The organism is Roseobacter sp. TSBP12 (assembly GCF_009129705.1).
GTDB lineage: Bacteria > Pseudomonadota > Alphaproteobacteria > Rhodobacterales > Rhodobacteraceae > Celeribacter > Celeribacter baekdonensis_A.
This window is the reverse complement of sequence record NZ_PYIB01000007.1, coordinates 1-57671: the sequence shown is the minus strand read 5'-3', so window position 1 is coordinate 57671 and position 57671 is coordinate 1. Positions and strand designations below refer to the sequence as shown.

Sequence of the window (57671 nt, the reverse complement as noted above, 5' to 3'; positions counted from 1 at the left end):
GGACTCCGTTTGTGCCCGACACCGTGCCGGGGATCGAACATGCGATCACCTCGAACGAGATATTCGACATTCCGGCGCTGCCGAAAAAAATCCTTATCGTCGGCGGCGGCTACATTGCCTGTGAATTCGCCTGTATCTTCAACGGGCTTGGCTCTGAGGTGACGCAATATTATCGCGGTGCGCAAATCCTGCGCGGCTTTGACGACGAAGCACGCGGCCATATTGCCGAGCTGATCACCGGGCAGGGCATCAACCTGCATGTCGGCACCGATGTTGAGCGGCTTGAAAAGCGCGACGATGGCATTTGGGTCAAGGCCACGGACGGGCGCGAAACCGTGTTTGATGTGGTGCTTTATGCCACCGGGCGCACGCCCAACACCAAAGGCCTTGGGCTTGAGGATGCGGGCGTTGAGCTGGGCCGTCATGGCGAGATCAAAGTGGACGCCTATAGCCAAACCAACATCCCCTCGATCTATGCCGTGGGCGATGTCACCGACCGTATCCAACTGACCCCCGTGGCGATCCGCGAGGCGGTGGCGTTTCACGAGACGGTGTTCAAGGGCAATCCGATGAAACCGGATCACTCGAACGTGCCGTCGGCGATTTTCACTCAGCCGGAATATGGCGCGGTCGGTCTGACCGAAGAACAGGCGCGCGAAGAGGGGCCGATTGAGGTTTATTGCGCCGCGTTCCGGCCGATGCAAAACGCCTTTATCGAGAAAAACGAACGGGTGATGTTCAAACTCATCGTTTGTGCCAACTCGCGCAAGGTGCTGGGCTGTCACATCATCGCGCCCCATGCCGGGGAACTGATCCAGATCGCCGGGGTGGCAGTGAAAATGGGCGCCACCAAAGAGGATTTCGACGCCACCGTGGCGGTGCATCCGACCATGGCCGAAGAAATTGTCCTGATGAAAACGCCGACCCGCGTTCATAACTGAGTAAAACACCCCGAAAGGGCGCCAAACAGCCCGGAAACCACCCCTGCGACCATCTCGCACCCTTGAAACTCGGGGCGAGAGAGAACAGGTTAGACAAGAGCCTTGGCCCGACAGGACCGTCCTGCCGGGTCAGACCCATACGAGAGAGGAAGAGACCTTTATGGCCAGTAACAATGGCGGCCCTTGGGGCACCGGAGGTGGTGGAAACCGCCCGACCGGTCCCGGTGGCGACAATCGTGGCGGCGACAACCGGAATGGCGGACGCCGTCCCGGTGATCAGCCCCAGATCCCCGAAATCGAAGATATGCTCAACAAGGGCAACGAATATCTGAAGGTGTTGATGGGCGGCAAGGGGGGCGGCGGTGGCCGCTCCGGCGGTTCTGATGGCGACGGCCCCGGCATGTCCAAGGGCGTTATCGCTCTTGTGGTTTTGGGGGCTGTTGGCCTTTGGGCGTTTTCCTCTTTCTACACCGTGAAACCCGAAGAACAGTCGGTCGAATTGTTCCTTGGCAAGTTTTCCAAGATCGGCAATCCGGGCCTGAACTTTGCGCCATGGCCGGTGGTGAGCTACGAGAAAGTCGTGGTGACGGGCGAACGGACCGAAACGGTCGGCCTCGCCGGCAGTGGTGGGTCTGGCATGATGCTCACGACCGACGCGAACATCGTCGACATCGACTTTCAGGTGGTCTGGAATATCAACGATCCGGCGAAATTTCTTTTCAACCTTTCCGATCCGGTTCAGACTGTACAGGCGGTGTCCGAGGCCTCCATGCGCGAGATTATTGCGGCTTCGACACTGGCCCCGATCCTCAACCGGGACCGTGGTGTGATCGCCGACAGAGCGTTTGAACTGATCCAATCGACACTCGACAGCTACGACAGCGGCATCACCGTGATCCGCGTCAACCTCGACAAGGCCGACCCGCCCACGGACGTGATCAACGCGTTCCGTGACGTGCAGGCCGCCGAACAGGAACGGGACCGGTTGCAGCGTCAGGCCGACGCCTATGCCAACACGGCCCTTGCCGGTGCCCGCGGGTCCGCGGCACAGATCCTTGAAGAAGCCGAAGGCTACCGTGCCCAGGTTGTCAACGCCGCAAAAGGTGAGGCGAGCCGGTTCTCCGCTGTTTTGGCCGAATATCAAAACGCTCCCGAGGTGACGCGCAAACGTCTGTATCTTGAGGCGATGGAAGAGGTTTACGGCGGTCTCGACAAGATCATTCTCGATGATAATGCCGCCAGTGGTCAGGGCGTCGTGCCCTATCTTCCGCTCAATGAGCTTCGGAAATCAACCACCACCGGAGGGTCGAACTGATGAAGAAACTTCCTATTTTCATCGCCGTTCTTTTCGTGGCGGCTGTGCTGGCGTTCTCTTCGGTTTTTGTCGTGGACGAACGTCAAAAAGCGCTGGTTCTGCAATTTGGCCAGATCAAGGCCGTCAAAGAGGAGCCTGGGCTTTCCTTTAAAATCCCCTTCATTCAGGACGTCGTTTACTACGATGACCGCATCCTGTCGCTCGAAACGCCGGAAATCGAGGTCACGCCCTCGGACGACCGTCGTCTTTTGGTCGACTCCTTTGCGCGCTACCGCATCGCGGATGTGGTGAAGTTCCGTCAGGCGGTGTCCACCGGCGGGATTCGCTTGGCCGAAGATCGTCTCAAAGGCATCCTGAACGCACAGTTGCGTGAGGTTTTGGGGGCTGACACGATCACCTCGAACACGATCATTTCGGCGGAGCGGGCGTCGTTGGCGCTGCGCATTCGGGACAAGTCCCGCATCGAGGCCGCCTCGTTGGGTATCGACATCGTGGACGTTCGGTTGAAACAGACCTTTTTGCCGGAACAAAACCTTGAGGCCACCTTTGCCCGGATGCGGGCAGAACGTGAACGCGAGGCCGCCGACGAGCGGGCGCGTGGAGCAGAGGCCGCACAGCGTGTGCGGGCACAGGCGGACCGGACCGTGGTCGAACTTAAATCTGATGCCGGACGTCAGGCCGAGATCACCCGTGGTGAAGCCGATGCCGAGAAAAACCGCATCTATGCGGATGCCTATGGTGCCGACCCGGATTTCTTTGAGTTCTATCGCTCGTTGGATGCCTACCGGAAGGGCCTAAATGGCGAGAACACCACCATGGTGATTTCGCCGGACAGCGAATTCTTTGACTACCTGAAATCCAATTCAGGTCGCTGAGACGGAGCGTTTGCGATGGGTTTTTGACCCTCGTGTGAAAATCGAAAGGGGCGGGTGGCAACACCGGCCCCTTTTTATGGCCCAGCTTTATAAGCTGTTCATTTTGGTGCGCTTTACCCTTGTCACAGCCCGCTCACATGCTGTTGACTGAACGCGACCGACTTTGAGTTGTGCGACACCGCACCTATCTATACCCCAAAGACACGTGTCGCGCCCGGCCATGCCATTTCCGGCACAAGCATTCGGGGGCATCAGACGGAGGATATTTTACCGATGATACAGGCTCGCGCCGTTTCCACCGATCAAAGCAGAGGGATGGTTCCCTCCCGCGCTGATCTTCGCATGATGGTCTTTGCCCTGATTGGGGTCATTGCACTTCTGTTTCAAACCGTGTCTGCCGAGGCGCGTGGCGCGCCTGAAAGTTTCGCCGATCTCGCTGAAAAGGTCAGCCCCGCCGTGGTGAACATCACCACCACAACCGTGGTTGAGGCTGTCGCCAACGATCAACCGGTTGTGCCCGAAGGCTCGCCGTTTGAGGATTTCTTTCGCGATTTCATGGATCGCAACGGTCAAGGTGGACAGGCTCCGCGCCGTTCCCAGGCTTTGGGGTCGGGCTTTGTGATCTCCGAGGACGGCTATATCGTCACCAACAACCATGTGATTGAAGGCGCCGACGAGATTTCGATCGAATTCTTTGAAGGTTTCACCCTTCCGGCCAAATTGATCGGCACTGATCCGAAAACCGACATCGCCGTGCTGAAAGTCGAAAGCGATAAGCCTTTGAAATATGTGCCCTTTGGCGACAGCGACCTGTCGCGCATTGGCGATTGGGTGATGGCCATGGGCAACCCGCTTGGCCAGGGGTTCTCTGTCTCTGCGGGTATCGTGTCGCAACGTGGCCGCGCGCTTCAGGGCGCCTATGACGATTACATTCAAACCGACGCCGCCATCAACCGCGGCAACTCCGGTGGCCCGCTGTTCAACATGGATGGGCAGGTCATTGGCGTGAATACCGCGATCTTGTCCCCGAACGGTGGGTCCATCGGCATCGGCTTTTCGATGGCCTCCAACGTGGTCTCCAAAGTCGTCGATCAGTTGAAAGAATTCGGCGAAACCCGTCGCGGTTGGTTGGGTGTGCGCATTCAGGATGTGACACCCGATGTGGCCGAGGCCATGGGGCTTGAGGCTGTCAAAGGCGCGCTTGTCACCGATGTGCCCGAGGGTCCGTCGAAAGAAGCCGGACTTGAATCCGGCGACGTGATCATGACCTTTGACAGCAAAGAGGTCACTGACACCCGCAGCCTTGTGCGCACGGTGGGGGAGACCGAAGTTGGCAAAGCGGTGCGTGTTACGGTGTTCCGTGACGGCAAAACCAAAACGCTGATGGTCACTCTGGGCCGCCGCGAAGAGGCGGAAAACGTCGCTTTCCCGACCGACGATGGCGCGGCGCCGCAAGTGCCCGACACCACCCGGATGCTGGGCCTGAGCTTGCAACCGCTGGACGACACGCTGCGCGAAGAGCTGGGCGTGACCTCCGGCACCGATGGTCTGGTTGTGGTCGAGGTGGATGAGGCCTCCGAAGCCTTTGCCAAAGGCCTGCGGGCGGGCGATGTGATCACCGAAGCGGGCCAGCAAAAACTGATGTCTGTGGCCGATCTTGAGGCCCGCGTAAGCGAGGCGCGCGAAGGTGGGCGTAAGACCGTGTTGCTCTTGGTGCGTCGCGCTGGTGACCCGCGCTTTGTGGCCCTTGGTGTCGATGACAACTGAGCCTGAGCGCCTTCCCTCATAAAACAAAAAGGCGGCCCCCAGCTCTGGTGGGCCGCCTTTTTCTATCTTGGACCGTCCGAAGATCAGCCCTCGCGCGGCACTTCCTTGAGCCCAAGTTGGCGCGCCGCCGCCAGAGACAGGATGTCGCTGTCGACCCCTTGGTCCGATTGATAAGCGTGGATGGCGCGTTTTGTCGCGAAATCCATCCGCCCATTTGCAGCTCCCGCGTGATAGCCACGCACCGACAGAGCACGTTGCAGCGACGCGATGAATTCGGGCGTCAGCTCCTCTTGGCACAGGGTCTCAAACCACAATTCCTTGCGCTCACGGACAATCTCTTGCCGGGTTTCGGTGCGGTAGACAGCGGGGTAGGAGACGGTGCCATTGGCCTCGATTTGTGGCGGTTGCACCAAAACCTGCTCTGTGACAGTTTCGATGATCGCAGGGGTGACGTGTCGCGCGTAACAGGTGTTTGGATCGGCTCCCGGCGGCGCGCCGGGCGTCTCTGAGGCGCGCATGATGCCCTCTTCCGGGGCGCTTATCTGGCAGGCGGCCAAAAGTCCCGCCAGAATGAAAAGTGGCAATCGGGCGGGAAAAGGGACCTGTTTCATCGGCATGCCTGTCTGCTTTGCCCCTTTGGGGGCTGTTTGGGGCAAGTCTACCGTGAAATTCAGATTTTCCAAAGGGTTTGAATGGTATCGCCTTTGGGAGGCCTGTCAGAGGGCGGGACGGCACACAGGCGCGTCACGTGCCAGAAATATAGGCGCGCGGGTTGCCTTGACACCAACCGGACCACAGGGCGCGACGCAATGGCCCTTTTCACCGGGAAACTGACAGGCTAAGCCTGTGGCAACACGAAGAAATGCGAGAGAAGGACAAGCCTATGGTCAAGATCACCTATGTCGAATTTGGCGGCACCGAACATGTTGTGGACGTGCCGGTGGGGCGCACCGTGATGGAAGGCGCGCGCGACAATGGCGTACCGGGCATCGACGCTGATTGCGGCGGGGCTTGTGCTTGTTCCACCTGTCACGTCTATGTCGCGCCTGAATGGGTCGATAAAATCCCCGCGAAAGACGACATGGAAGAGGATATGTTGGATTTCGCCTATCAACCCGATCCGGTGCGGTCGCGCCTGACCTGTCAGATCAAAGTGACCGATGCAATTGACGGTTTGGTGGTCAACCTGCCCGAAAAGCAAATCTGATGCTGCGTCTGGCCGCGGCTTTTGTGCTGGCGGCCAGCCCGCTTGCCGCCACTGAGATCACGAATGATGTCACTTCCGCGCGCTACATTGAGCCGACGGATGTCTACGGCCATGGGGCCGTGGCGGGCGGTGAATATGCGCAGATGCGTGTGGCGTTGAGTGACGGCACCGAGCGCAATGTGTCTTTCAAGAAAAGCATTTTCGAGGATACCGCACCGCGCCTGCATGATTTCGATGGCGATGGGTCCCCTGAAATTGTCACTGTCGTCAGCGGCTTTGCCACCGGCGCTTGGGTGCAGGTCTGGTCGCTCAATGCCTCCGGCGTGCTGATCCCGGTCAAATCCAATGCTCCCATCGGTGCGCGCCACCGCTGGCTCGCGATCGCGGGCATTGCCGATTTTGATGGCGATGGCACCGATGACATTGCCTATATCGACCGCCCGCATTTGACCAAAGAGCTGGTGATCCTTCCCGTCGATCTGGCGGGGCCGGGGATGTTAGATGCCACTGCAAGCCTTGCCGGCCTGACCAATCATCACCTTGGCTCCGCCGGGATCGAAGGTGGCATACGCGACTGTTCCGGGCATGTGCCGGTGATTGTCACCGCCAATGCGGACTGGTCGCAGGTCATGGAAACCAGATTTGAGAATACTGAGTTGGTCAGCACTCCCGTTGCGCCCTACACCGGGGCCGACAGCTTTGCGCCCTTCCTGATCTGTCCGTGATGCGCGCCTGAGGCACAGCGCGACGCCTTTCGGAAACTTAACCGCCTGAAAACCCCGTAAATTTGGCCATGTCGTGCGTTTTGGCTCTGGCATTCACTGTCGGCTGTGCCACAACGCCTCGACCCTTCAAAGAAAGATCGAGGACTTTGACATGACCTCTCATGTGCTGACCGTGACTTGCCCCTCCAGGCGTGGAATCGTGGCCGCGATTTCTGGCAAACTGGCGGAGCTTGGCTGCAACATCACCGATTCCGCGCAATTCGATGATCCGGGCACCGATCAGTTTTTCATGCGGGTGAGTTTTGTCTCAGAAACAGGTCTGACCCAACCTGAACTGGCGCAGGGATTCGTGCCCGTGGCCGAGGCCTTTGACATGCAATGGGCGGTGCAGGACGAGGCGACGAAGATGAAAGTCGTGATCATGGTCTCGCGCTTTGGCCATTGTCTCAACGATCTTTTGTACCGCTGGCGGATCGGCGCCTTGCCGATCGACATCGTTGCCGTGATTTCAAATCACATGGATTATCAAAAACTTGTGGTGAATCACGATATTCCTTTCCACTGCATCAAAGTGACAAAAGAGAACAAACCCGAGGCCGAAGCCGCGATCATGCAGGTGATTGAGGACACTGGTGCCGAACTGATCGTTTTGGCGCGCTATATGCAAATTCTGTCGGATAAAATGTGCCAACATATGTCAGGTCGGATCATCAACATCCACCATTCGTTCCTGCCGTCTTTCAAAGGCGCAAACCCGTATAAACAGGCGTTTGAGCGGGGGGTGAAACTGATCGGAGCGACGGCGCATTATGTCACCGCCGATCTGGACGAAGGTCCGATTATTGAACAAGACACGGTGCGGATCACCCATGCGCAATCCTCGGAGGATTACGTCTCCTTGGGCCGTGACGTCGAAGCCCAGGTGCTCTCGCGCGCGATCCATGCCCATATCCACCACCGCGTGTTCATCAACGGCAATAAAACGGTGGTGTTTCCGGCCTCTCCCGGCAGCTATGCCTCTGAACGGATGGGGTAAGGGGCGAAAAGGGGCTCTGCCCCTCGTCCGGGCAGCACGCTGCCCTGCCTCACCCCGGGATATTTTCAGACAAAAGAAGCCGCAGGTTTACCGCTCCTTAAGCTTAATGCGCGAAGCTCACCCCACGGTACAGGCGGGGACGCCGATGATCGTGACGGAAGAAGGCCCTTCGCTCTCCTCAAGCGGAGGGTCATTTCTTTTGTCTGAAAATATCCCGGGGGTTTGGGGGGCAGGCCCCCAATAAAACGACGCCGGAGACATGGAAAAAGGCGTGCCGTTCGAGCACGCCCCTGTTCTGTCGCGACAGCCAGTGTTTGGGCTTTTACACCAAAGTTCCAAACCGGAGGGCCATTCGAGCCAGTGGTGCATTTCGCAGCTTGGTTTATCGCAGGGTAAGGTTAAAATTCCCCTAACCATACTCTGCGCATGTCTTACAGTGCCCGCCAGCCAATATCAGTGCGGTTGAAGCCGCCCGGCCATTCGATCGCCTCGATCATCGCATAGGCACGATCACGGGCTTCTTTTAGGCTCTCTCCGCGCGCCGTCACGTTCAACACACGACCGCCCACGGCGACAATCACGCCGTCTTTGAGAGCGGTACCCGCATGAAACACCATGTTTTTGCTGTCTTCTGGCAAGCCGCCCAAGCCTTTGATCTCAGAGCCTTTTGCATAAGCACCCGGATAGCCATTTGCGGCCATCACCACGGTGATCGCATGATCATCGGCCCAGTTGACTTGGGCCTGATCCAATCGGCCTTCGGCGGTCGCCAGCAACAGATCAAGCACCTGCGCACCAAGCCGCATCATCAACACCTGACATTCCGGGTCGCCAAAGCGGCAGTTGTATTCAACAAGGCGCGGTTGCCCGTCTTTGATCATGAAACCCGCGTAAAGCACGCCTTGATAGGGCATCCCGCGCTTGGCCATTTCTACAACGGTCGGTTTGACGATCTCGTCCATGGCTTTTTGGATGACGCTGTCGCTCATCACGGGGGCTGGGGAATAGGCGCCCATGCCGCCGGTGTTCGGCCCGGTGTCGCCATCGCCGACGCGTTTGTGGTCTTGCGCCGTGCCGATGGGCAGGACGTTTTCGCCATCACACAAGATGAACCAAGAGGCCTCTTCGCCTTCCATGAATTCCTCGATCACCACTTCGGCCCCAGCCGCGCCAAATTCACCGCCGAACATGTCGTCGATGGCGTCCAAGGCGGCCTGTTCGTCCATCGCCACGATCACGCCTTTGCCTGCGGCCAAACCGTCGGCTTTCACCACAATCGGTGCGCCTTGGGCGCGGATGTAGTCTTTGGCGGGGGCGGCCTCGGTAAAGCGGGCGTAGCCAGCGGTTGGCGCACCGGAGGCGTCGCAAATCTCTTTGGTGAAGGCTTTCGAGGCCTCCAGTTGCGCCGCTGCCTTTGAGGGGCCAAAGGTCAACACACCAGCGGCACGCAAATCATCGGCGACGCCTGCGGCCAAGGGGGCTTCTGGTCCAATGATCACAAAATCAATCGCGTTCTCTTCGACAAACCCGACCACCGCTGCGCCATCGTTGATGTCAAATGAGGCGCATTCGGCGATCATTTCGATCCCCGCATTGCCGGGGGCGACGATCAATTTATCGCATTTCGGGTTTTGCATCACAGCCCAAGCCAAAGCATGTTCGCGCCCGCCGCTGCCCAAGATCAGAATGTTCATTCTCGCGTCCCCGCTTTTCATCCGGTTTCGGGCGTTTTAGGGTGAGTACGAACACGACACAAGCGTGAGCACCCATATGTCCGAGCTTTTCGAAGAGGACGGCCCACAAGGCCCGTCAAATGCGCCCGAATTCACCGTCTCCGAGCTGTCGGGTGCGGTGAAAAAGATCATCGAGGGCGAATTTGGCTTTGTCCGGGTGCGCGCCGAGGTCGGGCGGGTGTCACGGCCACGTTCAGGACATTTGTATTTCGACCTCAAGGACGACAAATCCGTGATCAATGCGGTGAGTTGGAAAGGGCAAGTCGCCAAGATGCAGGTCCAGCCCGAGGAGGGGATGGAAATCATCGCCACGGGCCGGATGACCACGTTCCCCGGCGGGTCGCGCTATCAGATCATCGTCGACAGTGTCGAACCGGCGGGGGCGGGCGCCTTGATGGCGATGCTGGAAAAGCGCAAAGCGGCCTTGGCCGCAGAGGGTCTGTTTGATCCGGCGCGCAAGCAACCTATCCCCTATTTGCCAACGGTAGTTGCGTCGTAACCTCGCCTTCCGGTGCTGTGATCCGCGATATTTTACACCGCTTGCGCGACCGTTTTCCACGCCATGTGTTGATCTGGCCGGTGGCGGTTCAGGGCCAAAATTGCGCCGCCGAAGTGACCCGTGGGATCGAAGGGTTTAATGCGCTGCCCAAAGACGGGCCGATCCCGCGCCCGGATTTGATCATTGTCGCGCGGGGCGGTGGCTCGGTCGAGGACCTGTGGGGCTTTAATGAAGAGATCGTGGTGCGTGCCGCGGCGGCCTCAAACATCCCGTTGATCTCCGCCGTGGGGCATGAAACCGACACGACGCTGATTGATTTCGCCTCTGACATGCGCGCGCCGACACCGACGGCCGCCGCCGAAATCGCCGTGCCAGTGCGACGTGAACTTTGGGTCACGTTGCAAGAGATGCGGGCGCGGATGGAGCGGGCGCTGAGCCTTGGCGTGACGCGTCGGCGGCAACGGTTGAGCGACCTGTCTCGCGCTTTGCCACAGCGCGGGCGGCTTTTGGACGGGCCGCGTCAGCGCGTCGATCAAATGGAAGTTCGGCTCAATCAGGCGTTGATCACCTCGGTCAGTACCCGGCGCTTGAAGCTTTCGAACCGTTCTGCCGTGTTGCGGCCCACGCTGTTGCGCGGGATGTTGAAACGCGGGCAGGAGAAAACGGTGATCCTTGGCGGTCGTCTTAGCCCGGCTCTGGCCCGTGCCGTGGCGCAAAAGCGCCGTGATTTTACCAGTGCCACCAAAGGTTTGGACCCTCTGCGCCTGTCGCGCCACACAGTTCAGGCGCGGGGTCAGTTGGATCAACTCGCAGCCCGGTTTGAACGCGCCTCAAAGGCCCAGACCGAGCGCTGGCGCGGGGCGTTGGACCGCCGGGCCGGGATGCTAGAGGCGCTGTCCTACCAAAAGACCTTGGAGCGCGGCTATGCCGTGGTTTGGGATACCGCTGGCGGGGTAGTGACCTCGGCCAAGGAGGCGAGCCGGATGCATGAGGTGCAATTTGCCGATGGCCGGGCGCGGATTGGCGGCGGCGTGGCTGTGGCCCCGGTGCCGTCTAAGGCGAAAAAGCCAAAAGGTGGTGGGCCGGAGCAGGGGTCTTTGTTTTAGCGGATCAAACCCCGATCTGCGGCCCCATACAACTGAGCGGCCCGTCACTGGCCCAGGCCTCGTAGAGTTCGGTGCCACTTTCGCCTTGGAACACCGCCTTTAACTTGTCGCTCTCGACAAAGAACTGCCAGCATTGCGGGGCGGTGCCGTCTTCGTAGACGAAACAGATGTTTTGCCCGGATTCATACCAGATGCCCTCTTTGCAGGTGTCTTGGTCAAAGGCCCAGCGGACGCGGTTGCCGGGCAGGTATTCTTCGGCGCCATAGGGGTGGCCGTCCTCGGCAAAGGTCAGGGTCTTGCCTGTGGCATAGGCTTCGAATTCCGCGCCGGTCAGCGGGTCAGAGCCCGCCGGAGCAGCGAAAGCCGAGGCGGCAACGGCCAAGATCGCGGGGGCCAAACAGGCCGGGAGGGACAGCTTTTTCATCATTTGGAAACCATGCCACAGCATTGCGTTTAGCTCCATTCACATTCTTAACATCTGGTTAACCGGCTGAACATCTGAAGAGCTGTTCAACGCGGTGTGGGAGCGCTGTCCGCATCGGCCATCACCCGCGCCACCCGTTTGTCCATCACTTTAAACCAAATTGGCGGGATCAGCGCGAGTGTCGCCATGGCCGGTAATGAGCGTGGCAGCCGTGGCATGTCATCTGACAAATCAAGCGCGATATAGGGCTTCATCGGATGGGCGTGATGATCGGAATGGCGCGGCGCATTGAGCATCAAGAACGAGGTGAACCATTGCGGGCTGTTCCACGAATGCGCGGGGCCGACGGGTTCATATTTTCCCTCTGAGACTTCGGCACGGCGCAACCCGTAATGTTGAACATAATCCGAGAGCATCAATTGCGAAGAGGCATAGCCCGCCAGCAAGATGTATTTGAAAACCCCCAATATTCCGCCGATTTGAAAGGCGATGAACAGACAGATCACAGCCCCGCCGATATAAAGCGCATAGGGGTGGAGATCGGTGTTGCCAGAGCGCGCTCGCAAGGCGTTTTCTTCGCGCAACCCAGCCTTAAAAGACCCGATCCAAGCGCGCGGCAGAAACCGATAGTAGCTCATGCCAAGGGGGGCGGAGTTTGGGTCGTCCGGCGAGGCGGCATAGCGATGATGAACGCGGACATGGGCGGTGGCGTGATGGCCGAACAACAGCGTGATATAGACCCAAGTGCCCAGCCGCCGCAGTGTGCGGTCCGAGCGATGGATCAGCTCATGAGCGTTGGAATTGGAGACCTGACCCAAGAACAGACCAAAACCGAAAAACATGAATATCCGTTCCCAAAGTGCAAAAGGCCCGACCGAGAGCGCCCAGACCGCCAAGGGCATCATCGCAAAATGCGAAATGGCTAGGATGGTTGACAGGGCATTGGCGTCGGGAAATTCGGCCTCTGGATCGGCGGGATCGCGGGCGAGGCTGACCAATTGGTCAAAGCCATAGGCCAGCACGGTCATATAGAGAAACCCGACCACGGCCCATAGTCCACCAAACAGCGCGCCCAGCGACAAAAGCGCGACGGGGGCGAGGGTGGACAGAGCAAAAAAGCGAATGATGTGAGCGGTTTTTGTGGGATTGGACATCATGGACACACCTTCAGGACTGTGCAGACTATAGGCGGTGTGAGGCACGGGTGCAAAAGCATTAGGGTGCCAGAGAGGGCGCAAGTCAAAGAGGACGAGGAGGATCGGGATGGTGCTATTTGGCATGGGCCTTGGTGGCGGGATGGCTGTGGTGGTTTTTGCGGCGCTTCTCGCGGCGCTGGCCTATTTGCCCTTCACGCATCGCGACAAAACGCTTTGGCATAGCGTGCTCAAAACCATGCCCGTCGCGGTGTTCGCAGGGAGTGCGGCGGTGCAGGGCGCGCCGGGGCTTTTGGTGGCGGGATTGGCGCTTTCGGCCTTGGGCGATTGGGCGTTGTCGCGTCCCTTTGAGCGGGCGTTTATGGCCGGGTTGGTGAGTTTTGCCCTCGCGCATCTGTGTTATCTTGGTCTTTTCATCGGCTTGGTCGAGACGTGGCGCATCCTTCCCGTGATCCTCTTGATTGGGTTTGCTCTTTCAAGCGAGCTTTGGCTGGCGCCATTCACCGGGGACATGCGTTGGCCCGTGCGGGTCTATGTGGGTTTGATTTGCGCAATGGTGATGGCGGCGCTGAGCCTGCCTGATCTTTACCGCATGGCAAGCGTCGGCGCGCTGCTTTTCATGGCCTCTGATCTGATCCTTGCGCTTCAGATGTTTCGCATGTTGCCGGACACCAAACGGGCGCGCTGGGCGGGCTATACGCTTTGGACCCTGTATATCCTTGGGCAAATGACGATTCTTTTCGCCTTTGTTGCGGTCAAACCGCATGGCTAGGGCTTTTCTAAAAGGCCAAGACCGATTAAGTGAGCAAGGAACGGAGGCCCTATGTCGCTATTTTCGAAACTGAAATCTCGCCTGATGAAAACCTCGTCGAAACTCGACGAGGGGCTTGAGGCGATTGTCGAAGATGGCGGTGTGGAAAGCAGTGCGGATGAGGCGATTTTGGCCGATCCGGTGATGCCGGAGGGTGTGCCGGTTGAGCCGCCGCTGGAGCAGCCCGCGCCGATCCCAGAAACATTTGCGCCGCAAACGCCGATTGAGACGCCCGACGAGACGCCGATTGAGATCCCGGATGCGGTGACACCGTTGGAAATCCCGGTTGAAACCGTTGTGAACGAGGCTCCCGAGCCAAGTGCAACCGCGAATAAGCCGGGCTTGGTTGGACGCCTTTTGGGCCGCAAAGAGACCCAGCCGGTGCTGCGTCGCACCCTTGATGATGCGATGTTGGAGCAGCTTGAAGAGCTGTTGATCACCGCTGATATGGGGGTTGAGACCTCGATGCGCGTCACTGCCGCGATGGCCGAGGGGCGCTATGGCAAAAAGCTTTCGGTCGATGAAATCAAGCGGCTGATGGCCCGTGAAATTGCGCGAATCATGGAATCCGTGGCCAAGCCGATGCCGCTTTATCCCAAGACCCCGCAGGTGGTTTTGGTGGTGGGCGTCAACGGATCGGGCAAAACCACGACCATCGGCAAATTGGCCAGCCAATTTAAAGCCGCCGGGAAAACCGTGGTAATTGCGGCCGGAGATACGTTCCGCGCCGCCGCCGTCGAACAGTTGCAAGTCTGGGGCACGCGCGCGGGCGTGCCGGTTTTGACCGCGCCCGAGGGCTCTGATCCCGCCTCATTGGCCTTTGATGCCATGACCAAAGCCGAAGAATTGGGTGCCGATCTGTTGATGATCGATACCGCCGGACGGTTGCAAAACCGCGCCGATTTGATGGAAGAGCTGTCCAAAATCGTCCGGGTGATCCGCAAAAAGGATGCCACCGCGCCGCACAACACATTGCTTGTGTTGGACGCGACAACCGGGCAAAACGCGATTTCACAGGTTGAGATTTTCCAAAAACTCGCGGATGTCTCCGGCCTTGTGATGACGAAACTCGACGGCACGGCGCGCGGTGGTGTGCTTGTGAGCCTCGCGGATAAGTTCGGTCTGCCGATCCATGCGATCGGGGTGGGCGAGCAAATCGACGACCTTGCGCCGTTTGACCCCGAAGATTTTGCCAAGGCCCTGATGGGTCTGGAGGTTTGATGTTAGAAATTCTGCACGCAATCGGCCCGGGCAACTGGGTTTCGGGCGGTGACGTTGTTGAGCGTCGCGAATCCATGCAGGAGCTGTTTTTCGATCACCCGGTGTGCCCGGAGGAGACCGAAGAGGACTGGCCCGATGATCGTCAACTCTACGCCGAAATGGTGGTGGTTGAGGGCGAGCGTTTGGTCGGCACTGCGATGTTGGTGGTCGATCCCGAACGCGAAGATCGCCCGGCGCGGATTTGGGGCATGGGTGTCTTGCCGGCGTTTCGCACGGATTTCATCATCCAAACCTTGGAAGAAACGCTCATTCGCGCCGCCCATCTTGATCCGGCCTATCCGTTTATCGAGGCCACAGATGGCGCGCTGGTGCCCAATCCCTATTCTGAGATCGAAGGCCTGCGCGAACGTCGCGGTCCGCTTGCCGCCTGATTTCAACCAGAAGCGTGCATGGGTGTTTGCCCTCTCATGGCCCCTGTGCGCTTAATCCTCTGGCCCTTTTCAATGGGCTTCTGTAGCAGGGCGCTATGAGCAGTTGGATCCTATCCCTTGAAGGCACAGAGGCCGGTCACCACGCAGCCCTCACTTTGGCTTTGGCGGCGGCGTTTTTGCATGCCTTGTTTGGCGCGCTGCAAAAGGGGCGGCATGATCCGTGGATGTCTCGGGGCGCGATGGATTTTTTCTATTGCATCATTGCGGCGCCTTTTGCGCTTTTCGTGGTGCCATGGCCCGAACCGCATATGTGGATCATTTTTGCGGGCATGTTTGTCATCCACATGGGCTATAAAATCGCCCAAGGCTACACCTACACCAAAGGCGCTTACACAGTGGTCTATCCGGTGGTGCGCGGCACCGGGCCGTTTTTCGCGGTCATCGGCGCGGGCTTGGTCTTTGGCGAACATTTCACCCTGATCCAATGGTCGGGTGTGATGGTGTTGATCGCCGGGATCTTCGGCCTTGCGGTTTATAACTTGCGCACCATCACTTTGGGCCGTGAGACCATGGTGCCCGCCCTGATGTTGGCGGTTTTGACCGGGTCTTTCGTCGCACTTTACACCACCTATGACGCCTACGGTATCCGCGCCACCGCCGATCCGTTCACGTTTTTGGCGTGGTTCTTTTTCCTTGACGGTCTTGTGATGCCGGTTGTCGCCGCGTTGCGCTATCGTCAGATGGTCGATAAGCCCGCGCTCGGCCCTTTGGCGCTGCGTGGGTTTACCGGCGGCATCGTGGCGTATTTTTCGTTTGGTTGCATCATGTTGGCCACACGGTTGGACAATGTCGGCGAAGCGCCGTGTTGCGCGAAACCTCGACCGTGTTTGCGGCCTTGATTGGCTGGATCGTTTTGGGCGAAAAGGTCGGACCGCGCCGTTTGGCGTTGATGACCTTGATTGCGCTCGGTGCGATCATAGTTGAGATAGGGGGATAAAGGACAGACCATGCCAGAAGACGCACCAGAGACGATCGCCGAAAAAAAGCTCAATCCTGTGGTCAAGACCGTGCTCGAAATGGGGCCGATCCTGGCGTTTTTCGCGGGCTATGTGATTTTGAAAAACAAGGTGTTCACCATCGCGGGGACGGAATATTCCGGCTTTATCGTGATGACCGCCGTGTTCATCCCGCTTTTGGCCGCATCGACTTTCGTGCTGTGGCGGCTGACCGGAAAGCTCTCCGTCATGCAGATCATGACGCTTGTGTTGGTCGTGGTCTTTGGCGGGCTGACGATCTGGCTCAATGACGAACGGTTTTTCAAAATGAAACCGACGATGATTTACCTGCTGTTTGGCGGAGCGTTGGGCGTGGGCTTGCTGCGCGGCCAATCCTATCTGTCGCTGGTGCTGGGCGAGGTCATGCCGTTGGATGCGCAAGGTTGGAAAAAACTCACCTTTCGGATGATGTTGTTTTTCTTCGCGCTTGCCGTGGCCAATGAGATGATTTGGCGGACGATGGAGACCGACACTTGGGTCAAATTCAAAACCTTTGGCCTGCCCATCGCAATGATCGCGTTTTTCATGGCCCAAGGCGGCTTGATGAGCCGGCATTCGACCGAAGGGGACACCCCCAAGGACAAAACGCCAAAGGCCTAATTTCCGGTGGCGGTGTAAGGCAGATAGGCAATCGCCAAGGCGGCGTTGCCGGTGAGCGTCAGCCCGTCGATTAAAATATCCTGACCGGGCGCGCCTGCGACGATGTCGTTGACCAACTGGCCCGAGGCAATAATCGCCAAGAGTTCGGGTGATTCCAGCATGGCAAAATGCCCAAGCATCCCGGCCCCCGGCGCGTTGGTGACATCAAGCACCAAAACGCCCATCTCGCGCAGTGCGCCAATGTCATCAGCGGCCCCGACGCGCGGATGACCGCCCGTAAGGATCGACGAAATCTTAAGCGCGGAATCCCGGCGCGAGGCCACAACGGCCAGTTCCACGCCATAGGGCGCCACATCTTTGACCTGACGACGAAACACATCGACGTCGATATCGGCATCAATCAGCACCACGCCGTTGAGCGCGTCCAATGTGCGTCGATCTCCCTCCAAAGCCAGCCGTTTGAGGGCCTCCATCGTCAAAAGCCCGCCCATCGAATGCGCCAGAATGGTGATGCTTTGCGCGTTCGATCTGGCCAGATCTTTGATCGCATCGGCCAAGGCGCGGCGGGCATAAAGCACAGAATCCCGGTCATAGGCATATTGCGACACCCGACCCGCAGAGGGCCATGAAAACGCCACCATAGGTTCGGTCATCTTGAAATCGGTGGCGATCTGTGCGGCGCGAAACACCGCACTGGCATAGGAGACGTTATAGCCATGCACGAACAAAATGACGCCGCGATCGCCCTTGGGACGGCGCGCGATTTGGGCGTTTAAATCGGCGCGAAACCCGGCAGTACCGTCATAGGCTTTGCTCTGTGCGACAAAGAATTCGCGTTTGGGATCAATGCTGCGCCTTGGAAATGAAAAATGGCCCGGTTTCCGGTCCGGCGGCACGGAGATTGTGTAGCTGCGATAAAAGGTCTCGCCGGACCGCCGGCCTTCAAAGGCTTCTTTCGCATCGGGCGAGACTGTGCGGTTGGTGAGGACAAAAATGTCGCGGGTCTGCTCCGGGGTCACTCCCGGCGGGCTGTTGATCAGTGGTTGCGCGCAGCCGGTGAGGACAAAAGCACCGCCGCTCAACAGAATGTGCCGCCGGGAGACTGTCACGTTATGTGCCTTTTGTCCCGCCAAAGAGGATCTTTTGCGCGGCCTTGTCATGGGCGGTGTCTGTGCGCCGTTCGGCCCCAAGGGCACGGCCACGTTGAACGGCAGGACGCGCCGCGATCCGGGCAAGCCAGCGGGCAAGATGGGGTTTGTCGTCCAAGGTTTGCTCCTGGCCTTCCCATAGCGAGGCCCAAGGCCAAATCGCCATATCCGCGATGGAATAAAAATCGCCTGCGACGAATTCTTCTTCGGCCAAACGCCGATCCAAAACGCCATAGAGCCGCGCGACCTCGTTGCGGTAGCGGTCCTTGGCATAGGGCAAATCGTGCGGCGGCTCCATTTTGGGCGCGTATTTGAGGAAATGATGCGCCTGTCCGGCCATCGGGCCAAGCCCGCCCATTTGCCACATCAACCATTGATCCACGGCGACTTGGTCGCGTTCGCCACCACCATAAAAGTGACCGCATTTGCGTGCCAGATATTGCAGGATCGCCCCGGATTCAAAAATCGAAATCGGTCGACCGCTTGGCCCTTCGGGGTCATAAATCGCGGGCATCCGATTGTTGGGAGCGTGTTTCAAAAACGCGGGATCAAATTGCTCGCCCGCGCCGATGTTGATGAATTTGACCTCATAAGGCAGGTCCATTTCCTCAAGCGCGATAGAGATTTTCCAGCCGTTCGGCGTCGGCCAATAAAAGAGCGTGATGGGAGTGTCGATCATGAAAACGGTTCCGTGCGGTCATCAAAGGAAAGAGGGTGGGAAGGATGGCCTCAGGATGACGCTTTGCGCGAAAAGGACAAGAGCGAAGCTGTGCGACGGCCCCGGAAAAGACGCGAATAGCGTGGGGCAGGGGCGTCAGGCATAAGATGTTTCAACAATCCGATGGGAAGCTGTTCGGGATGACGCAGCGCAGTGCGGTACAGATCAAACACCCCATCGCGCAGATAGGGCGACCAATGGCACACGCGTTTGTCCGCTTCGGGGATCATATAGCCCAATTGCGCCAAACAGGCCCGCGTTCCCGCATCGTCAATCTGAAGATCGCACCAGCCGCGCAGGTCTTGGCCAAGTCCGGACCCCAGTGTGCGCGACGCGCCATGATCGGGGGTCAGGGCCAGTTCGGCCATCAGATCGAACAGATCATTTTCGCGTGAGGTGACATTGATCACCTCGGCGCTGCGCCCGGCGGCGCTGTCCATGGCAAAAAGCGCGGTGCTGCGAAACTCGGCAGCGGCCAAAAGAATCACCCGTCCCACCGACCCCTCAGACAGATGCGGCAGCGCCGACAGGGCCACCCGCGCGCCCAGCGAGTGGCCGATCACCTGCACCGGGCGCTTGATGGTCCAAATCAACCGCGCCAAGGCCTCGCCTGCAAGACGGGCCTGCGCGTAGGCCTGCCAAATCGTGCCGCGCGCCTCCCAACCCAGAGCGATGCACAGGCCTTCGTCCGCCTCCCCGCGGCCAAATCCAAGACCGCGTGGCCAACTGAGTGCCTTTGGGCAATGGGAGCCGGGATCCAGTGACAGGATATGATCATGCGGGTCATGTTGGGGCACATGGGGCGAAAATTTATAGCCGTGGATGCAAATCACCACCGGCGCCTGCGCGGGGGTTGCCGCCAAGGCGCGCTCTAAAGCGTCCTTGGTCCGGGACGCGGGGAAAGGACTGTCGACATTGAGTTGCATGAGGGGCATGGACGCCGCTCCCCTGGGTTCGATATGCGCCGAGAACTGCACATAGTCTGCGTGGGGTTTGTCACGATGCTGCGACATCGGAGTGAATCTTTGTTAACGGTGCCGCACGCAGTTGACAGAGTGTCGCAGTGTTTGTACCCCACCAGATGTGGCGATTTGTTCTCCGGATTGCGGGCCACAGGGGTGCTCTTAACTACGGGTACGTCGAAAATATTCCGCTAAAGAGGTCAGGACGAGACGCTGGGTTGGATGACCCGCCGCGCCCCCGCTCTTGATCGAGAGGGGGCTTTTTTGTTGGCGGAAAGGAACCGTGAAATGAGCAACGCGAAGAGCAATACCAAGAACACCACGGGGTGGAAAACCCGCACGAAACTCGTGCATGAAGGCATTCGGCGCAGCAATATGGCGAAGTGTCCGAGGCCCTTTTTCTAACCCAAGGCTTTGTCTATGACACGGCTGAGGCGGCGGAAGAACGGTTTGTGTCGCTGGGCGAGGATGAGTTTATCTACGCCCGCTACGGCAACCCCACCACCCGCATGTTCGAAGATCGCATGGCCTCTTTGGAAGGCTATGAGGACGCGTTTGCCTGTGCCTCTGGCATGGCCGCTGTCAATGGCGCGCTCATGGCTTTGCTCAAAGCCGGGGATCATGTCGTGTCGTCGCGTGCGCTCTTTGGCTCCTGTCTCTATATTCTCGAAGAGGTTCTGGGACGTTTCGGCGTTGAGATCACCTTGGTCGATGGCACTGATCTGGAGGCGTGGCGCGCGGCCATTCGCCCCGACACGGCGCTGGTCTTCCTTGAAAGTATTTCCAATCCGACTTTGGAGGTGATCGACCTCAAAGCCGTGTGCGATCTGGCCCATGCGGTCGGTGCCAAAGTCGTGGTCGACAACGCCATGTGCACGCCGATCTTCTCCTATGCCGCGGAGGCGGGCGCGGATTTGTCGGTCTATTCCACCACGAAACATGTGGACGGGCAGGGACGGTGTTTGGGCGGGATGATTTGCGGTTCACGCGATCTGATCCGGGGGCCGATTGAGGCCTATCTCAAACACACTGGCGGCGCGATGAGCCCGTTCCATGCCTGGGTGCAACTCAAGTCGATGGAAACGCTCGACCTTCGCGTGCGGCAACAGGCGACGACGGCTTTGGCCGTGGCCGATGCGCTCGATGGGCACTCGGCGCTCAATGCTGTGCGTTATCCAACCCACAAAGCCCACCCGCAATATGATCTGGCCAAGTCGCAAGCGGAGGCGGGCGGCACCGTCTTGACGATTGACGTCAAGGGCGGCAAGGAGGCTTGCTTTAAGTTTCTGAATGCCTTGGAGATTTTTACCATCTCCAACAATTTCGCGGATGCCAAATCCATCGTCACCCACCCGGCGACCACCACGCACCAACGCCTGCCGCAAGAGCAGAAAGACACGTTGGGCATCACGCCCGGCATGGTCCGCGTGTCGCTTGGGCTTGAAGACCCTGATGATTTGATCGCTGATCTGCGTGCGGCTTTGGATGCGTTGTGATCTGGTGGTGTTTCTCCCACGTATCTGTTGGTAACGGGCGCAAGACGCCCTATATCAACCGAAACAGCCTTTTGGGGGAGTGCCCATGAACATGTACCCAAGCGATCTTGAGACCTCATCGGAGCGGGCCAAAGCCGAGGCGGCTTTGGCCGTTTTGCGTGACTGGGCGACCCGCGCCACGCCGACCGAGGTGGCCGAACTTGACCCGGCGATTTCGCGGCTTTTGCCGGAGGCGGATGATTTCGCCAATTACCCGGCGCTGCGGCGCGCCTACCCTGAGGATTTCGAGGCCTCGGAGGCCTATCGCGACACACTGCCCGATCTGCAAAACGGACCTGAAAGCCTGATCAAAGGCGCGAAACGTCAGATTCAGCATGTCGGGATTTCGAATTTTCGCCTGCCGATCCGGTTTCACACGCGTGACAGCCATGATGCGGGGGGCGATCTGACACTTGAGACCTCGGTCACGGGCACGGTCAGTTTGGATGCGGAGAAAAAGGGCATCAACATGTCCCGGATCATGCGCTCCTTTTACAAACATTCCGAGCGCACGTTTTCCTTTGACGTGATCCAAGCCGCGCTGCGCGATTACAAAGCCGATCTCAACAGTTTCGATGCGCGCATTCAGATGCGGTTTTCCTTCCCGGTCAAACGCGCCTCGCTGCGCTCTGGGCTGAGCGGGTATCAGTATTACGACATCGCTTTGGAACTGGTGGAGACCAAAGGGAAAATAACAGAAATCATGCATTTGGACTATGTGTATAGCTCCACCTGCCCCTGTTCTCTTGAACTTTCCGAACATGCGCGCCGCACCCGGCACCAATTGGCCACACCACATTCACAACGCTCCGTGGCGCGGATTTCGGTCGAGGTGCGCGACCAGACGGACACCCTTTGGTTTGAAGACCTGATTGATCTGTGCCGTGCGGCTGTGCCGACCGAGACGCAGGTCATGGTCAAACGCGAAGACGAACAGGCCTTTGCCGAACTCAACGCCGCCAATCCGATTTTCGTAGAAGATGCGGCGCGGCTGTTTGCGCAAAATCTCGAACATGACCACCGGATCGGCGATTTTCGCATCATTGCCTCGCATCAGGAAAGCCTGCATTCCCATGATGCGGTGTCGGTTCTGACCGAGGGCGACACGTTCGCGGCGCAAAGTATTGATCCGAAACTCTTTGCCACACTTTTTCACGTTGGATGATCGTTACGCTGCGCGTTCTTGACATGCGCACTTTGGCCAGCCAAGCCTTGCCGCTATGACGGATCTGCGGCCTGTAGGATATGTAGTCGGAACGCTCGTGGCCCTTTTGGGGCTGACGATGGTGATCCCGTTGTTGGTCGATCTGGCCTATGGCAATGCCGAATGGGGCGTGTTTTTGGAGGCGGGCGTGGTCACCACCGTGGCGGGCGTGTCCATGGCTTTGGCTTGTGCCAATGGCAAATCCGAAGGCCTCTCCATTCAACAAATGTTCCTTTTGACCACGCTGATCTGGCTCATCTTGCCGATCTTCGGTGGCATCCCCTTTATGCTCGGCGCGACCGAGGCCGGGTTTACGGACGCGTTTTTTGAGGCGATGTCGGGGATGACCACCACCGGCTCCACGGTGTTCTCCGGTCTGGACGATCTGCCTGAGGGGCTGTTGCTCTGGCGGTCGATGTTGCAATGGTTCGGCGGCATCGGGATCATCGTCGTCGCCATGGTGTTCCTGCCCGAACTCAAAGTCGGCGGGATGCAGGTGTTTCGCTCCGAAGCCTTTGATACGGATGGCAAAGTCCTGCCCCGCGCCGCCGAAATCGCCTCGCGGATTTCGGTGATTTACGTCTGGCTCACCGTGGCCTGTTTTATCGCCTATCTGGTGGTGGGGATGAGCGGGTTTGACGCGATCAACCACGCGCTGACCACGCTCTCCACCGGCGGGTTCTCAACCCGAGACGCCTCTTTCGGAGCCTTCCAAGGCCCGGCGGAATATGTCTCATCTTTCTTCATGATCCTCGCCAGCTTGCCCTTCGTGCGCTATGTGCAATTGATCGCGGGCAGTGCCAGGCCGTTTTGGCGCGACACCCAAATCCACGCCTATTTGGCGGTGATTTTTGGCCTGACCCTGTGTTTCGCGATCTACCGGCTGATCGTCAACGAGGACCATTTCGAACACTCCTTTCGCGAAGGGATTTTCAACGTCACCTCGATCATTTCTGGCACCGGCTATGCCTCGGTCGATTACCAGCTTTGGGGCGCCTTTCCCGCCGTTGCGTTCTTTTTCATCGGCCTGATCGGTGGTTGCGCGGGATCGACGGCGTGCTCGGTCAAAATCTTTCGCTATCAGCTATTGTTTGCCTCGATGCGGGCGCAAATTCGTAAAATTCACAGCCCAAACGGCGTCTTCACCCCGCGCTACCAAGGCCGCCCGGTGTCTGAGGATGTACTCTCCTCGGTGATGGCGTTTTTCTCATTTTTCATCGTCACATTGGGCATCACGTCGGTACTTTTGGCGGCGACCGGATTGGATCTTGTGACTGCGATTTCGGGCGCGGCCACGGCACTGGCCTGTGTCGGGCCGGGGCTCGGGGACATCATCGGGCCTTCGGGCAACTTCGCCTCGCTCAATGATCCGGCAAAATGGGTCTTGGCCCTTGCCATGTTGGTCGGGCGGCTTGAGGTTATGTCGGTCTTTGCACTGTTTACCATCCGGTTTTGGCGGTCATAATTCCCCCACACAACGCTTGGGAGACCACGCATGTCTGAGACACCGAATACGCCCGACACTGACCCGCATGTGATGAGTTACCATCGTGTGCGCCAAGCGCTTGGCGCTGTTGCGCTTTTGCTGCCATTGAGTTTGATCCTTGGTGGGGTGGGGGTGGAGGGCAGCCTGCGTGACAGCCTGTCCAACTACTTTTTCTCGCCTTTGCGCGAGGTTTTTGTCGGCGCGCTTTGGGCCATTGGCGTGTTCCTGATCTCCTACAAAGGTTACGCGCGGCGCTCAGATGAGCGGTTCTCTGATCTGGTGCTGGCCCGGATCTCGGGCCTCTCCGCCCTGATGGTCTCGGTGTTCCCATCGCTCGAAGATTGTCCTGTGAAGACTGAGAGCTGTGTCGTGCCGGAGCGCACCGTGACCCAAATTCTGGTCCACACCGGACCATCGGCCTGGGTGCATAATATCTCTGCTGTGGTGTTTTTCCTCTGTCTTGTGGTGTTCTGTTTGGTGCAGTTCCCCAAAACCTCTGACCTGGCCCGCCGCCGCATTTACCGCGCCTGTGGCTACGGCATTTTGGCGACGCTGGTGTTGATCACCTCCGCCTTTTTGGCGGGGCGTTTGGGCGGTGAGGCGGCGGCGGAGTTTGTCTCTCGGCACAATCTGATTTTCTGGGGCGAGGCCTTGGGCGTTTGGATTTTCGCTTTGGCGTGGTTGACCAAAGGCAAGGCGGATCAATCCGCGATCCGGTTGATGCGCAAAATCGTCCCCGGTGCCTAAAGCGCGCATAGCTACGCATCCCATAAAAAAGCCCCGCAAAATGTGCGGGGCTTTCGATTTTACGAGGGGGCTGACTTAGTTCCAGCAGCTCACCAAGACCGTCAAATCGCGGCCCACCGTGACCAGTTCGCTATCCGACATATCGCGCGCCGCGTCCGAGGCCGACACGGCGATGCCATTGTTTGAGAGGAAGGTCGCGAGCTTTTCCATGTCATAGGCAAAGGCGACATCACCGGGCAGGGTGCGCGCTTGAGACTCGGAGATGGCGTCTTTGTCCACCAACATGCCGATGACCGCGCCTTGACCGTTCAAAAGCGGCCCGCCCGCTTCGCCCGGCAGCGTGGTCATCGCCAAACGCAACAAATCCTCTTCGCCGTTCAAGCCTTTGTGCTCGGCCATCAGCCCATAGTTCAGGGTCGGCGCGCCGAGGCGGCCCTCATAGGCAAAGCCAGACACAGACACTTCGGACTGAAGCCGAGGCAAGTGGCTGTCGAATTGGGCGACAGAGAGGGGGGCGAGAGGCTCGGTGGGGGTCAAAAGCGCCATACCGCCTTGGGTCGCGGTGACCGTGGCCTCATAGCTGTCGTCCAAGGTGATTTTCGTACACTGCGCCACCAGAGCGGCGGAGGTCAAAACCGCGCCGGAGGCATTGACGTAAAAGCCGCTTCCGGCGGCCTCAGGACGGCGAATCTCAAGCCCAGCCATCAGGTCGATGTCCTGCGTGGCGCCGTTGCCATAGGCATCGGGCAGCACGCCGTCGATCGGGGTGAAAGAGGCTTTCATCGCGGCAAGCGCCATCTCGCGGCGTTGTTCGTCCCCTGCTGGCCAAATCAGGGTCCAGCCTTTGACCGTTCCATTTGCCAACCGCACCTCGGTGTGTGAGACGATGTTGGCATTCATCCCGGTCAGGGTGAAGGATGTGCTGTCGCGGTTGCGTGGGCCATCCATGGGGACGATCTCAAGCGTCTGCATGATCTCATAGAGCCCGCCCAACGTCGCCTCATCGCCGGTTTGCGAGATCAACATGACCTGAACATTGGAACCGTTTTTGGCAGAGTATTTGGCAAAGGGCGGCGTGTAGGCATCAAAGCCCACCATGCCGGTGGGCAGGGTGATGGCAATGCCTGCTACATCGTCGGTGACGGGGGCCAAGGACAGGCTGTCGATCACGGTGTTATAGGCGGCCAAAACCGCACCGCGTTGGCGGGTGGTTAACACGCCGGTGACGTCATAGCCATTGGCGGCCTGCCAGTCGGACATGGCGCGCCGCGTGCCGGGGCCAAAAGCGCCGTCGATGCCGGAATTATACACACCCGCGAATTTCAACGCACGTTGCAACGCCTCGCGTGACGGACGGTCCAGATCGCGTTCGGATTGCCGGGCTTGGGCCGGGGTTTCGTCGATCTCCACCGGGGTCATCGCGGTCTCAACGACCTGTTCGGTCACAGGCGCAGCCGTTTCAGCGGGGGCCGCCGGGGTCAGGGTCGCGACATTGACGCCCACGGGCCAAAACGGTTGTTGAAAGCGGTCGCCTTCGGTCAGATAGCTGTCGCCGGGAATGATGCCTTGGGCGCGCAGGGCGCGGCGGGCGTCTTCGGCCTCCGCCTCGGTCGCGTAGGGGCCCAATGCGATGGCATGCCAGCGGCCCGGAAGGTTAAACCCCACCACATTTGGCAGTTTTGCGGCATAGCCTTGCGCCGCGTCGGTGGCTTGGGTCAGGGTCGGCTGGGCTTCGACCTGAATCCATTGTTGGGCGTTGGCCGCAGTGAAAGACAACGTGGCGGCAAGTCCAAATGGGACTGCGGCGAAAAACCTATGCATAGAAACCCTTACTTGCTGATGACTGGGCTTGGCCCAATTCTTGTAACTTTTCGCAAAGAAACCATGTTTTACAGGAAGGTCAACAAACAACCCGGTGAGATATGACGGAAAAAAGTCAGGTGTGGCAGGCAAATCCGCCTGAATGTGCCAGAATGCAGCCGAGATGCGCGTGTGGGCGCCCCTTTCGATTGACGCCCCGTCGGCTCTTGGCTAGTGAGAAGCCGCGTTTCCCAAGCTCCGAAGGCTGAGAGTACTCCATGTCTGAGATGACCGAAAAACCGCGCTCCTTTCAGGAGATCATCCTACGGCTTCAGGCCTATTGGGCCGCAAAGGGCTGTGCCATTTTGCAACCTTATGACATGGAAGTGGGAGCGGGGACCTTTCACCCGGCCACGACCCTGCGCTCGCTCGGCACAACGCCTTGGGCCGCCGCCTATGTTCAGCCGTCGCGTCGTCCGACCGATGGCCGCTATGGCGAAAACCCGAACCGTTTGCAGCATTATTATCAGTACCAGGTGCTGATCAAACCAAGCCCGCCCGATCTTCAGGACCTCTATCTTGGCTCTTTGAAAGCCATCGGCATCGACACTGATTTGCATGACATTCGCTTTGTCGAGGATGACTGGGAATCTCCCACCCTTGGCGCGTGGGGGCTGGGCTGGGAGGTCTGGTGTGACGGCATGGAAGTGTCGCAGTTCACCTATTTCCAACAGGTCGGCGGCCATGATTGCCGTCCTGTCTCGGGCGAGTTGACCTACGGGTTGGAGCGTCTGGCGATGTATGTTTTGGGCATTGATCACGTCATGGACATGCCGTTCAACGACCCGCAATCGCCGATCCCGCTCACTTACGGCGACATCTTTAAACAGACCGAAGAAGAATATTCGCGCCACAACTTTGACGCCGCCAACACCGAGATGTTGCTCAAACATTTCGAAGAGGCGGAGGCCGAATGCCATGCTTTGCTGGCGAATGATGCACAGGACCCGAAAACCGGCAAGCGCATCATCATGGTCCACCCGGCTTATGACCAATGCATCAAGGCCTCGCATCTGTTCAACCTGTTGGACGCACGCGGCGTGATCTCGGTCACCGAACGTCAGGCCTATATCGGGCGCGTGCGCACCTTGGCCAAGGCCTGTGCCGATGCCTTCGTGCAAACCACGGCGGGTGGATATGCCCCCGAGGCAGCAGCGCAATGAATGGTAAATTCGTCGCAGGTGGCATCGTGTTGACAGCAATCGTTTTTGGCGCGGGTCTCTATTACTCGCAAATCTACGCCTATTATAAACCGATCGACGCCAATGCCCCCGCCGCCACCGTGCGCCTGACCACGTTTGATGGCGTGACTGAGGACATCTTGGCCGAGGATTTCAACGGCATCGACGCCGACACCTCGCCGATCAAATTCCGCGCTTGTTTCACCACGCCGCTCTCGCTGCCAATGATGACCGAGACCTTCAAACCCTATACGGACGCGGCCCCTTTGGTGGCGCAGAAATGGTTTGACTGTTTTGACGCCGGGCGCATTGGCGCTGACATCGAAGCCGGGACCGCCGTGGCGTTTCTGGGCGAAGAAAACGCCCCCTACGGCATCGACCGTGTGGTCGCCGTTTACCCGGACGGGCGCGGCTATGCCTGGAACCAAATCAACCATTGTGGCGCGGCCGTGTTTGACGGCGATCCCGCGCCTGCGGATTGTCCCCCCGCGCCAGAAGGAAACTGATCCATGCCCGATTTGCTGATCGAACTCTTCTCTGAGGAAATCCCGGCGCGGATGCAAAAGCGCGCTTCTGAGGATTTGAAATCCCTTGTCACCAACGGTCTGGTTGAGGCGGGTCTGACCTATGCCTCTGCCGGTGCGTTCGCCACGCCACGCCGTTTGGCCTTGTCCATTGAGGGGCTGTTGGCCGCCTCGCCGACCACGGTTGAAGAGCGCAAAGGTCCTCGTGTGGATGCGCCGGAAAAGGCGCTTGATGGCTTCCTGCGTGGCGCGGGTGTGACCAAGGATGATTTGGACATCCGCGATGAGAAAAAAGGCCAGGTCTATGTCGCCAAGATCACCAAGCCGGGCCGTCCGGCCGCGGAGATTGTGGCCGAGGTTTTGGAAAACACGATCCGCACTTTCCCGTGGCCCAAGTCCATGCGTTGGGGCAATGGCAGCCTGAAATGGGTGCGACCGCTGCACTCTATCGTTTGCATCTTGTCCTCTGAGGAGGGCGCAGACGTCGTGCCGTTGGAGATCGACGGGATCACTGCGGGCAATACCGTTTGGGGTCATCGGTTTATGTCCAAAGGATCGTTCAAGGTGTCGAACTTTGACGGCTATGTCGCAAAACTCAAACAGAATTTCGTGGTCTTGGACCCGGTTGAGCGTGCTGATCATATTTGGCAGGACGCCACCACCCAAGCCTTTGCGCAGGGTCTGGAAGTCGTGGACGACAAAGGCCTTTTGGCCGAGGTCGCGGGGCTGATCGAATGGCCCGTCGTGTTGATGGGCGATATTGACGACGCTTTCCTTGGTCTGCCGCCCGAGGTGCTTCAGACTTCGATGAAAGAACACCAAAAATTCTTCTCCGTGCGCAATCCCAAAACCGGTCGGATCGAGAAATTCGTTACTGTGGCCAACCGCGAAACGGCGGACAACGGTGCGACGATTTTGGCGGGCAATCAAAAGGTGCTCTCCGCGCGCCTCTCAGATGCGAAATTCTTTTGGGAAAATGACGTGCGCACGGTGGAGCGCGCCAAAGACAATAAGGGCCTTGAGGCCATGGGCGCGCCCTTGGCCAATGTCACCTTCCACAACAAACTTGGCTCGCAGTCCGAACGCATTGCCCGCATCGCCGCCTTGGCCCGCGAAATCGCGCCCATCGTTGGGGCCGATGCGGATGAAGCGGAATTGGCCGCGAAAGTCGCCAAGGCCGATCTGTCCTCTGAAATGGTCTATGAGTTCCCCGAGCTGCAAGGCATCATGGGGCGCTACTACGCCAAGAAAGCCGGGCTGTCGGACGCCATCGCAGATGCCTGCCGCGACCACTACTCGCCGCTTGGGCCCTCAGACGATGTGCCGACCGACCCGGTCTCCGTCGCCGTGGCTTTGGCCGACAAGCTCGACACGCTGACAGGCTTCTGGGCGATTGACGAGAAACCCACGGGATCGAAAGACCCGTTCGCGCTGCGCCGGGCAGCGTTGGGGGTGATCCGCCTGTTGATTACAAACAACGTGCGTCTGAACCTCGACCGTTTTGTCGATGCGCAACTTCTGGAGCACAAGATTGCCGAAGCGGACGAGAATGACGGTATCATCGACACTCTGAAAGAAATTCTCGAAGAGATCGCGGAACATGGCGTGTTCGGCGCAGCGTTCGAGGCGATTGCAGACAAGCTGTCTGAGGCGCAAAAGGATGCAGTGATTTCGGCGGCGGGCACTGTACCCGATACGTCCGAGGATCTGCTCGCGTTCTTCCATGACCGCCTGAAAGTCTTCCTGCGTGACGAAGGCATCCGCCATGACGTGATCGACGCCTGTCTCGCGATGGACGGGGCCGACGACATCACGCTTCTGGTCAAACGCGCCCGCGCGCTCTCGGAAACACTGGCCACCGAAGATGGCAAAAACCTGATCCAAGGCTTCAAACGCGCCAACAACATCCTCACCCAGGCCGAGGAGAAAGATGGCGTCGAATATTCCTTTGGCCCGGACATCAAATTTGCCGAAAACGATGCAGAAAAGGCGTTGTTTGCCGCACTCGACACCGCCGAAGCCGCGATCAAACCCGCGATGGAGATTGAGGATTTCGCCGCCGCCATGTCCGCCATGGCCGCGATGCGCCCAGCGGTGGATGGGTTCTTTGAGGCGGTTCAGGTCAATGCCGACAATGACATCCTGCGCCGCAATCGCTTGAACCTTTTGGGTCGTATTCGCGACATTTGCCTCTCTGTCGCTGACCTGACCAAGCTAGAGGGCTAAACCCGGCTCTGAGGCTGCAACATTTGATGTGAGCGCAAACCTTTCAGTTGCGCTCACGCCCTCCCCAAGCGTACCCTGCGCCACAAAGGGAGTGCCGCAGTGCAGCAAGACAATGAAAACCTCGGGTTTACCCGCATCCGCCGCGTCGCTCCGATTGCCGTGAACACCCATGGCGGGCGGGCGAAATGCCTTCAGCGTTTGATCCGGCTTGATCTCCCCGTGCCTGAAACCATCGCACTGAGCTTTGATGCGGTGCACCGGCTGGCCGAAGGGCAGACGTTCGACAAACATGCGCTGTTGCGGGTGTTTGGCGATGCGCCACTGCTCTCTGTGCGGCCCTCGTCCGAGGACCCCGATTGGGGCGGCCCCGGCGCCATTCTCAACATCGGGATGAATGATGCCCGCCACGCCGAGCTGACCAAAACCCACGGTCCAGAGGCGGCGGACGCGCTTTATCTTCGATTCGTGCAATCTTATGCCGTGCATGTCGAGCGTTTGGACCCGGAAGTGTTCGAATTTGACGCGTCTATGTCGGTGTCCGACGCTTTGAAATCGGCTCTGAGCGCCCATGAAGACGAGACCGGCGATCCGTTCCCGCAAGATCCGGCGTTTCAATTGGGGCAGGTGTTGCGTTCGATGGCGCGCGCGTGGGAGGGCACGACCGCACGGCTGTTGCGTCAGGCCAAAGGCGCGCCTGCGGATGCCGGACTTGGCTTGATCGTTCAGGCGATGTCCTTGGGCATTGGGCCGGACGAATCCGGGGCGGGGGTGATGCAGCTTGTCGATGCCACGACCGGCGCGCCGTTGATCAAAGGGCGCTACAAACGTCAGGCACAGGGGCGCGAGGCGCTCTCGGCACAGAGCAACGCGATGTACCTGACGCAGGACGTGCGTGGCCCGTCGCTTGAGGAAGAACAGCCGAAACTCTTTGCCGAATTGGTTGAGATGAGCAAACTCTGCCGTCAACGGCTGCGCGAAGAGATGCAGGTGGAATTCACCATTTCGGGTGGGAAATTGAGCGTGCTGGACGCGGTGCGGGTGCCACGCAGTTCGCGGGCTGCGCTGCGAATCGCCGTGCAATTGGCCGAAGACGGGATTATTTCGCACGAAGATGCGATTTTGCGGGTGCCGCCACGCTCGTTGACCGAATTGCTCCACCCCCAAGTCGATCCAAACGCCCCGCGAGATGTGATCGCCAAAGGCATCGCCGCCTCGCCGGGTGGCGCGGTTGGTCGGATCGTGTTCAACTCCACGGTGGCGCAAACCTATGAGGCGCGCGGTGAGCCCTGCATCCTTGTGCGGCGCGAAACCACGCCCGAAGACATCCGCGGCATGCATTCCTCGGTCGGCATTTTGACCGAACGCGGCGGCGTGACCTCGCACGCGGCGGTGATCGCGCGTGGCATGGGCGTGCCCTGTGTGGTCGGCGCGTCGATCCGCATCAACACGCGCGAACGCACGCTGACCTTGGAAGACGGGCGCAAACTGGCCGAGGGGGACATTTTGACCCTCGATGGTTCGGCAGGCGAGGCCCTGGTCGGGGAGGCGCAAATGTTGCCGCCGGTGAAGGACCATTGGTATTTGCAATTGATGGAATGGGCCGACGCGATCCGCGATTTGGGCGTGCGCGCCAACGCCGACACGCCAGCAGACGCCGCCATGGCGCGCGACTTCAAGGCCGAAGGTATCGGGCTGTGCCGGACTGAGCATATGTTCTTTGAGGCGGACCGTTTGACGGTGATGCGCGAAATGATTTTCGCCTCCGCACACGAAGATCGCTCCGAAGCCATCGCCCGGCTGTTGCCGATGCAACGGTCTGATTTCATTGAGCTGTTTCGGATCATGGAAGGCTTGCCCGTGTGCATCCGGCTGTTTGATCCGCCGCTGCATGAATTTCTGCCCTCGGATCGCGAAGGGGCCAAGGAACTGGCCGAAGCGCTCGATCTGCCGCTCTCTGATGTGACGCGCCGGATCGAATGGCTGTCCGAGTTCAATCCGATGTTGGGGATGCGCGGTGTGCGTTTGGGCATCACCTTCCCCGAGATTTACGAGATGCAAGCGCGGGCGATTTTTGAGGCCACAGTGGAGGCGTCCAAACATGGCGCGCCTGTGGTGCCCGAGATCATGATCCCGCTGGTGTCGGCACGCCGTGAGGTGGAGATTGTCAAAACCCAGATCGACGGGGTGGCGGCTGCGGTGAAAAACGAAACCGGTGCGGCCTTTACCTATCGGCTTGGGGTGATGGTTGAAACGCCGCGCGCCGCGTTGCGCGCCCATGACATCGCCCAACACGCCGATTTCCTGTCCTTTGGCACCAACGATCTGACACAGATGGCCTATGGCCTGTCGCGCGATGATGCGGGGCGGTTTATGAACGCCTATGTGCAACAGGGTGTGTTCCCCGAAGACCCGTTCCATTCGCTGGATGTTGAAGGGGTGGGGGAGTTGTTGCGGATTGGGACAGAGCGCGGGCGTTCGAGCCGTCCGGACCTCACCGTGGCGGTGTGTGGCGAACATGGCGGTAACCCCGAATCTATCGCCTTCTGTCGGGCCATTGGGTTGGATTATGTGTCCTGTTCACCGTTCCGCGTGCCGGTTGCCCGCCTTGCCGCTGCGCAACTTGTCGCCGAAGAGGCAAAGTGATCACAGTCGGCTTTCAAGTTGCTGAAAATAAAGGCTCTTATTGGCCGTTTTTTGAGAATTTTATGGGTTTTTACAACTGTGTCTTGACTGTCCAGAAACCCGCTGGAACGCCCTAGACTGGACCTTTGAGGAAAATTACCCTATCCCGCCGTTCGAATGACACCCCGTGAGGCCTAAAGGTTGGGCGCAATGGAGGGATAAATGAGATCCTTAAACAAGCTGACGGCGCTTGCGCTTGTGGCTACACTTGGCCTTTGCGCCCTTCCCGGTGCAGGCCAGGCTGACGTCAAACTCAGCTCGTCAAACGACCCAAGCCTCGCGCTTGGCCTGCCGCTGACGGCGCTTTTGGACCAAGAGCGCAACGGTTTGAAAAATGTCGATGCGGATGCGATCGAACGGTTGCTGGCCAGCTTCAAGCCGAAGCCAAAGCCGACGCCCCCCGTGAGCGTCGAGTATTCCGACGCGTTCTTGTTGCAACAGCCCAAAGCGACGGGTGGCGAGCAATGGCAGTGTCTGTCTGAGGCGCTGTATTTCGAGGCCCGCGGCGAAAGCGTCAAAGGTCAGTTTGCCGTGGCCGAAGTGATCCTCAACCGCGTGTCTTCTCCGGCCTTCCCGAACACCGTTTGTGGCGTCATCCATCAGGGTACCGGCAAAAAATACCAGTGCCAATTCACCTATACCTGCGATGGCCGCGCCGAAGTGATTTCAGAGCCGGCGGCATGGGATCGGGTCAGCAAGGTCGCCCGCCTGATGTTGGATGGTGCGCCGCGCCCGCTCACCGAAGGGGCCACATTTTATCATACCCGTGCGGTGACGCCGAGCTGGGCGCGCAAATTCGCCCGCACGGCGCAGATCGGGGTTCACTATTTCTATCGCAAACCCAAAGTCTAACAGCGCAGATCACGGATTTGTTTCAGACCCCGCCGGTAAAACGGCGGGGTTTTGCCGTTCGCAGCGAGGTGAGGGGCGAAAGGGACATTGGCCTTGGACGCGCCGGGAAAATAATTGTAGCAAGGCGAAAATAACCACGAAAGACCCAAACGTGTCCGAGATCCGACAGGCCTTTGAGCATCCCGAAGTGCGCGCCAGCGCCACCGCCGCAGAGGCTCCACATGACCGAATTTCCCTGCGCGATCATGTGGTCGAGGTCGAAATCGGTGCCTTTCAGGCCGAGCGCGGCGTGCGGCAACGGGTGGTGTTCAACGTGGTGGTTGAATTGACGCCGGTCAGTGGCCCCATTGACGACGATGTCGACCGCATCCTGTCCTATGATCGACTGACCGAGGCCATTCAGATCGAATTAGCCGCAGAGCGTCTCAACCTGTTGGAAACTCTGGCCGAACGCATTGCCCTGCGCATCCTGTCCGAGCCGCGCGCGTTTCGGGTCTTTGTCCGCATCGAAAAACTGGACCGGGGGCCGGGCGCTTTGGGCGTTGAAATTGTGCGCAGTTCTGACCCCGCCACGGATCACCCCATAAGCGCGCAGAGTGTGACACCCGTGCCGCATCCGGTGATTGTGCATCTTTCGCCTGAGGCGTTGTCCCATCCAAATCTTACGGCTTGGATCGACGCGATGGATGCCGACCCGCGTCCGGTGATTGTCACGGTTGGCCTGCCGTTGAGCGAACGTCCGCAGTCGGAGGCAAAGCCTGCGCAGCGGCGGATTGACCTTTTGGCGATAGAACAAAATGCGTGGACGCTTGCGGGCCGTGACCCGCGTTGTGTGGTGCGTGCCTCGCGCACCGAACTTGATTGGGCGGCGCGCCAAGGCCATATCTCGGTTTGGGCCCCGTCAAAAATGGTACTCGATGCGGTGCACGGGCCAAAGGGCGAGGTCGGTGATCTGGTCGTGTGGTTGGCGCAAGAAATGTCTGCAGTCGCGCTTTTGACGCTGGGGGACACCCCGATTGACGGCGCGCATGCGCTTGATCTGGCTGGTCCCTGTCAGCTTCCTGCGGCTTCCAAGTGAGCCTCGCGATGTCCTCTCTCTATTATCGTCCCATCCTCTCCATTGATCCTGCGCGTCCCTCAGGCGCTTTGACGCTTGCGGGGGGCTGGGTCTGGTTTTCGCAGGTCGAGGTGTTGTCGCGCACAGCCCCGCCGCAGATCATTCCCGCCGCCGATCTGCCCGAGGAGGTCAAAACCCGCCTGACCGTTCCCCGTGCGCCTTTGGCTGGGCTGGATCTTGCGCGGCCAAACCTGATGGGCATTCTCAATGTCACACCCGATAGTTTCTCCGATGGCGGGTTGTTTGACGCCCCCGAAGCCGCTCTGGCACGGGCGCAGATGATGGTCTCTGAGGGCGCGGATATCCTTGATATTGGTGGCGAAAGCACCCGTCCGGGCGCGGCTTATATTGCCCCTGAGGTCGAAATCACCCGCACCGCGCCGGTGATTGCCGCCATTCGGGCGGGCTCATCGGTGCCAATTTCCATCGACACGCGCAAAGCGCCTGTGGCGGCTGCGGCCTTGGCCGCCGGAGCGGATTTGGTCAATGATGTCTATGCGTTTTGCCATGATCCCGATTTGGCTAGTGTCACGGCGCAAGCGGGCGCGCCTGTGTGCCTGATGCATGCCCAAGGGGACCCGGAGGTGATGCAAGAGCATCCCGAGTATGAAAATGTGCTGTTGGATGTCTATGACTTCCTTGCGGCGCGGATTGCCGTGGCAGAGGCGGCGGGCATTGACCGCACCCGCATTCTCGTTGATCCGGGCATCGGATTTGGCAAATCTCAGGATCATAATCTTGCACTTTTGCAGCGCATTTCGCTGTTTCATGCGCTTGGATGCGGTGTGCTTTTGGGCGTGTCGCGCAAAGGCTTTATTGGCCGGATCGGTCAGGCGCCAGCGCCGCGAGATCGCGCGCCGGGCTCCATCGCAGTGGCCTTGGCCGCGGTGGCGCAGGGAGTTCAGATTCTGCGGGTCCACGATATCAAAGAGACAAAACAAGCGCTTGCCCTGTGGCAGGCAGTGAGTGGCGAGGGAGGTCAGCATGACGCGTAAACTTTTTGGCACGGATGGTGTGCGTGGGCGGGCCAACTCCGCACCGATGACGGCGGAGATGGCGCTGAAACTTGGCGCCGCCGCGGGGCGTTATTTCCGCCGCGATGGTTCGCGCGAACATCGCGTGGTGATTGGCAAGGACACGCGCCTGTCGGGCTACATGTTTGAAACCGCGATGACGGCGGGGTTTACCTCGACGGGCATGAACGTGTTTCTGCTTGGTCCGGTGCCAACCCCGGCCGTGGGCATGTTGACCACCTCGATGCGCGCTGATGTCGGCGTGATGATTTCCGCCTCGCACAACCCGGCTGAGGACAATGGCATCAAATTTTTTGGCCCCGATGGGTTCAAATTGTCGGACGAGGCCGAGACTGAAATTGAACGCCTGATGGAAACCGATATTGAGCCGGCGCAGGCCGACAATATCGGCCGCGCCAAACGGATCGACGATGGTCGGTTTCGCTATAACGAACGAGTCAAATCCACCCTGCCGCGTGGGATGACCCTTTCGGGTCTCAAGGTGGTGATTGATTGCGCCAATGGCGCGGCCTATCGCACCGCCCCTGAAGTGCTTTGGGAATTGGGTGCCGAAGTGATCCCTGTAGGCACCCATCCCAATGGCCGCAACATCAACGATCACTGTGGTTCGACCTATGTTCAAACTGCCGCCGAAGCGGTGGTGGCACATGGCGCGGATGTTGGCATTTGCTTGGATGGCGATGCCGACCGGGTGATGATTTTGGACGAGACCGGGCAGGTGGCTGATGGCGACCAGCTTATGGGGTTGATGGCCAAATCATGGGCCGATCAGGGCCGTTTGGCGGGCGGTGCTTTGGTTGCAACGGTGATGTCGAACCTCGGGTTGGAGCGGTTCCTGGAGGCGGAGGGCCTCCGGTTGGAACGCACCTCCGTGGGCGACCGCTATGTGGTCGAACGGATGCGTCAGGGCGGGTTCAACCTTGGCGGCGAGCAATCCGGTCATATCGTGATGACCGATTATGCCACGACCGGTGACGGTTTGTTGGCGGGCCTGCAATTCCTGGCCGCTATGGTTGAGACCGGCAAAAAGGCCTCTGAGATGTCACAGGTGTTCGATCCGGTGCCGCAGCTTTTGAAAAACGTGCGCTATGCCACTGGGCAGTTTCCTTTGGACGACAGCGGCGTGAAGGCGGCGATCGCGGATGCGGAGGCCAAGCTTTCGGGCAATGGCCGGTTGTTGATCCGTAAATCCGGTACAGAGCCGTTGATCCGGGTGATGGCGGAAAGCGTCAGCGAGGCGGTGCTGACCGGAGCCGTGGATCAGGTGGTGGCTGCGGTTGAGACCGCAACGCGGTAAGCCGATATGTTGGATAAAGATAAGAAAAGGTGGCTTAATAGGCCGCCTTTTTTATAATATATCGTATTTGTGCAAGTTCTTCGTTTACTGGCCCGCCGCAAAAGGGGAATAGACGAGGCACATGCCAGCGTTCATCAATGTCCAGATCACGCCAACGATACGCAGGCCGATCCCAGAATTTCCTTTGGGTTGAGCAACCGCGACGGCGCGCGCGACGCCCAAAAGGTAGACGCCAAAGACGACGAACGACGCGCTCAACAGTGGCGACAAGAGCGGAACGAATGAGGCAAGCGCTAAAAAAACAACCATGACGGGCAAAAACAACAGGCCTGCCAAATAATTGCCCGCCCAGAACGTATCGCCAAGGCCCTCACGCCCGGCCAATAGGCTTTTCCAAAACCCAAAAGTGAACATCCGCGCCCGCTCGGCTTGGATCTCGCCCTCATTTTCCGGGGTCAAATCGGCGGGGATGTGGTCGTCATGTGGCGTCTTGGTCATGGGAAACTCCTTTGGCCCATCTGCACATGAAAAAGAGCGCCCCGCAAGGCGCTCTTTCGACGCATTTGGGCGTCGTCTTGGGCTTATCCGCGCAGTTTATGGTGCAGGATGATCGGCACCACAAGGTCCTCTTCGTCGCTCAAATGCCGCGCCAAAAGGGCGCTGATGTCTCGGGCGCTGCTCTCAACATCGCCGACCTCAGCGCGCATATCGACAGGCGACAAATGCGCCAGTTGCACCACGCGGTTGGCGCTGCGTTGGAACCGATCCAATGTGGCGTCGAGGGCCGCGTGATCGGCCTCCAACATCTCAAGCCCTGCCATCAGACGCCCCTCTGCGGTCCCCAATTCGGGAAAGAATTTCCGATCTTCCCAGCTGTGATGCCCATGCAGATTGCGCAACAGGAGATCGCCGTATTTGGCGAGCTTTTGAGCATAGATTTGATCGTCCAACTCGGTGTCGATAAAGGCCTCGGTGTCCTCCAAAACATAGGAGGACAGCGTGCGAAACATGGTGTGAGCGCCCATCCAATTTTGGATGGAGCTGGCGAAATTCGGGTGATCCGGCCAGACATCGCGCGGATAGTCCCGAAGCAGAAGCTGCATCTCTTCTGGCAGCCCCTGTCTTGTGTCCACTGTGTGTATCATGGGGGGGATATGGGGAGGGCTGGATGCGTTACAATATAACGTTTCCGCAGGACCTCTCTGTCATCCGCGCACAAAGATGCGTTTCACTGAGGCCCATTGCGAAATCGCCACCCCGCCAAGGATCAGCCCCAGCGCGATCAACAGCGTGGGCGGCAAAGGCTCGCCCAGAACCTGTGCGCCCAAGACCACGGACCACACGGGCACCTGATAATTGACCAAAGTCATAAAGGTTGGCCCGGCAGAGCGGATCACCAAAACGCGCAACTGGTTCATCGCCGCAGTCGAGACCACACCCAGGAAAATCAACGCAACAAAGGCTTTGAGCGGAGGGATGCCCGGCGCGCCTTCGGTCAAGATCGAAAAGGGTAGGGTGATCAGCGCCCCGGTCGCCATCATAATCGTGGTTAAGGCGGTCGAGTTGATTGGCGGGATACGGCGGATGGTGATGGAATTGAGCGCATAGCAAAATGCCACGGTGAGACAGGCCATGCGACCCCAAAATTCCAAATCGGCGCCCGTACTGTCCAACGCACTTTTGCCAATGAGCAAGGCCACGCCGCAAAACCCAAGCGTCACACCGATGACCGCGCGCAGGGACAGGCGCTCGCCTGCCACCATGAAATGCGCCATCGGCAAGACCACCAAAGGCACGGCCGCCATCGAGGTTCCGGCAAAACCCGAGGTCACATATTGTTGCCCCCAATTGAGCAACAAAAACGGCACGCCCGAGGAAATCGCCCCGGCCCAAATCAACGCCATGGGATGTGGCTTGTTATCCGGGTCGGTGCCCATTTTGAACCCGTCCTTGCCCCAAAACACTGCCATCACCATTGCCGCAATGGCCAGCCGGAAGGTCGCCAACCAAAACGGTGCAATGCCGGTGAGCGCGATCTCGATCACCATGAAGGTTGAGCCCCAGACTAAGCCTAAGACGCCGACCATGATCCAAGAGGCGCGGGTGATATTGGGGAGGGGCGACATGGTTAATCCTCGTAGGGGGACTGGGCGGGCTGGCCGTTGAAAGAGGTCATAGATCCTCATGAAAAAGGCCCCGACGCATCCGCCGGGGCCTTTCGTCATCTTTGACACTGCGCTTTAGTTGCGCGATTTGTCGACCATTTTGCCGGCAGTGATCCACGGCATCATGCCGCGCAGTTTCGCACCGGTTTCTTCGATCATGTGTTCGTCGTTGGCACGGCGGGACGCTTTGATCGTCGGCTGGCCCACAGCGTTTTCCAACATGAAGTCGCGGACGAATTTGCCCTGCTGGATGTCGGTCAAAACGGCTTTCATCGCGGCTTTGGTCTGCTCATAGGGCAGGATGCGCGGGCCGGTGACGTATTGGCCGTACTCTGCGGTGTTGGAGATCGAGTAATCCATGTTGGCGATGCCGCCTTCATAGATCAGGTCAACGATGAGTTTCACTTCGTGCAAGCACTCAAAATACGCCATTTCCGGTGCGTAACCGGCTTCGACCAGCGTTTCAAAACCGCAACGGATCAGCTCGACCAGACCGCCACAGAGCACAGCCTGTTCACCGAACAGGTCGGTTTCGCATTCTTCGCGGAAGTTGGTCTCGATGATGCCCGAACGACCGCCACCGATGGCGGAGCAATAGGACAGGCCGATTTCAAGCGCTTTGCCAGTGGCGTCGGTGTCGACGGCCACGAGGCAGGGCACGCCGCCGCCTTTGGTGTATTCGCCGCGCACGGTGTGACCCGGACCTTTGGGGGCCATCATGATCACGTCAACGCCCGCTTTCGGCTCGATGAGACCAAAATGCACGTTCAAGCCGTGAGCAAAGGCAATTGCAGCACCTTCACGGATGTTGTCGTGGACGTATTTTTTGTAGGTTTCGGCCTGCAATTCGTCGGGCATGGTGAACATGATCACGTCACACCACGCGGCGGCTTCGGCAATGCCCATGACTTTGAGGCCTTCCGCTTCGGCTTTCTTGGCCGAAGCAGAGCCTTCGCGCAGAGCGACGACGAGGTTCTTCGCACCGGAGTCACGCAGGTTGAGCGCGTGGGCGTGACCTTGCGAGCCGTAGCCCAGGATGGCGACTTTTTTGTCTTTGATGATGTTCACATCGCAATCGCGATCGTAATAAACGCGCATATGGGCGCTCCTTATTTTTTGTCTGTGTGCAAGCCTCTTTCGAGTCTGCGGGCACTATCGTTCAAATCCAACCTCTGTCGCGTGCAAAATTTGACCTCATTTCTGGTTTGTGAAATAAGATCATTCGCACAATATTAAATTTATGAAAAAATCATGCAAGTAGACGACACAGACCGCCGCATCCTGCGCCAAGTGCAGGCCGATCCCGAAGCACCCGCCTCGGAATTGGCCGAGCGCGCCGGGGTGACGCCCGCCACATTCGCCCGCCGATTGGAGCGGATGCGCGAGGGCGGCGTGGTCAAAGCGATCCGCGAACAGGTCGATTGGCGCGCCTTGGGCTATGAGGTCGAGGTGTCGTTGCGCGTCACCTTGGACAAAACCGAACCGCGCGCCTTTGACGAATTCATCATTGCCGCGCGCGCTGTGCCGGAAGTGATTTCCATTGGCACGTTCCTGGGCCGGGTCGATGCGCGGCTTTTGGTGATTGCGCGCGATATGTCTGATTATCAACGAATTTATCGCGAATACATCCTGTCCCTGCCGCATATGACCGACATCGAAGCGCTAATGCAGGTGGCGACCATTAAAGACGCGCAATCGGTGCCGCTATGAGCCAAGATGCGATGGAATTGGACGATATCGACCGGCACCTGATCCGCGCTTTATGCGAGGATGCAACGCAATCGGCGGGCGCTTTGGGGCGTGAGATGGGGCTCAGTCAACCGGCGACATGGCGGCGGATCAAGCGGCTGAAAGAACTGGGCATTTTCGGGCCGCGCCGGGTGGATTTGGATCTTGAGGGATTGGGATTTGGCGTCACGGTGTTTTTGGGCATCAAACTGGCCACGAAAGGCCGAGTGTCCTTGGAGGATTTCGAACGTGCCGTGCGCGCGATCCCGGAGGTGCAGACGGTGCAGCACGTTTTAGGCCTGTTTGATTACCGCCTGCGCGTGGTGGCGCAAGACCTGCCGGATTTTGAGCGCGTGCTCAGGCGGCGGATCATGACGCTGCCCGGTGTGGGCAACGTTGAGGCCAATGTGCTTTTGTCCGAGGAACGCCGCCCCGGCCCGATTTAGCGTCCGATCAATGCGGGATTTTGTCTTTGGGCAGATCGACATAGCCGGTGATCATCGGCTTGACCAAATTCTCGCCCTTGCGCTTTTTATACCAAAAAATCGCGGCGACATGGCCCAGAACCATCAGCAAAAGCAGGGTTGAGAGCGGCTCATGCAGCGACAGTGCCTTGCGCGCCACATCGCTTGAGACATACTGCGCCAGCGGGCCGACATTGATGTAATCTTCCGGGTCTGCCAATAGCCCGGACATCACCTGCATCGTGAGAACAAGCAAAACCCCAACGACAAAAATCGCGCCGACCGGGTTGTGACCATAGGAGCGTGAGGGCGTAGGTGAGGGCAGCGTCCGGGCATAGGCCATAACCTTGCCCGGACCTTTGACAAATGTGGCGAACCGCGCCGTTTTGGTGCCGAACAGCCCCCACAACAGCCGCAACACCACGATCCCGGCCAGGATGTAGCCAGAATAGAAATGCAACGTCATGATATTGGGGCCAAATTTGCCCAAGCCCCATGAGGTGGCGAAAGCAATCACCAAAGCCCAGTGGAGGATGCGGACAACGGGGTCCCAAACATAGGTTTTGTTCAGCTGCTCTGACATCTGTTCGCCTCAGTCTCGGCGCTTAAAAATCTTTGGCGCGGTAGTTGTCGTGGCAGGCTTTGCAGGTGCCGCCGAGTTTGCCGACGGCGGGCTGCAGCGCCTCAAGGCCGTTGCCCGCGACGCCGTTCAACTCGGCCACAGCTTGGTAAAAGGCCATGCCTTTGTCCTGAACTCCGGGCATATCGGCCCAGATGTCGGCCTTGGCGCGGGTTTCACCCGGCAGGTCGTCGTTCGAGGTGCCGGGTGCGAAAAGGTCGGACATGGTGTAGCCGGTGAGAGCCGCCAGATCCTTTGCCGCTTGGCTTGCGACATCGGCATCGTAGTCGATTTTGCCCTGAGCCATGGCGCCCAATGTGGACATTTCAAAGCCCACAAGGGTGAAATACGCGCGGCGTGCTTTGGCCACGTCAGAGGGGGATTGGGCAAATGCTCCGGTCGCGGCAGTGGCGGCGATGACGGTCGAGATAATGAGTTTACGCATAGATGATGTTCCCTGTCAGGTGACGTAATGAATGACGAATGTGTCCGCACGATTGGCCAATCATGTCATGGTATTGTGCAAAGTGAATATGACAATCTGTCCCGCCCGGCGATGCAAGCTCCGGAATCGGTTCAATTTTTTGTTATGATGGCGCTAACCGGGCGCAATGTCGCACCCGGTTGCTTGTTGTGGTTTGCATCATCCGAGCGTCAGGCGGACAGAATGCGCGTCACCATTTCGGTCGTGTCCCGCGACAGGGTCGGGGTGGCCAAAATCCGCTCCAACTGGTCGCGCATCATGCCTTGGCGATCCGCATCATAGCGCTTCCATGTTTCAAACGCCCCGGACATCCGGGCTGTGGTTTGCGGATTAAGCGCATCCAGCGCAATGAGGTGATCGGCCAAAAGCGCGTAGGCCTTGCCATCAGAGGCATGAAAACCCGCGTGATTGCTCGCCAATGCGCCAAACACCGACCGGAATCTGTTTGGGTTTTTCATGGTGAAATCAGGGTGTTGGGTGAGGGATTTGGCAATGTCCGCGGCCTGATCGGGGGCGGCGGAGGCGACTTGCATCATGAACCACTTGTCCATGACCAAACGGTCGTCTTGCCACTGAGCGGCAAAATCCGCCAATTCATCCTCGCCAAGTCCCGCCGACAACAAGGCCTGCAATGCCCCGGCCTGTTCGGTCATATTGTCCGCACGTTTGTAAAGCGCGCGCGCCGTGGCTCCACCATCACTCAGCGTCAAAAGTGAGAGGGCAGACAGGCGCAGGCTGCGCTTGCCCGAGCCTTCTGCGTCGGGAGCAAAGGCCCCGGCATCGTTTTCCACATAGAGCGCGGGCAGCACTTCGCGCAGATGCGCCGCCAAAATGCGCCGTACCTCTTCGCGGGCGGCATAGATTTTATCCGGGTCCGGCGTGACGCCGGCATCATAGAGCGTTTGTGCCAAATCGTCCTGTGACGGCAGCCCAAGCGTCAGCGCGCGGAAGGCGGGATCAAGGCTGTCATCGGTGAGCACGGTTTTGATCGCGTCGAGATAGGCGTTGGCGGGCGGTGTGCCGTCCATGATCATCGCGATCAACGTGTCTTTCGCCAGCATTCGCCCCATTTCCCATTTCTGAAACGGGTCGGTGTCATGGGCCAACAGGAAGGCACGGGTTTTGGCGCTCATCTCGCGCTCAAGCACCACGGGGGCGGAGAAATCACGCAGGATCGAGGCCGTTGGACGCGCGCCCAACCCCTCGAACGAAAAGCTCTGTGTCGCCTCTGTCATCTCCAACACTGTGGTGGGAACAACCTCAGCGCCATTTGGGCCGATGAGGCCCACGGCAATGGGCAGGACCATCGGCTTTTTGTCGCTCTGGCCCGGTGTGGCAGGGGTGGATTGGGTGAAGGTCAGGGTGAATGTGCCGTCCTGCCAGTCCTCTTCAACACTTAGACGCGGCGTGCCCGCCTGAGAATACCATTGTTTGAATTGTGCAAGATCGCGCCCTGTCGTATCGGCAAAGGCTGCCAGCCAATCCTCGATGGTCACTGCCTGTCCGTCATGGCGCTCAAAGTAGAGATCGCAGGACTTTTTATAAGCCTCGTCACCGACAATCCGCTTGAGCATCCCGATGATTTCCGCGCCTTTTTCATAGACCGTGGCGGTGTAGAAATTGTTGATCTCGACAAAACTTTCGGGCCGCACCGGATGGGCCAGCGGTCCGTTGTCTTCGCGGAACTGACGGGCGCGCAGGGTCAGGACTTCTTCAATTCTTTTGACGGCATGGCTGCGCATGTCGCCGGAGAACATCTGATCGCGGTAGACTGTCAGTCCCTCTTTGAGGCAAAGCTGAAACCAATCGCGACAGGTGATGCGGTTGCCGGTCCAGTTGTGAAAATACTCATGGGCAATGATGCCTTCGATCCGTTCAAAATTCGCGTCTGTCGAGGTCTCTTTCGAAGCCAAAACACAGGACGAATTGAACACGTTCAGCCCCTTGTTTTCCATCGCTCCCATGTTGAAGTCATCAACAGCCACAATGTTGAATATGTCCAAGTCGTATTCACGACCATAGACCCGCTCGTCCCATGCCATACTGTCTTTGAGCGCCTGCATCCCAAAGGCACATTTGCCCTCGTCACCGGGCCGCACCCAGATGTTCAATTCGACCTGCTTGCCGGATTTTGTGGTGAAGCCGCCGGGATGGTTGATTAGATTTCCGGCCACCAGAGCGAACAAATAGGAGGGTTTCGGCCAGGGGTCATGCCACTCGGCAAAGCCCGGTCCAAAGGCCCCCGGATTGCCATTGGACAACATCACCGGCATGTCGGATTCAATGCGTACGGAGAAGGGCGCCATCACATCGGGGCGGTCCGGGTAATAGGTGATCTTGCGAAAGCCTTCGGCCTCGCATTGGGTGCAATACATGGCATTTTGTCCGGGCTGACTTTCGCGCTCGCCCTCTTCGGGGGCTTCCACGTTCAGCGGAGACATGTAGAGACCTTCCAAGGCGGTGTTGGTCTGCGGGCTGATCTCCACCTCGGCTTCAAAGGTAAAGGGGGCGGTCGGAAGATCGCCGGATTTGATCACCAGATGGGTGTCCGTGACCTGATAAGGCACGATGGCTTCATTCACGGCCACGGCGATGAGTCTCAGGCCTTCGCCGTCCAAAATCAGATCGCCGGGATTTTGCACATTCGGCACAAAGGTGATTTTGGACAGAACCCGCGTGGCCCGAGGGGCCAGCCGAAAGGTCAGATGCACATCGCGCACCCAATGGTGCGGCTCTTGGTAATCTTTGAGGTAGATCGTTTGGGTGGCTGCATCTTTCATTCTCTGTCCTTTCGCGGGTGGCGCGTTTTTGGCACGTTAGAGCGGGGGACAGGGGGCTTCAACACCCACGGGTCTCAATGTAATCATCTTGTGATCACGCGCGCGATGGCGCGCGTGCCTGGCAAGAGGGACAGCCCGTGATGAGGTTATGCCGCACCGACAAAGGCGGCGAGTTTGCCCAAGGTTTGCATCCCAAGTTCGACCGCGCCAAAGCCCTTGGCCTCTTGGTATTCCGCATCGCTCGAAAAGATCATCCGCAATGTGATCCGCGATCCGTGGCCGGTGGCTTCGAAAACCGCCGATGCGTCAGCATGTTTGGGGCCGTTTTCACCCCAGAGAAGCTCGTACTCAATCCGCTCCATGGGGATCACGCGGGTGTAGCGGTGATGGTTTGGAAAGACGGTCCCATCCGGCCCGATCATGTCGAACACCCATTCGCCACCGTCGCGCAGGTCGATGCGTGTGGTGCGGCAACTGAACCCATCGGGTCCCCACCATTTGGGGAGCGCCTCGGGGGCGGTCCATGCGCTCCAGATCGCCGCAACGGGTGCGGCGATGTCGCGGGAGAGGGTCATGGTGCGGTTTTCGGCAGAGCGGTCCATCAGAGCAACCCCTTGGCATAGGTGACGAGTTGATCCGCCACTGTGCCCCAACCGTCAAAAAAGCCCATGTCTTTATGGGTTTGTGCCGCCTCTTCGGAGCGGTGTCGGGCGGTGGCTGTATAGATCGTGCCGCCGTCTGGCGCATCCGCAAAGGTCAGGATCGCCGTCATGAACGGGTCCGGCGCGGGTTTCCACCCTTCGGAATAGCCATCTGTAAAGACAAGCTTTTCTCCGGGGATCAGTTCAAGATAGACGCCGGTGTTGTCCATCACCGCACCATCTACGTCAAAGACCGTGTTGAACCGCCCTCCCACACGCAGATCAATGTCGCAGGCGGTGACTTTGTGTGGGGCGGGGATAAAGAAATGCGGGATGTGTTCGGGCTGCGTCCAACAGTCCCAGACCAGGGCGCGGGGCACGGCCAGAGTGCGGGTAAAGCTGAGGTCAGTCTTTGGATCGAGGGTCATCTGTGTGCTCCTTTGCGGATTGGGTGAGTTGGGTGACATAGGCATCAAAACGGTCGAGGCGGCCGGTCCAAAGGCTGCGTTGCTGCTCAAGCCAGCTTTGCACCGGGGTAAAGGCACCGGGGGTGAGGCGACAGGTGCGGATGCGGCCTCGTTTTTCAGTCGAAATCAGCCCGGCGGTTTCAAGTTTCTTCACATGAGCCATGAGGGAGGGAAGAGCCATGTCATGGGGATTGTGCAGCTCCGACAGGGTGGCCGGGCGCGCGCCAACCGGGTCAGGATTGCGCGGCGGGTTGGGTCACTGAGGGCTGAGAACAGCGTGTCGAGATCGTTTGAATGCTTAGTCATGTAGCTAAGTATTCGGATTTTGCCGCGTGATGCAAGAAAAACTTAGGATTTTGGCTAAGTTTTTGTCGAGTGACGTTTGGGAGCGCGCTGGCCGGTGTCGTCGCCAGGTTGAAACGAAAACCCGCGTATGGTTGCGCGTCATGACAGGTTTCAGCGCCATGAAGTGCTGATCTCAAAGGCAAGTTGCAAACAAGCTCTTCAGCTTCGCACCTCCCCTAACCTCACAAATGTTTTGGTCCGGTCGAGGCCAGTCGTGGGCCTTTGCATGGTGCGATATGGGCGCTCAAAACTCAGTCGCGATGCCGGATGTGATCAATAAAGGGGCAGCGGGCGCAATTGGGTGAGTATGCGAACAGCGCAAAGGTGCATGTGCGCAGGGATGCAGAGGCCTTGCGCACCCATGCCCCTTTTCTCTGCTCGCAAAGCAGGTATCCTTAACCAAAAGGAGAGGCATATCATGAGCAGACCCATCGTTGGCGTGATCGGAAATTCGGACCTGCTGAACGGGCAATACCCGGCCTTTACCGGCGGCAAGATGAACGCCGAGGCCGTCTCCGATGTTGCGGGCTGTATGCCGCTTTTGATCCCGGCGCATCCCAATTTCGTCTCCCCCGAGGAGCTGATGGGCGTTTGTGACGGTTTTTTGTTCACCGGCGGTCGGCCCAATGTGCACCCAGAGGAATATGGCGAACCTGAGACTGAAGCCCATGGGGCGTTTGATCGCTGTCGCGATGCGGTGACATTGCCGCTTATTCGCGCCTGTGTTGAGGCGGGTCTGCCGTTCCTTGGCATTTGTCGCGGCTTCCAGGAGATCAATGTCGCCATGGGGGGCACGCTTTATCCTGAAATTCGCGATCTGCCGGGGCGAATGAACCACCGGATGCCGCCAGATGGCACGATTGAGGAAAAATTCGCCCTGCGCCACCCGGTGCGTTTGAGCGAGGGCGGGGTGTTTCATCGCTTGTTTGGCACCGACGAGGTGATGACCAATACGCTGCACGGGCAGGGGATCAAAACCCCCGGTGCGCGCATCGTGATTGACGGCTACGCCCCCGATGGCACGCCTGAGGCGATTTATGTCAAAGATGCGCCGGGGTTCACACTTTCGGTGCAATGGCACCCGGAATGGAACGCCTGTCAGGACCCGGTGTCGCGGCCGTTGTTTGCCGCCTTTGGTGAGGCGGTTCATGCTTATGCTGCGGCGCGCGCAGGGGTCTCGCGGCCGCTGTCGAAGGCCGTTTAAGCGGTCAAATCCCTTTCAAAGCGCCTTTTCCATCCGAAAATTTTCAATTCCGACACCGTCGCGGATCACCGTTTGCCGGGCCGTCACCCGCCAGCCGCGTTTTTCAAAGAAACGCCGGGCCAGATGCGACGCCTCTGTGTCCATGTAGGGCAGGCCAAGACGACGCGCCTCCGTCTCGCAGGCGTCATAGAGCTTGGCGGCGGTGCCTTTGCCCATCTCCTCCAAGGCGACATAGGCAAAGTCGATATGACCGTCATGCCCCATGGTGAAAAAGCCTTTGAGCCGTCCCCATCGCGTGGCGCAGATCGCATAGCCCGCAGTCAGCCGTGCGGGCCAGGTTTCGGGGGCATGGTCGCGGTCCGGTGCCCACGCCGCACGCTGCGCCGCCGTATAAAACGCGCCTGTGCCGCCGTGCACCGTGCGGTGAAACAGCGCGTAACAGGCATCAGCGTCTTTGACGGTGATCGGACGTACTGTGATCGGACGCAATGTGAGGGCGCGTATTTTCATGTCCGAACTTGTAGCGCGCGGGCGGTGTCTCGGCTAGAGTGGCCGATATGAAATATCTCGATTATCCCCCGGTTTGGCTTTTGGCCTTTATGTGCGCCGCTTACGCCTTGGCCGGTGTGGGGGTCGATTTTACCGTGCCGCCGCTGGTGGCTCTGGTCGGGTGGATTTTGATCGCGCTGGGCGTGGGGCTTATGGGGGTGGCCGCCTTCACGATGTGGCAACACAAAACCACAGTCATCCCCCACAAACGGCCCTCGGCCATCGTCACCAATGGTGTCTACGCCCTGTCGCGCAATCCAATTTATCTGGGCGACGTCTTTACACTCGCAGGCTTTGCTTTACTTTGCGGCAGTTCGATGGGGATCGTGTTGGTTCCGGCCTTTATGGCCGTGATACAAAAGCGATTTATCATTGAGGAGGAACAAAAGCTCCGGGCGGGATTCCCACAGGATTTCTCCGTTTGGGCCAAAAAAACGCGACGTTGGTTGTAGTCTCCCGTCACGAGTCGAAAATGTTAGCGCAATAATGTTGCGAAACATCGGCAGGATTGGGTAAGGATGCACCAAGAATGCGAATAGGACTGGGGAAAAGGAAAATCTCGTGAAATTTGGGGTTCCAAAGGAAGTCTTTGAGGGGGAGGCGCGCGTCGCGTTGACTCCTGAGAGCGCCAAGCAATTACAAAAGCTTGGATATGACTGTGCCGTTGAAACCGGGGCCGGTGCGCTTGCCGGGTTCTCCGATAAAGGTTATGCGGAGGCAGGCGTCGAGGTCATCAAGACCGCCGCTGCGCTTTGGAAGGACTGCGACATCGTCGCCAAGGTCCGCCAGCCGTCCGAGACGGAGATGAAGCGGCTCAAATCGGGTCAGACTTTGATCTCTTTCTTCAATCCGGGTGCCAATGAGGCCGGGATGGAGATGGCCAAATCCAAAGGCGCCAACGTGATCGCCATGGAAATGGTGCCGCGGATTTCGCGCGCCCAGAAAATGGATGCGCTCTCCTCTATGGCCAATATCGCGGGCTACCGCGCAGTCATCGAGGCCTCCAACAATTTCGGCCGTTTCTTCACCGGGCAAATCACCGCCGCGGGTAAAGTGCCGCCCGCTAAAGTGTTGGTTGTCGGTGCCGGTGTGGCCGGTCTTGCCGCCATTGGGACGTCGACCTCGCTCGGTGCGATCACCTATGCGTTTGACGTGCGTCCCGAAGTGGCCGAACAGGTCGAAAGCATGGGCGCGCAGTTCGTCTACCTCGATTTCGAGGAAGAACAACAGGATGGCGCGGCCACGGGCGGCTATGCCTCTGTGTCCTCGCCTGAGTTCCGCGAAGCGCAGCTGGCGAAATTCCGCGAATTGGCCCCCGAAGTGGACATCGTGATCACCACCGCGTTGATCCCGAACCGCGAAGCGCCCGAACTTTGGACCGAAGACATGGTTGCGGCGATGAAGCCGGGGTCCGTGATCGTCGATCTCGCGGCGGAAAAGGGCGGCAACTGCAAGCTGACCAAAATGGACGAGAAAATCGTCACCGAGAATGGCGTGACCATCATCGGTTACACCGATTTCCCGTCCCGCATGGCGGCTCAGGCCTCGACGCTTTACTCCACCAACATCCGTCACATGATGACCGATTTGACGCCGGAAAAAGACGGCCAGATCGTGCATAATATGGAAGATGACGTGATCCGTGGCGCGACGGTGACTTACGCAGGCGCGATCACCTTCCCGCCGCCGCCGCCGAAAATCAAAGCCATCGCCGCCAAGCCGAAAGAAGCGGCCAAAGTGTTGACGGCAGAGGAAAAACGCGCCGCAGAAACCGCCGCTTTCAAAGCCCAGACCAAACAACAGGTCACTTTGATGGCGATCGGTGCGGTGCTTTTGCTGGGGGTTGGCCTTGTTGCGCCTGCCTCGTTCATGCAGCATTTTATCGTCTTCGTTCTCTCCGTCTTCATCGGCTTCCAGGTCATTTGGAACGTGTCGCACTCGCTGCACACGCCTCTCATGGCTGTCACCAACGCCATTTCGTCGATCATCATCTTGGGCGCTCTGATGCAAATCGGGTCGGGCTCCTGGCTTGTGATTGTACTCGGTGCTCTGTCGGTCTTCATGGCCGGGATCAACATCTTTGGCGGCTTTATGGTCACACGGCGCATGCTTGCCATGTTCCAGAAATCTTAAGGGGTAGGGATCATGGAATACGGATTTACGACAGCGGCCTATGTGGTCGCAGCGGTGCTCTTCATCCTCTCTCTCGGGGGATTGTCGGGCCAGGAAAGCGCAAAACGCGCGGTGTGGTACGGGATTGTCGGCATGGCTTTGGCCGTGTTCGCCACCTTGATCGGGCCGGGATCAGGCCTGTGGCTTTTGTCGCTCGTGCTGATTGTGGGCGGCGGGATCATCGGCTGGATGGTTGCCACCAAGGTTGAAATGACCGAAATGCCGCAACTTGTGGCCGCGATGCACTCGCTCGTTGGTCTGGCTGCGGTCTTCGTGGGCTTTAACGCCCATTTCGAAGCGACAAATGTGGCGGGTCTGGACGCGGCTGCGCGTCATGGTCTTGACGGGTTCGCGGCGCTTCTGGCCCATAAAACCCCGGTCGAGCTGAACATCCTCAAGGTCGAATTGTTCCTCGGCATCTTCATCGGGGCGGTGACCTTTACCGGGTCGATCGTCGCCTTCGGCAAACTCGCCGGCAAACTGAACTCGAAAGCCACCAAACTTCCGGGCGGTCACATGTTGAACGCAGGCGCGGCGGTGATCTCCGTGCTTTCGCTGATTTGGTACTTCAACACCGGGGGCTTCTTGCCGCTGGCGATCATGACGTTGATGGCGCTGTTCATCGGCTATCATTTGATCATGGGTATCGGCGGCGCCGATATGCCGGTGGTGGTCTCCATGCTCAACTCCTACTCGGGCTGGGCCGCGGCGGCGATTGGTTTCTCGCTGGGCAACGACCTTCTGATCGTGGTCGGCGCGCTGGTGGGTTCTTCCGGTGCGATCCTGTCTTACATCATGTGTAAGGCGATGAACCGCTCCTTTGTCTCGGTCATCTTGGGCGGCTTCGGCGGCACCACGGGGCCGGCGATGGAAGTCGAAGGCGAACAGATCGCGATTGATGCCGATGGTGTGGCAACCGCCCTCAATGAGGCCGATAGCGTGATCATTGTTCCGGGCTACGGCATGGCTGTGGCTCAGGCACAGGCGGCTGTCTCTGAACTGACCAACAAGCTGCGCGCCAAGGGCAAAAACGTGCGCTTCGCCATTCACCCGGTTGCGGGTCGTTTGCCGGGGCACATGAACGTGCTCTTGGCCGAAGCCAAAGTGCCCTATGACATCGTGATGGAAATGGACGAGATCAACGAAGACTTCCCGGACACGGATGTGGTCATCGTCATCGGCTCCAACGACATCGTGAACCCGGCCGCCCAAGAAGATCCGAACTCCCCGATCGCCGGGATGCCGGTTCTCGAAGTGTGGAAAGCCAAGCAGGTGTTCGTGTCGAAACGCGGTCAGGGCACCGGCTATTCGGGCATCGAAAACCCGCTGTTCTACAAAGAGAACACCCGCATGTTCTATGGCGATGCCAAAGACAGCATGAACGCGCTGCTGCCGAAGCTCGACTGAGTTTCGTCGTAGGATAAATACTCACGAAAGGGCGGCCCTCATATGGCCGCCCTTTTTCTTTGAGTATTTGCATCGCGATAAAGACAGAATCCAGCGCGTGAAGCCTCTACGTCAGAGGCGATAAGCCAAAGATTTCAAAGCCTTTTGCGGCCCGGCATGGATCGCGCTGACGCTCGCCCGGGGGCAGAGATGGGGCGTGGATGATCTGCGACTATGGTCCTGTATACGGAGGTATTCCAGCAAGGTATTGATATTGCGGCAATTTATCTCTTTTCAGATCGGGTTTTGCCGCTATGCTGCGCCCAAATCGCACCTGTTCCATATCTATAAAGGCGTCCTATGGCTCCCCTGACTGATCACCCTCGCCGTTATGAATTGGCCAATGAATTGCACGCACGGCCCTTTCCCGAAATGCCAGGGCAGGCACGCGCGGCCTATTTGGCGATCCGGGCATCGGGGGACGCAGCGCGGCGGGATCGGGATTTGGACCGGGCGCATCTCTTGGCACTGTTGGATCGCTATGGGGCGGCGCATCCGGCACCGGGGGCGACCCATTACGCCGGGTCTTTGGGCAAATACCGGCTGAAATGGGAAAGCCACACCGAATTCGTCACCTATACCATCTTTGCCGATGGCGTTTCTGAGCGCGCCTATGACAAGGGCACGTTTGAGTTGTTCCCCGAGGACTGGTTGACCGAAGCTCCGGGCCAAAGGATCACCTCGGCGTTGATCCGGGTGGAAACGGTGGCGGATGATGCCGCCGTGTCTGAGCGGATTGACCAGTGGTTCGAGCGCGAGAGCCTTGCCACGGCGCGGGTGTTGGATGGGGCCATGGTGGTTGCGGGCGATTTCCGCATTGATGAGGCCGGGCACATGCGCTTTGCGCTGTTTCCGCAAGAGGACTGTGGCCAACGCCGGATCGGGCGGGTGGTTCAGCGGCTTTGCGAGATCGAAACCTACAAAGCCATGTCGATGCTGGGTCTCGTTCAGGCGCGCAAAGTTGTCGGCGAATTGGCCGATATCGAAAAGGAACTGTCGGAACTGATGACGGCACTGACCGAGCGCAATGGCACCCCGGTTGAGGAGGTGTTGGATGATATTCTGGGGCTTTCGACCCGGATCGAAGATCTGGTGACACGCAGCAATTTCCGCTTTGGCGCGACGGGGGCCTATGAGGCCATCGTCACGCAGCGGGTGGAGGTGCTGCGCGAGGCGCGGTTCATGGGACGGCAGTTGTTTTCGGAATTCATGATGCGGCGCTATGATCCGGCGATGCGCACGGTCAAAGCCGCCGAACGGCAATTGGAAAGTCTCGCTGAACGGGCGGCGCGCGCGGCCAATCTGTTGCGCACCAAGGTCGATGTCGGGCGCCAGGCGCAAAACCAGGCGTTGCTTGAATCCATGGACAAACGTGCCGATTTGCAATTGCGGTTGCAAGAGACGGTGGAGGGCCTGTCCGTGGTGGCAATCAGCTATTATGCGGTCAGCCTCGTCGGCTATCTGGTCTACCCGGTTTTGGAACCTCTGGGCCTCTCGAAAGGCTTGGCCTTGGCGATGGTCACGCCGCTGGTTGTCCTTGCCGTGTGGCTTGGCCTGCGGCGGATAAAGAAGCATCACCTTGGATAAGGCGGGCGGTCAATGCGCCGCCCACCGCAATCGAGATCAGCGCCAAAATCGCAGCCAACGACAGCGTCGGCACACCCGAAAGCCCCGCACCCACGGTGCAGCCGCCCGCCAAAACGCCACCGATGCCCATCAAAGCCGCGCCTGCGATGTAGCGTCCGGTTTGGCGCGGGGACTCAAAGCTTTGCCACTGGAACCGGCGGGCGGAAAGCGACGAAATCAGCGCCCCCAAGATCACGCCACCGATGAGGCCCGTACCGAACCCAGCAGGGATGGAGGAGGCCGCGACAGTCCAAAACAGCGTTTCGGCAGAAGGCGAGGTGAAGGACAGGCTTTCCATTGCGATTGGGTCGAACTCGTCGAACAACACATAGCCGGTGCTGATCCAGGCCAAGGGCACCAAAAGGCCGATCAAGGCGCCCAGTGCAAGGTCGCGACCGCGCGCCGAAAAGCGCCAGGCGGCCAAGGCGGCACCTCCGGCCAACACGGCGGTCCAGATCAGCGCAGAGCCGGGCAGCGCGGCGGATTGCAGCGGCAGGGTAAAGCCGCCAAGCGTGGTGCGCAGCGGTGCCAAGATGCCTTTGAGCGTGGCGTGGGCGATGACGGCGAAAACCACCAAGACGAGGGCCGCGCGCAGGTTGCCGGTGCCCGTCAAGACGGTGAGTCGGGACACACAGCCACGGGTCAACACCATGCCCGCGCCAAACATCAATCCGCCCAAAAGGATCGCCAGCCACGGCAGATCGGTGGCGAGGAAACGGTGCTCGTCGAAGCTGATAAGGCCTTGAGTGACGGCGAGTTGGGTGCCGATGATGGCGGTTGCAAGACCCGCAAGCCAAACCCCGGCAGCGGCGCGACGGTCGCCTATGGGGCCAGCCACCGCGCGGCGGAAACAGAATTTCGACACCTCGGCCAAGACGCCAAAAGCAAGGCCAAGGGCCAAGCCCAAAAGGATCGCCGCTTGGCGTGGCAGAATGTCTAGCCCGAGGGTCTCGTACATGGGTCCGTCTCCGAGGTCTGCTGTGCGTGGAATATTTGTCTTGATAAAGGCCGATTGTGTGGCTTTGCAATCTCGATGCCGTTCCAAATGGACGCATTGTCAGGAATTTTGTTCCCGATCGGATCAAATTCCCCGGCCTGTCATTTCGCGGTCCAGCAGTGATGTGGCACAAAAAAACGCGCAGGCGAGACCAGCGCGTTTTTCGTTTTTATTGTCGGGTCGGCTTAGCGACCGCGAATGCGTGGATCCAAAGCGTCGCGCAGCCCGTCACCGATGTAATTGACGGCCAAAACGGTCAGCGAGATCGCGAGACCCGGCCAAATCACCCGCTCGGGATATTGCTGGATCATGTCTTTGGCATCAAACAACAGCCGACCCCAAGTTGGGAAATCCGGTGGAAAGCCGAGGCCGAGGAAAGACAGCGCGGATTCGGTGATGATCGCGTTGGCGATGCCTAACGTGGCCGAAACCATGATCGGCGACATGATATTGGGCAGGATGTGACGCAACACGACGCGGCGGCTTGGTGTGCCGATGGAGCGGGCGGCCAGCACATATTCGCGCTCTTTGAGGGCCAAAACATCACCACGCACAATCCGCGCGGTCTGCATCCACGAGGTGATGCCGATCACGAACACGATCAGGACGAAAATCCCGGTCTCAAGCCCGAACATCGCCCGCAACGGATCGCGAAACAGCATGATGATCACCAGCAAAAGCGGCAACAGCGGCAGCGCCAAAAACAGATCGGTGAAGCGCATCAATAGGCCGTCGAGCCGTTTCCAATAGCCGGCCAGAACGCCGACGAAGGTGCCCAAAACCAAGGACAGCCCCATCGCGGTCAGACCAACGGAGATCGAGGTTTGCCCACCTTTGAGCATCCGGGCCAAGATGTCGCGACCCAATTGATCGGCACCAAACGGATGCGCCAAAGACGGGCCTTTGTTACGGGCGCGGATGTCGATGTAGGTCGGGTCGATTTTCCACAGATAGGGGCCAAGGTAAACGGCGGCGATGATAAAGATGAAAAAGATCAGCCCGGCCATCGCGCCTTTGTGGGTTTTGAACTGGTCCCACACGTCCCACCATTGATTGCGGGGCGGACGGGCGGCCTGGGTCTGTGCGGTTGCGTCAGTCATATGATGGGCCTCAGTCGTAGCGGATGCGGGGATCGAGGATGCCATACAGAATATCCGCGATGAGATTGAAAAGAACGATAAGCACGGCGAAGATGAAGGTCAGGGTTTGCACCATCGGCGCGTCAGAGGCGTAGATGGCGGTGATCAACATCTGTCCCAGACCGTTCACCTGAAACACCTGCTCGGTGATGATCGCGCCGCCAAAAATTGTCGGCACACCCAGCGCAATGACGGTGACCACCGGGATCATCGAATTGCGCAGCACATGGGAGAGCACGACGACTTTCTCCGACATGCCTTTGGCACGGGCGGTGCGAACGTAATCCTGGTTGAGGTTGTCCAACATAGACGCGCGCATGAACCGCGAGATTTGCGCGGCGTTATACAGCGCCAGGACCGAAACCGGCATGATCATCTGTTTGACTTGATACCAGAAACTGCCCCAGTCGGTGACGGTGTGGGTGGTGTCATAGATCGACGGGAACCATTGCAAGATCACCGAGAAGACCACGATCAACAACACGCCAGAGAAAAAGGTGGGGATCGAAAAGCCGATCATCGAGATGAACGTGCCGATCTGGTCGAACCACGAATATTGTTTGTAGGCGGAAATAATGCCGATCGGCAGGGCGATCAGGATGCCGATGACATAGGACAGGCCGACAACCCAAAGCGTTTGCGGCATGCGTTCGGCCACCACGGTCATCACCGGCGAGCGCGATTGGAACGAGATGATCCGCTGTTTTCCCTCGGCAAAATCGGTGCCGAACAGGTGATCCCATGCGACTTGCGGCTCAACGACAAAGAATTGGTAGAGCCAGTTCAAAAACCGAATGTGAACGGGTTCGCCAAGGCCCAAGGCCTCGCGCATTTTCTCTTTGACCTCGGGCGGCACGGTGAGCGGGATCGAAGACATCGGATCGCCCGGTGCCAAGTCGAGCAAAAGGAAGATCACCAAAGAGATGAACAGAAGCGTCGGAATAGAGATCAGCAATCGACGGATCGTGTAATTGAGCATGGGCGGCGCCTCGGTTCAGGTCTTTGTCTTGGATGAAATAAAAAGGTGCCCCGCCATGATGTGACGGGACACCCAGAGATCAGTGCATTACTTTTCGCGATACCAATCGGCGGCATTCCAAAGCTCGGAATCCCACGAGTTCATGATCACGCCGCCCAAAGTGTTGGAGGCCGCAGAGACACGACCGCGATAGACCAGCGGGATGATCGCATAGTCTTGCATCAACATGTCGTTCATCGCTTTGGCAAGTTCCGCACGTTTCTCAAGCTCGCCGGTTTTGGCCATTTCAGCCACCAGCGCGTCGAACTCAGGGGTGCAATAACGCGGCATGTTGTTGCCCTGCCATTGGGTTTCCGGACGCGGGGCCTGTTTGCATTCCCAGTTGGCCATGTA

General features: G+C 58.8%; 51 protein-coding genes and 4 pseudogenes (1 of these 55 running past the window's edge). 32 read left to right on the top strand and 23 right to left on the bottom strand.

Translation table 11 applies throughout. The annotated features are described in order from the left end of the window. From gor to C8029_RS02730, 4 genes are all read left to right on the top strand, one after another. Positions 1 to 941, top strand: the 3' portion of a protein-coding gene (gene gor / locus C8029_RS02745; RefSeq protein WP_152002184.1) for a glutathione-disulfide reductase. 421 nt of this gene lie to the left of the window's left edge; the window shows 941 of its 1362 coding nt (coding positions 422–1362); its start codon lies off the left edge, out of view; the stop codon is at positions 939 to 941. Between the two features lie 160 nt (positions 942 to 1101). Further along, positions 1102 to 2256 carry an FtsH protease activity modulator HflK gene (hflK, locus tag C8029_RS02740; RefSeq protein ID WP_074641865.1) on the top strand — a complete coding sequence of 385 codons (1155 nt, stop codon included), beginning with the start codon at positions 1102 to 1104 and terminating at the stop codon, positions 2254 to 2256. Further along, on the top strand, positions 2256 to 3131 hold the full coding sequence (hflC, locus tag C8029_RS02735) for a protease modulator HflC (RefSeq protein ID WP_152002183.1): 876 nt from the start codon (positions 2256 to 2258) through the stop codon (positions 3129 to 3131). The genes hflK and hflC overlap by 1 nt, the downstream gene beginning before the upstream one ends. A 273-nt stretch (positions 3132 to 3404) precedes the next feature. Continuing rightward, positions 3405 to 4898 carry a Do family serine endopeptidase gene (locus tag C8029_RS02730; protein WP_414632322.1) on the top strand — a complete coding sequence of 498 codons (1494 nt, stop codon included), beginning with the start codon at positions 3405 to 3407 and terminating at the stop codon, positions 4896 to 4898. 83 nt (positions 4899 to 4981) lie between these two features. On the opposite strand, the gene C8029_RS02725 is transcribed toward C8029_RS02730, so the two are convergent. Next, positions 4982 to 5509, bottom strand: coding sequence for a peptidoglycan-binding domain-containing protein (locus C8029_RS02725; protein WP_226946215.1), 528 nt, complete (start codon positions 5507 to 5509; stop codon positions 4982 to 4984). A gap of 272 nt (positions 5510 to 5781) precedes the next feature. Here C8029_RS02725 and C8029_RS02720 point away from each other — a divergent pair, with 272 nt between their 5' ends. The 3 genes from C8029_RS02720 to purU all read left to right on the top strand — a co-directional run bounded on the left by C8029_RS02720 (position 5782) and on the right by purU (position 7866). Next, entirely contained in the window at positions 5782 to 6105 is a 324-nt protein-coding gene (locus C8029_RS02720) for a 2Fe-2S iron-sulfur cluster-binding protein (RefSeq protein WP_009570932.1), read from the top strand. Then, entirely contained in the window at positions 6105 to 6830 is a 726-nt protein-coding gene (locus C8029_RS02715; protein WP_009570931.1) for an FG-GAP repeat domain-containing protein, read from the top strand. The genes C8029_RS02720 and C8029_RS02715 overlap by 1 nt, the downstream gene beginning before the upstream one ends. 151 nt (positions 6831 to 6981) lie before the next feature. Then, positions 6982 to 7866: a formyltetrahydrofolate deformylase gene (gene purU / locus C8029_RS02710; protein ID WP_152002181.1), complete on the top strand. Its 885-nt coding sequence runs from the start codon at positions 6982 to 6984 to the stop codon at positions 7864 to 7866. Between the two features lie 431 nt (positions 7867 to 8297). On the opposite strand, the gene purD is transcribed toward purU, so the two are convergent. Then, a complete protein-coding gene (purD, locus tag C8029_RS02705; RefSeq protein ID WP_152002180.1) occupies positions 8298 to 9560 on the bottom strand; it encodes a phosphoribosylamine--glycine ligase in 1263 nt (420 codons plus the stop codon). 76 nt (positions 9561 to 9636) lie between these two features. Between purD and xseA the strand changes: the two are divergent. Further along, a pseudogene (gene xseA, locus C8029_RS02700) lies at positions 9637 to 11204 on the top strand (exodeoxyribonuclease VII large subunit). A 4-nt stretch (positions 11205 to 11208) separates the two neighbouring features. Here the strand turns inward: xseA and C8029_RS02695 are convergent. Together C8029_RS02695 and C8029_RS02690 are read right to left on the bottom strand one after the other, a co-directional pair. After that, positions 11209 to 11667: a hypothetical protein gene (locus C8029_RS02695; protein ID WP_226946214.1), complete on the bottom strand. Its 459-nt coding sequence runs from the start codon at positions 11665 to 11667 to the stop codon at positions 11209 to 11211. A gap of 47 nt (positions 11668 to 11714) precedes the next feature. After that, the gene (locus C8029_RS02690; RefSeq protein ID WP_332835013.1) at positions 11715 to 12782 is read right to left on the bottom strand and encodes an alkane 1-monooxygenase; all 1068 of its coding nucleotides are present in this window, start codon (positions 12780 to 12782) and stop codon (positions 11715 to 11717) included. A 109-nt stretch (positions 12783 to 12891) separates the two neighbouring features. On the opposite strand from C8029_RS02690, the gene C8029_RS02685 reads away from it, so the two are divergent. From C8029_RS02685 to C8029_RS02665, 5 genes and pseudogenes are all read left to right on the top strand, one after another. Continuing rightward, positions 12892 to 13554, top strand: a complete 663-nt coding sequence (locus C8029_RS02685; protein WP_009570925.1) for a lysoplasmalogenase — start codon at positions 12892 to 12894, stop codon at positions 13552 to 13554. Between the two features lie 51 nt (positions 13555 to 13605). Beyond that, positions 13606 to 14814 (top strand): signal recognition particle-docking protein FtsY, encoded by a 1209-nt coding sequence (gene ftsY, locus C8029_RS02680; protein WP_009570924.1) that lies wholly within the window; start codon positions 13606 to 13608, stop codon positions 14812 to 14814. Further along, positions 14814 to 15245 (top strand): GNAT family N-acetyltransferase, encoded by a 432-nt coding sequence (locus tag C8029_RS02675; RefSeq protein ID WP_009570923.1) that lies wholly within the window; start codon positions 14814 to 14816, stop codon positions 15243 to 15245. The genes ftsY and C8029_RS02675 overlap by 1 nt, the downstream gene beginning before the upstream one ends. Positions 15246 to 15340: 95 nt before the next feature. Further along, positions 15341 to 16242 (top strand): annotated as a pseudogene (locus C8029_RS02670) (EamA family transporter). 10 nt (positions 16243 to 16252) lie between these two features. Next, positions 16253 to 16900, top strand: a complete 648-nt coding sequence (locus C8029_RS02665) for an inner membrane-spanning protein YciB (RefSeq protein WP_152002179.1) — start codon at positions 16253 to 16255, stop codon at positions 16898 to 16900. Here the strand turns inward: C8029_RS02665 and C8029_RS02660 are convergent. Genes C8029_RS02660 through C8029_RS02650 form a run of 3 tightly spaced genes read right to left on the bottom strand, consistent with a single transcriptional unit; the run spans position 16897 to position 19701 of the window. Beyond that, positions 16897 to 18009 (bottom strand): alpha/beta hydrolase, encoded by a 1113-nt coding sequence (locus C8029_RS02660; RefSeq protein ID WP_193217576.1) that lies wholly within the window; start codon positions 18007 to 18009, stop codon positions 16897 to 16899. The genes C8029_RS02665 and C8029_RS02660 overlap by 4 nt on opposite strands. A 1-nt stretch (position 18010) precedes the next feature. After that, positions 18011 to 18727: a glutathione S-transferase family protein gene (locus C8029_RS02655; protein ID WP_009570919.1), complete on the bottom strand. Its 717-nt coding sequence runs from the start codon at positions 18725 to 18727 to the stop codon at positions 18011 to 18013. A gap of 50 nt (positions 18728 to 18777) precedes the next feature. After that, positions 18778 to 19701 carry an alpha/beta hydrolase family protein gene (locus C8029_RS02650; RefSeq protein ID WP_152002177.1) on the bottom strand — a complete coding sequence of 308 codons (924 nt, stop codon included), beginning with the start codon at positions 19699 to 19701 and terminating at the stop codon, positions 18778 to 18780. 315 nt (positions 19702 to 20016) lie between these two features. Between C8029_RS02650 and metZ the strand changes: the two are divergent. From metZ to C8029_RS02630, 4 genes and pseudogenes are all read left to right on the top strand, one after another. Next, positions 20017 to 21224: pseudogene (metZ, locus tag C8029_RS02645) on the top strand (O-succinylhomoserine sulfhydrylase). Between the two features lie 85 nt (positions 21225 to 21309). After that, entirely contained in the window at positions 21310 to 22428 is a 1119-nt protein-coding gene (gene folE2 / locus C8029_RS02640; RefSeq protein ID WP_009570916.1) for a GTP cyclohydrolase FolE2, read from the top strand. A 55-nt stretch (positions 22429 to 22483) separates the two neighbouring features. Then, positions 22484 to 23932, top strand: a complete 1449-nt coding sequence (locus tag C8029_RS02635) for a TrkH family potassium uptake protein (RefSeq protein ID WP_040401875.1) — start codon at positions 22484 to 22486, stop codon at positions 23930 to 23932. 30 nt (positions 23933 to 23962) lie between these two features. After that, positions 23963 to 24700 carry a DUF998 domain-containing protein gene (locus C8029_RS02630; protein ID WP_009570914.1) on the top strand — a complete coding sequence of 246 codons (738 nt, stop codon included), beginning with the start codon at positions 23963 to 23965 and terminating at the stop codon, positions 24698 to 24700. Positions 24701 to 24775: 75 nt separating this feature from the next. Here the strand turns inward: C8029_RS02630 and C8029_RS02625 are convergent, their stop codons facing one another. Beyond that, a complete protein-coding gene (locus tag C8029_RS02625) occupies positions 24776 to 26521 on the bottom strand; it encodes a trypsin-like peptidase domain-containing protein (protein WP_009570913.1) in 1746 nt (581 codons plus the stop codon). A gap of 257 nt (positions 26522 to 26778) precedes the next feature. Here C8029_RS02625 and C8029_RS02620 point away from each other — a divergent pair, with 257 nt between their 5' ends. The 8 genes from C8029_RS02620 to glmM all read left to right on the top strand — a co-directional run bounded on the left by C8029_RS02620 (position 26779) and on the right by glmM (position 37473). After that, positions 26779 to 27723, top strand: coding sequence for a glycine--tRNA ligase subunit alpha (locus C8029_RS02620; RefSeq protein ID WP_009570912.1), 945 nt, complete (start codon positions 26779 to 26781; stop codon positions 27721 to 27723). Continuing rightward, a complete protein-coding gene (locus C8029_RS02615; protein ID WP_152002176.1) occupies positions 27720 to 28247 on the top strand; it encodes a DUF6446 family protein in 528 nt (175 codons plus the stop codon). Before C8029_RS02620 ends, C8029_RS02615 begins: the two co-directional genes overlap by 4 nt. 3 nt (positions 28248 to 28250) lie before the next feature. Continuing rightward, a complete protein-coding gene (glyS, locus tag C8029_RS02610) occupies positions 28251 to 30491 on the top strand; it encodes a glycine--tRNA ligase subunit beta (protein ID WP_152002175.1) in 2241 nt (746 codons plus the stop codon). 99 nt (positions 30492 to 30590) lie between these two features. Beyond that, on the top strand, positions 30591 to 33134 hold the full coding sequence (locus C8029_RS02605) for a putative PEP-binding protein (RefSeq protein WP_152002174.1): 2544 nt from the start codon (positions 30591 to 30593) through the stop codon (positions 33132 to 33134). Between the two features lie 201 nt (positions 33135 to 33335). Next, the gene (locus C8029_RS02600) at positions 33336 to 34025 is read left to right on the top strand and encodes a cell wall hydrolase (protein ID WP_009570908.1); all 690 of its coding nucleotides are present in this window, start codon (positions 33336 to 33338) and stop codon (positions 34023 to 34025) included. 151 nt (positions 34026 to 34176) lie between these two features. After that, positions 34177 to 35103 (top strand): dihydroneopterin aldolase, encoded by a 927-nt coding sequence (locus C8029_RS02595; protein WP_009570907.1) that lies wholly within the window; start codon positions 34177 to 34179, stop codon positions 35101 to 35103. An 8-nt stretch (positions 35104 to 35111) separates the two neighbouring features. Then, complete coding sequence (gene folP / locus C8029_RS02590; RefSeq protein WP_009570906.1) at positions 35112 to 36137, top strand: dihydropteroate synthase; 1026 nt, start codon at positions 35112 to 35114, stop codon at positions 36135 to 36137. Next, positions 36127 to 37473, top strand: a complete 1347-nt coding sequence (gene glmM / locus C8029_RS02585; RefSeq protein ID WP_152002173.1) for a phosphoglucosamine mutase — start codon at positions 36127 to 36129, stop codon at positions 37471 to 37473. Before folP ends, glmM begins: the two co-directional genes overlap by 11 nt. Positions 37474 to 37557: 84 nt before the next feature. Here the strand turns inward: glmM and C8029_RS02580 are convergent, their stop codons facing one another. The 4 genes from C8029_RS02580 to ilvC form a co-directional block, all read right to left on the bottom strand. Beyond that, positions 37558 to 37971 (bottom strand): hypothetical protein, encoded by a 414-nt coding sequence (locus C8029_RS02580; RefSeq protein ID WP_152002172.1) that lies wholly within the window; start codon positions 37969 to 37971, stop codon positions 37558 to 37560. Between the two features lie 83 nt (positions 37972 to 38054). Beyond that, entirely contained in the window at positions 38055 to 38606 is a 552-nt protein-coding gene (locus tag C8029_RS02575) for a hemerythrin domain-containing protein (RefSeq protein ID WP_226946213.1), read from the bottom strand. 72 nt (positions 38607 to 38678) lie between these two features. Then, the gene (locus C8029_RS02570; protein WP_152002171.1) at positions 38679 to 39599 is read right to left on the bottom strand and encodes a DMT family transporter; all 921 of its coding nucleotides are present in this window, start codon (positions 39597 to 39599) and stop codon (positions 38679 to 38681) included. A gap of 114 nt (positions 39600 to 39713) precedes the next feature. Beyond that, positions 39714 to 40751, bottom strand: a complete 1038-nt coding sequence (gene ilvC, locus C8029_RS02565; protein WP_152002170.1) for a ketol-acid reductoisomerase — start codon at positions 40749 to 40751, stop codon at positions 39714 to 39716. Between the two features lie 138 nt (positions 40752 to 40889). On the opposite strand from ilvC, the gene C8029_RS02560 reads away from it, so the two are divergent. Both C8029_RS02560 and C8029_RS02555 read left to right on the top strand, forming a co-directional pair. Continuing rightward, positions 40890 to 41348, top strand: coding sequence for an Lrp/AsnC family transcriptional regulator (locus C8029_RS02560; protein WP_009570900.1), 459 nt, complete (start codon positions 40890 to 40892; stop codon positions 41346 to 41348). Further along, positions 41345 to 41812 (top strand): Lrp/AsnC family transcriptional regulator, encoded by a 468-nt coding sequence (locus C8029_RS02555; protein WP_009570899.1) that lies wholly within the window; start codon positions 41345 to 41347, stop codon positions 41810 to 41812. The genes C8029_RS02560 and C8029_RS02555 overlap by 4 nt, the downstream gene beginning before the upstream one ends. Positions 41813 to 41819: 7 nt before the next feature. Here the strand turns inward: C8029_RS02555 and C8029_RS02550 are convergent, their stop codons facing one another. The 6 genes from C8029_RS02550 to C8029_RS02525 form a co-directional block, all read right to left on the bottom strand. Next, positions 41820 to 42413 (bottom strand): cytochrome b/b6 domain-containing protein, encoded by a 594-nt coding sequence (locus C8029_RS02550; protein ID WP_152002169.1) that lies wholly within the window; start codon positions 42411 to 42413, stop codon positions 41820 to 41822. A gap of 22 nt (positions 42414 to 42435) precedes the next feature. Further along, on the bottom strand, positions 42436 to 42894 hold the full coding sequence (locus C8029_RS02545; protein ID WP_152002168.1) for a c-type cytochrome: 459 nt from the start codon (positions 42892 to 42894) through the stop codon (positions 42436 to 42438). 209 nt (positions 42895 to 43103) lie between these two features. After that, the gene (gene pepN / locus C8029_RS02540) at positions 43104 to 45713 is read right to left on the bottom strand and encodes an aminopeptidase N (protein WP_152002167.1); all 2610 of its coding nucleotides are present in this window, start codon (positions 45711 to 45713) and stop codon (positions 43104 to 43106) included. Between the two features lie 146 nt (positions 45714 to 45859). Further along, a complete protein-coding gene (locus tag C8029_RS02535; protein ID WP_009570895.1) occupies positions 45860 to 46315 on the bottom strand; it encodes an SRPBCC family protein in 456 nt (151 codons plus the stop codon). After that, entirely contained in the window at positions 46315 to 46782 is a 468-nt protein-coding gene (locus C8029_RS02530; protein WP_009570894.1) for an SRPBCC family protein, read from the bottom strand. The genes C8029_RS02535 and C8029_RS02530 overlap by 1 nt, the downstream gene beginning before the upstream one ends. Next, positions 46760 to 47002: an ArsR/SmtB family transcription factor gene (locus tag C8029_RS02525; RefSeq protein ID WP_353617582.1), complete on the bottom strand. Its 243-nt coding sequence runs from the start codon at positions 47000 to 47002 to the stop codon at positions 46760 to 46762. The genes C8029_RS02530 and C8029_RS02525 overlap by 23 nt, the downstream gene beginning before the upstream one ends. A 582-nt stretch (positions 47003 to 47584) precedes the next feature. Here C8029_RS02525 and C8029_RS02520 point away from each other — a divergent pair. Then, positions 47585 to 48370 (top strand): gamma-glutamyl-gamma-aminobutyrate hydrolase family protein, encoded by a 786-nt coding sequence (locus tag C8029_RS02520; protein WP_009570892.1) that lies wholly within the window; start codon positions 47585 to 47587, stop codon positions 48368 to 48370. Between the two features lie 15 nt (positions 48371 to 48385). Here the strand turns inward: C8029_RS02520 and C8029_RS02515 are convergent, their stop codons facing one another. Continuing rightward, positions 48386 to 48880, bottom strand: coding sequence for a GNAT family N-acetyltransferase (locus C8029_RS02515; RefSeq protein WP_009570891.1), 495 nt, complete (start codon positions 48878 to 48880; stop codon positions 48386 to 48388). Between the two features lie 47 nt (positions 48881 to 48927). On the opposite strand from C8029_RS02515, the gene C8029_RS02510 reads away from it, so the two are divergent. The 4 genes from C8029_RS02510 to C8029_RS02495 all read left to right on the top strand — a co-directional run bounded on the left by C8029_RS02510 (position 48928) and on the right by C8029_RS02495 (position 54124). Further along, positions 48928 to 49371 (top strand): methyltransferase family protein, encoded by a 444-nt coding sequence (locus C8029_RS02510; protein ID WP_009570890.1) that lies wholly within the window; start codon positions 48928 to 48930, stop codon positions 49369 to 49371. Positions 49372 to 49480: 109 nt separating this feature from the next. After that, the gene (locus C8029_RS02505) at positions 49481 to 51052 is read left to right on the top strand and encodes a Re/Si-specific NAD(P)(+) transhydrogenase subunit alpha (protein WP_152002166.1); all 1572 of its coding nucleotides are present in this window, start codon (positions 49481 to 49483) and stop codon (positions 51050 to 51052) included. A gap of 12 nt (positions 51053 to 51064) precedes the next feature. Further along, positions 51065 to 52498, top strand: coding sequence for an NAD(P)(+) transhydrogenase (Re/Si-specific) subunit beta (locus tag C8029_RS02500; protein WP_152002165.1), 1434 nt, complete (start codon positions 51065 to 51067; stop codon positions 52496 to 52498). Between the two features lie 339 nt (positions 52499 to 52837). Then, the gene (locus C8029_RS02495; protein ID WP_009570887.1) at positions 52838 to 54124 is read left to right on the top strand and encodes a DUF3422 family protein; all 1287 of its coding nucleotides are present in this window, start codon (positions 52838 to 52840) and stop codon (positions 54122 to 54124) included. Here C8029_RS02495 and C8029_RS02490 read toward each other — a convergent pair. The 4 genes and pseudogenes from C8029_RS02490 to C8029_RS02475 form a co-directional block, all read right to left on the bottom strand. After that, entirely contained in the window at positions 54057 to 55121 is a 1065-nt protein-coding gene (locus tag C8029_RS02490) for a YeeE/YedE family protein (protein ID WP_152002164.1), read from the bottom strand. The genes C8029_RS02495 and C8029_RS02490 overlap by 68 nt on opposite strands. Before the next feature lie 224 nt (positions 55122 to 55345). Further along, positions 55346 to 56260, bottom strand: a complete 915-nt coding sequence (locus C8029_RS02485; protein ID WP_009570885.1) for an ABC transporter permease — start codon at positions 56258 to 56260, stop codon at positions 55346 to 55348. A 10-nt stretch (positions 56261 to 56270) separates the two neighbouring features. Continuing rightward, positions 56271 to 57278: an ABC transporter permease gene (locus C8029_RS02480; RefSeq protein WP_074641971.1), complete on the bottom strand. Its 1008-nt coding sequence runs from the start codon at positions 57276 to 57278 to the stop codon at positions 56271 to 56273. 87 nt (positions 57279 to 57365) lie between these two features. After that, positions 57366 to 57671 (bottom strand): annotated as a pseudogene (locus C8029_RS02475) (peptide ABC transporter substrate-binding protein); the annotation flags it as partial.

Coding starts and splice junctions, on each gene's coding strand:
- glyS (WP_152002175.1), top strand. CDS start 28,251: ATGCCCGATTTGCTGATCGAACTCTTCTCTGAGGAAATCCCGGCGCGG.
- C8029_RS02550 (WP_152002169.1), bottom strand. CDS start 42,413: ATGTCAGAGCAGCTGAACAAAACCTATGTTTGGGACCCCGTTGTCCGC.
- C8029_RS02650 (WP_152002177.1), bottom strand. CDS start 19,701: ATGCCCCTCATGCAACTCAATGTCGACAGTCCTTTCCCCGCGTCCCGG.
- hflC (WP_152002183.1), top strand. CDS start 2,256: ATGAAGAAACTTCCTATTTTCATCGCCGTTCTTTTCGTGGCGGCTGTG.
- ftsY (WP_009570924.1), top strand. CDS start 13,606: ATGTCGCTATTTTCGAAACTGAAATCTCGCCTGATGAAAACCTCGTCG.
- C8029_RS02570 (WP_152002171.1), bottom strand. CDS start 39,599: ATGTCGCCCCTCCCCAATATCACCCGCGCCTCTTGGATCATGGTCGGC.
- C8029_RS02695 (WP_226946214.1), bottom strand. CDS start 11,667: ATGGAGCTAAACGCAATGCTGTGGCATGGTTTCCAAATGATGAAAAAG.
- C8029_RS02635 (WP_040401875.1), top strand. CDS start 22,484: ATGACGGATCTGCGGCCTGTAGGATATGTAGTCGGAACGCTCGTGGCC.
- C8029_RS02520 (WP_009570892.1), top strand. CDS start 47,585: ATGAGCAGACCCATCGTTGGCGTGATCGGAAATTCGGACCTGCTGAAC.
- folE2 (WP_009570916.1), top strand. CDS start 21,310: ATGAACATGTACCCAAGCGATCTTGAGACCTCATCGGAGCGGGCCAAA.
- C8029_RS02545 (WP_152002168.1), bottom strand. CDS start 42,894: ATGCGTAAACTCATTATCTCGACCGTCATCGCCGCCACTGCCGCGACC.
- C8029_RS02580 (WP_152002172.1), bottom strand. CDS start 37,971: ATGACCAAGACGCCACATGACGACCACATCCCCGCCGATTTGACCCCG.
- glmM (WP_152002173.1), top strand. CDS start 36,127: ATGACGCGTAAACTTTTTGGCACGGATGGTGTGCGTGGGCGGGCCAAC.
- C8029_RS02720 (WP_009570932.1), top strand. CDS start 5,782: ATGGTCAAGATCACCTATGTCGAATTTGGCGGCACCGAACATGTTGTG.
- C8029_RS02665 (WP_152002179.1), top strand. CDS start 16,253: ATGCCAGAAGACGCACCAGAGACGATCGCCGAAAAAAAGCTCAATCCT.
- hflK (WP_074641865.1), top strand. CDS start 1,102: ATGGCCAGTAACAATGGCGGCCCTTGGGGCACCGGAGGTGGTGGAAAC.
- C8029_RS02530 (WP_009570894.1), bottom strand. CDS start 46,782: ATGACCCTCGATCCAAAGACTGACCTCAGCTTTACCCGCACTCTGGCC.
- C8029_RS02500 (WP_152002165.1), top strand. CDS start 51,065: ATGGAATACGGATTTACGACAGCGGCCTATGTGGTCGCAGCGGTGCTC.
- C8029_RS02615 (WP_152002176.1), top strand. CDS start 27,720: ATGAATGGTAAATTCGTCGCAGGTGGCATCGTGTTGACAGCAATCGTT.
- C8029_RS02495 (WP_009570887.1), top strand. CDS start 52,838: ATGGCTCCCCTGACTGATCACCCTCGCCGTTATGAATTGGCCAATGAA.
- C8029_RS02620 (WP_009570912.1), top strand. CDS start 26,779: ATGTCTGAGATGACCGAAAAACCGCGCTCCTTTCAGGAGATCATCCTA.
- C8029_RS02600 (WP_009570908.1), top strand. CDS start 33,336: ATGAGATCCTTAAACAAGCTGACGGCGCTTGCGCTTGTGGCTACACTT.
- folP (WP_009570906.1), top strand. CDS start 35,112: ATGTCCTCTCTCTATTATCGTCCCATCCTCTCCATTGATCCTGCGCGT.
- C8029_RS02490 (WP_152002164.1), bottom strand. CDS start 55,121: ATGTACGAGACCCTCGGGCTAGACATTCTGCCACGCCAAGCGGCGATC.
- C8029_RS02715 (WP_009570931.1), top strand. CDS start 6,105: ATGCTGCGTCTGGCCGCGGCTTTTGTGCTGGCGGCCAGCCCGCTTGCC.
- C8029_RS02555 (WP_009570899.1), top strand. CDS start 41,345: ATGAGCCAAGATGCGATGGAATTGGACGATATCGACCGGCACCTGATC.
- C8029_RS02625 (WP_009570913.1), bottom strand. CDS start 26,521: ATGCATAGGTTTTTCGCCGCAGTCCCATTTGGACTTGCCGCCACGTTG.
- C8029_RS02560 (WP_009570900.1), top strand. CDS start 40,890: ATGCAAGTAGACGACACAGACCGCCGCATCCTGCGCCAAGTGCAGGCC.
- C8029_RS02655 (WP_009570919.1), bottom strand. CDS start 18,727: ATGATCGACACTCCCATCACGCTCTTTTATTGGCCGACGCCGAACGGC.
- C8029_RS02525 (WP_353617582.1), bottom strand. CDS start 47,002: ATGGCTCTTCCCTCCCTCATGGCTCATGTGAAGAAACTTGAAACCGCC.
- C8029_RS02725 (WP_226946215.1), bottom strand. CDS start 5,509: ATGAAACAGGTCCCTTTTCCCGCCCGATTGCCACTTTTCATTCTGGCG.
- C8029_RS02510 (WP_009570890.1), top strand. CDS start 48,928: ATGAAATATCTCGATTATCCCCCGGTTTGGCTTTTGGCCTTTATGTGC.
- C8029_RS02515 (WP_009570891.1), bottom strand. CDS start 48,880: ATGAAAATACGCGCCCTCACATTGCGTCCGATCACAGTACGTCCGATC.
- C8029_RS02480 (WP_074641971.1), bottom strand. CDS start 57,278: ATGCTCAATTACACGATCCGTCGATTGCTGATCTCTATTCCGACGCTT.
- purU (WP_152002181.1), top strand. CDS start 6,982: ATGACCTCTCATGTGCTGACCGTGACTTGCCCCTCCAGGCGTGGAATC.
- pepN (WP_152002167.1), bottom strand. CDS start 45,713: ATGAAAGATGCAGCCACCCAAACGATCTACCTCAAAGATTACCAAGAG.
- C8029_RS02535 (WP_009570895.1), bottom strand. CDS start 46,315: ATGGACCGCTCTGCCGAAAACCGCACCATGACCCTCTCCCGCGACATC.
- purD (WP_152002180.1), bottom strand. CDS start 9,560: ATGAACATTCTGATCTTGGGCAGCGGCGGGCGCGAACATGCTTTGGCT.
- C8029_RS02685 (WP_009570925.1), top strand. CDS start 12,892: ATGGTGCTATTTGGCATGGGCCTTGGTGGCGGGATGGCTGTGGTGGTT.
- C8029_RS02675 (WP_009570923.1), top strand. CDS start 14,814: ATGTTAGAAATTCTGCACGCAATCGGCCCGGGCAACTGGGTTTCGGGC.
- C8029_RS02630 (WP_009570914.1), top strand. CDS start 23,963: ATGTCTGAGACACCGAATACGCCCGACACTGACCCGCATGTGATGAGT.
- C8029_RS02690 (WP_332835013.1), bottom strand. CDS start 12,782: ATGTCCAATCCCACAAAAACCGCTCACATCATTCGCTTTTTTGCTCTG.
- C8029_RS02485 (WP_009570885.1), bottom strand. CDS start 56,260: ATGACTGACGCAACCGCACAGACCCAGGCCGCCCGTCCGCCCCGCAAT.
- C8029_RS02730 (WP_414632322.1), top strand. CDS start 3,405: ATGATACAGGCTCGCGCCGTTTCCACCGATCAAAGCAGAGGGATGGTT.